57 protein-coding genes are annotated in these 55,389 nt (G+C 62.2%); 20 read left to right on the top strand and 37 right to left on the bottom strand.

Translation table 11 applies throughout. The annotated features are described in order from the left end of the window. Positions 1-560: 560 nt before the first annotated feature. From MXB90_RS13030 to MXB90_RS13020, 3 genes are all read left to right on the top strand, one after another. Positions 561-1,280, top strand: coding sequence for a ParA family protein (locus MXB90_RS13030; RefSeq protein WP_250045590.1), 720 nt, complete (start codon positions 561-563; stop codon positions 1,278-1,280). Between the two features lie 280 nt (positions 1,281-1,560). Continuing rightward, the gene (locus MXB90_RS13025; RefSeq protein ID WP_250045589.1) at positions 1,561-1,953 is read left to right on the top strand and encodes a hypothetical protein; all 393 of its coding nucleotides are present in this window, start codon (positions 1,561-1,563) and stop codon (positions 1,951-1,953) included. Positions 1,954-2,098: 145 nt separating this feature from the next. Next, a complete protein-coding gene (locus MXB90_RS13020; RefSeq protein ID WP_165910185.1) occupies positions 2,099-2,269 on the top strand; it encodes a hypothetical protein in 171 nt (56 codons plus the stop codon). Positions 2,270-2,618: 349 nt separating this feature from the next. Here MXB90_RS13020 and MXB90_RS13015 read toward each other — a convergent pair whose 3' ends face one another. The 12 genes from MXB90_RS13015 to MXB90_RS12960 form a co-directional block, all read right to left on the bottom strand. Further along, positions 2,619-3,647: a hypothetical protein gene (locus MXB90_RS13015; protein WP_250045588.1), complete on the bottom strand. Its 1,029-nt coding sequence runs from the start codon at positions 3,645-3,647 to the stop codon at positions 2,619-2,621. A gap of 535 nt (positions 3,648-4,182) precedes the next feature. Continuing rightward, positions 4,183-5,376 carry a GIY-YIG nuclease family protein gene (locus MXB90_RS13010; RefSeq protein WP_250045586.1) on the bottom strand — a complete coding sequence of 398 codons (1,194 nt, stop codon included), beginning with the start codon at positions 5,374-5,376 and terminating at the stop codon, positions 4,183-4,185. Then, on the bottom strand, positions 5,369-7,414 hold the full coding sequence (locus MXB90_RS13005; RefSeq protein WP_250045585.1) for a pseudomurein-binding repeat-containing protein: 2,046 nt from the start codon (positions 7,412-7,414) through the stop codon (positions 5,369-5,371). Before MXB90_RS13005 ends, MXB90_RS13010 begins: the two co-directional genes overlap by 8 nt. A gap of 2 nt (positions 7,415-7,416) precedes the next feature. Further along, positions 7,417-7,857, bottom strand: coding sequence for a hypothetical protein (locus MXB90_RS13000; RefSeq protein WP_250045584.1), 441 nt, complete (start codon positions 7,855-7,857; stop codon positions 7,417-7,419). Then, the gene (locus MXB90_RS12995; RefSeq protein ID WP_250045583.1) at positions 7,847-8,332 is read right to left on the bottom strand and encodes a G5 domain-containing protein; all 486 of its coding nucleotides are present in this window, start codon (positions 8,330-8,332) and stop codon (positions 7,847-7,849) included. Before MXB90_RS12995 ends, MXB90_RS13000 begins: the two co-directional genes overlap by 11 nt. Then, positions 8,329-11,061 (bottom strand): class I SAM-dependent DNA methyltransferase, encoded by a 2,733-nt coding sequence (locus MXB90_RS12990; RefSeq protein WP_250045581.1) that lies wholly within the window; start codon positions 11,059-11,061, stop codon positions 8,329-8,331. Before MXB90_RS12990 ends, MXB90_RS12995 begins: the two co-directional genes overlap by 4 nt. Beyond that, a complete protein-coding gene (locus MXB90_RS12985; RefSeq protein ID WP_132694148.1) occupies positions 11,058-11,480 on the bottom strand; it encodes a type II toxin-antitoxin system VapC family toxin in 423 nt (140 codons plus the stop codon). Before MXB90_RS12985 ends, MXB90_RS12990 begins: the two co-directional genes overlap by 4 nt. Before the next feature lie 3 nt (positions 11,481-11,483). Then, positions 11,484-11,732 (bottom strand): FitA-like ribbon-helix-helix domain-containing protein, encoded by a 249-nt coding sequence (locus tag MXB90_RS12980; protein ID WP_054540688.1) that lies wholly within the window; start codon positions 11,730-11,732, stop codon positions 11,484-11,486. Positions 11,733-11,780: 48 nt separating this feature from the next. Beyond that, the gene (locus MXB90_RS12975) at positions 11,781-12,056 is read right to left on the bottom strand and encodes a WGR domain-containing protein (RefSeq protein ID WP_250045580.1); all 276 of its coding nucleotides are present in this window, start codon (positions 12,054-12,056) and stop codon (positions 11,781-11,783) included. Between the two features lie 85 nt (positions 12,057-12,141). Further along, complete coding sequence (locus MXB90_RS12970) at positions 12,142-13,074, bottom strand: DUF2493 domain-containing protein (RefSeq protein WP_250045579.1); 933 nt, start codon at positions 13,072-13,074, stop codon at positions 12,142-12,144. A gap of 364 nt (positions 13,075-13,438) precedes the next feature. After that, positions 13,439-14,470: a DUF7146 domain-containing protein gene (locus tag MXB90_RS12965; protein ID WP_250045577.1), complete on the bottom strand. Its 1,032-nt coding sequence runs from the start codon at positions 14,468-14,470 to the stop codon at positions 13,439-13,441. 3 nt (positions 14,471-14,473) lie between these two features. Beyond that, the gene (locus MXB90_RS12960; RefSeq protein WP_250045576.1) at positions 14,474-18,835 is read right to left on the bottom strand and encodes a strawberry notch-like NTP hydrolase domain-containing protein; all 4,362 of its coding nucleotides are present in this window, start codon (positions 18,833-18,835) and stop codon (positions 14,474-14,476) included. Positions 18,836-19,012: 177 nt separating this feature from the next. Here MXB90_RS12960 and MXB90_RS12955 point away from each other — a divergent pair, with 177 nt between their 5' ends. Continuing rightward, a complete protein-coding gene (locus tag MXB90_RS12955; RefSeq protein WP_128515242.1) occupies positions 19,013-19,309 on the top strand; it encodes a hypothetical protein in 297 nt (98 codons plus the stop codon). A gap of 27 nt (positions 19,310-19,336) precedes the next feature. Here the strand turns inward: MXB90_RS12955 and MXB90_RS12950 are convergent, their stop codons facing one another. From MXB90_RS12950 to MXB90_RS12900, 11 genes are all read right to left on the bottom strand, one after another. Then, complete coding sequence (locus MXB90_RS12950; protein WP_250045574.1) at positions 19,337-20,689, bottom strand: hypothetical protein; 1,353 nt, start codon at positions 20,687-20,689, stop codon at positions 19,337-19,339. Between the two features lie 137 nt (positions 20,690-20,826). Next, positions 20,827-21,849, bottom strand: coding sequence for a nucleotidyl transferase AbiEii/AbiGii toxin family protein (locus MXB90_RS12945; RefSeq protein WP_250045573.1), 1,023 nt, complete (start codon positions 21,847-21,849; stop codon positions 20,827-20,829). After that, complete coding sequence (locus MXB90_RS12940; protein WP_250045572.1) at positions 21,842-22,435, bottom strand: DUF6088 family protein; 594 nt, start codon at positions 22,433-22,435, stop codon at positions 21,842-21,844. Before MXB90_RS12940 ends, MXB90_RS12945 begins: the two co-directional genes overlap by 8 nt. Before the next feature lie 57 nt (positions 22,436-22,492). Further along, entirely contained in the window at positions 22,493-23,137 is a 645-nt protein-coding gene (locus tag MXB90_RS12935; protein WP_250045570.1) for an antitoxin of toxin-antitoxin stability system, read from the bottom strand. Beyond that, positions 23,130-23,549, bottom strand: coding sequence for a hypothetical protein (locus MXB90_RS12930; RefSeq protein ID WP_250045569.1), 420 nt, complete (start codon positions 23,547-23,549; stop codon positions 23,130-23,132). The genes MXB90_RS12935 and MXB90_RS12930 overlap by 8 nt, the downstream gene beginning before the upstream one ends. Before the next feature lie 74 nt (positions 23,550-23,623). Beyond that, positions 23,624-23,821 (bottom strand): hypothetical protein, encoded by a 198-nt coding sequence (locus tag MXB90_RS12925; protein WP_250045568.1) that lies wholly within the window; start codon positions 23,819-23,821, stop codon positions 23,624-23,626. A 1-nt stretch (position 23,822) separates the two neighbouring features. After that, positions 23,823-24,200, bottom strand: coding sequence for a DUF6915 family protein (locus MXB90_RS12920; RefSeq protein ID WP_250045566.1), 378 nt, complete (start codon positions 24,198-24,200; stop codon positions 23,823-23,825). A 10-nt stretch (positions 24,201-24,210) separates the two neighbouring features. Beyond that, positions 24,211-24,702, bottom strand: a complete 492-nt coding sequence (locus MXB90_RS12915; protein WP_250045565.1) for a DUF6878 family protein — start codon at positions 24,700-24,702, stop codon at positions 24,211-24,213. Positions 24,703-24,804: 102 nt separating this feature from the next. Beyond that, entirely contained in the window at positions 24,805-25,323 is a 519-nt protein-coding gene (locus tag MXB90_RS12910) for a DNA repair protein RadC (RefSeq protein ID WP_250045564.1), read from the bottom strand. 108 nt (positions 25,324-25,431) lie between these two features. Then, positions 25,432-25,872 (bottom strand): JAB domain-containing protein, encoded by a 441-nt coding sequence (locus MXB90_RS12905; RefSeq protein WP_037275716.1) that lies wholly within the window; start codon positions 25,870-25,872, stop codon positions 25,432-25,434. 125 nt (positions 25,873-25,997) lie between these two features. After that, positions 25,998-27,197 (bottom strand): DUF932 domain-containing protein, encoded by a 1,200-nt coding sequence (locus MXB90_RS12900; RefSeq protein ID WP_250045563.1) that lies wholly within the window; start codon positions 27,195-27,197, stop codon positions 25,998-26,000. A 288-nt stretch (positions 27,198-27,485) separates the two neighbouring features. On the opposite strand from MXB90_RS12900, the gene MXB90_RS12895 reads away from it, so the two are divergent. After that, complete coding sequence (locus MXB90_RS12895) at positions 27,486-28,799, top strand: DUF5623 domain-containing protein (RefSeq protein ID WP_250045562.1); 1,314 nt, start codon at positions 27,486-27,488, stop codon at positions 28,797-28,799. A 73-nt stretch (positions 28,800-28,872) separates the two neighbouring features. Here MXB90_RS12895 and MXB90_RS12890 read toward each other — a convergent pair whose 3' ends face one another. After that, complete coding sequence (locus MXB90_RS12890; RefSeq protein WP_250045561.1) at positions 28,873-29,277, bottom strand: single-stranded DNA-binding protein; 405 nt, start codon at positions 29,275-29,277, stop codon at positions 28,873-28,875. 424 nt (positions 29,278-29,701) lie between these two features. Here MXB90_RS12890 and MXB90_RS12885 point away from each other — a divergent pair, with 424 nt between their 5' ends. Further along, entirely contained in the window at positions 29,702-30,022 is a 321-nt protein-coding gene (locus MXB90_RS12885; protein ID WP_250045560.1) for an H-NS histone family protein, read from the top strand. Positions 30,023-30,263: 241 nt separating this feature from the next. Here the strand turns inward: MXB90_RS12885 and MXB90_RS12880 are convergent, their stop codons facing one another. Next, the gene (locus tag MXB90_RS12880) at positions 30,264-30,806 is read right to left on the bottom strand and encodes a hypothetical protein (RefSeq protein WP_250045559.1); all 543 of its coding nucleotides are present in this window, start codon (positions 30,804-30,806) and stop codon (positions 30,264-30,266) included. On the opposite strand from MXB90_RS12880, the gene MXB90_RS12875 reads away from it, so the two are divergent. Continuing rightward, positions 30,788-31,915, top strand: coding sequence for a helix-turn-helix domain-containing protein (locus MXB90_RS12875; RefSeq protein ID WP_349665910.1), 1,128 nt, complete (start codon positions 30,788-30,790; stop codon positions 31,913-31,915). The two genes, MXB90_RS12880 and MXB90_RS12875, sit on opposite strands and share 19 nt — an antisense overlap. A gap of 4 nt (positions 31,916-31,919) precedes the next feature. Beyond that, entirely contained in the window at positions 31,920-32,375 is a 456-nt protein-coding gene (locus MXB90_RS12870; protein ID WP_250045557.1) for a hypothetical protein, read from the top strand. Positions 32,376-32,743: 368 nt separating this feature from the next. Here MXB90_RS12870 and MXB90_RS12865 read toward each other — a convergent pair whose 3' ends face one another. From MXB90_RS12865 to MXB90_RS12835, 7 genes are all read right to left on the bottom strand, one after another. Then, positions 32,744-32,908, bottom strand: coding sequence for a hypothetical protein (locus MXB90_RS12865; protein ID WP_007803240.1), 165 nt, complete (start codon positions 32,906-32,908; stop codon positions 32,744-32,746). 405 nt (positions 32,909-33,313) lie between these two features. After that, entirely contained in the window at positions 33,314-33,787 is a 474-nt protein-coding gene (locus MXB90_RS12860; protein ID WP_250045556.1) for a hypothetical protein, read from the bottom strand. Positions 33,788-33,886: 99 nt separating this feature from the next. Beyond that, positions 33,887-36,058 carry a ParB/RepB/Spo0J family partition protein gene (locus MXB90_RS12855; protein ID WP_250045555.1) on the bottom strand — a complete coding sequence of 724 codons (2,172 nt, stop codon included), beginning with the start codon at positions 36,056-36,058 and terminating at the stop codon, positions 33,887-33,889. Positions 36,059-36,185: 127 nt separating this feature from the next. Beyond that, positions 36,186-37,298 (bottom strand): helix-turn-helix domain-containing protein, encoded by a 1,113-nt coding sequence (locus MXB90_RS12850; protein ID WP_250045554.1) that lies wholly within the window; start codon positions 37,296-37,298, stop codon positions 36,186-36,188. Positions 37,299-37,501: 203 nt separating this feature from the next. After that, positions 37,502-38,431, bottom strand: coding sequence for a ParB/RepB/Spo0J family partition protein (locus MXB90_RS12845; protein WP_250045553.1), 930 nt, complete (start codon positions 38,429-38,431; stop codon positions 37,502-37,504). Further along, the gene (gene repA / locus MXB90_RS12840) at positions 38,421-39,566 is read right to left on the bottom strand and encodes a plasmid partitioning protein RepA (protein ID WP_250045552.1); all 1,146 of its coding nucleotides are present in this window, start codon (positions 39,564-39,566) and stop codon (positions 38,421-38,423) included. The genes MXB90_RS12845 and repA overlap by 11 nt, the downstream gene beginning before the upstream one ends. Positions 39,567-39,858: 292 nt before the next feature. Then, positions 39,859-40,743 (bottom strand): recombinase family protein, encoded by an 885-nt coding sequence (locus MXB90_RS12835; RefSeq protein ID WP_250045551.1) that lies wholly within the window; start codon positions 40,741-40,743, stop codon positions 39,859-39,861. A 262-nt stretch (positions 40,744-41,005) separates the two neighbouring features. Between MXB90_RS12835 and MXB90_RS12830 the strand changes: the two genes are divergently transcribed. Further along, entirely contained in the window at positions 41,006-42,217 is a 1,212-nt protein-coding gene (locus tag MXB90_RS12830) for a helix-turn-helix domain-containing protein (protein ID WP_250045550.1), read from the top strand. Between the two features lie 18 nt (positions 42,218-42,235). Here the strand turns inward: MXB90_RS12830 and MXB90_RS12825 are convergent, their stop codons facing one another. The 3 genes from MXB90_RS12825 to MXB90_RS12815 all read right to left on the bottom strand — a co-directional run bounded on the left by MXB90_RS12825 (position 42,236) and on the right by MXB90_RS12815 (position 44,590). Then, positions 42,236-42,700: a hypothetical protein gene (locus MXB90_RS12825; RefSeq protein WP_250045549.1), complete on the bottom strand. Its 465-nt coding sequence runs from the start codon at positions 42,698-42,700 to the stop codon at positions 42,236-42,238. A 152-nt stretch (positions 42,701-42,852) separates the two neighbouring features. After that, positions 42,853-43,695 (bottom strand): hypothetical protein, encoded by an 843-nt coding sequence (locus MXB90_RS12820; protein ID WP_250045548.1) that lies wholly within the window; start codon positions 43,693-43,695, stop codon positions 42,853-42,855. Between the two features lie 238 nt (positions 43,696-43,933). Further along, the gene (locus tag MXB90_RS12815) at positions 43,934-44,590 is read right to left on the bottom strand and encodes a hypothetical protein (RefSeq protein WP_250045547.1); all 657 of its coding nucleotides are present in this window, start codon (positions 44,588-44,590) and stop codon (positions 43,934-43,936) included. A gap of 305 nt (positions 44,591-44,895) precedes the next feature. Here MXB90_RS12815 and MXB90_RS12810 point away from each other — a divergent pair, with 305 nt between their 5' ends. The 6 genes from MXB90_RS12810 to MXB90_RS12785 all read left to right on the top strand — a co-directional run bounded on the left by MXB90_RS12810 (position 44,896) and on the right by MXB90_RS12785 (position 49,456). Then, entirely contained in the window at positions 44,896-45,495 is a 600-nt protein-coding gene (locus tag MXB90_RS12810) for a rhomboid family intramembrane serine protease (protein ID WP_250045546.1), read from the top strand. Positions 45,496-45,631: 136 nt separating this feature from the next. Continuing rightward, positions 45,632-46,003, top strand: a complete 372-nt coding sequence (locus MXB90_RS12805) for a winged helix-turn-helix domain-containing protein (RefSeq protein ID WP_250045545.1) — start codon at positions 45,632-45,634, stop codon at positions 46,001-46,003. A gap of 65 nt (positions 46,004-46,068) precedes the next feature. After that, the gene (modA, locus tag MXB90_RS12800; RefSeq protein ID WP_250045544.1) at positions 46,069-46,860 is read left to right on the top strand and encodes a molybdate ABC transporter substrate-binding protein; all 792 of its coding nucleotides are present in this window, start codon (positions 46,069-46,071) and stop codon (positions 46,858-46,860) included. 3 nt (positions 46,861-46,863) lie between these two features. After that, the gene (gene modB, locus MXB90_RS12795) at positions 46,864-47,532 is read left to right on the top strand and encodes a molybdate ABC transporter permease subunit (protein WP_250045536.1); all 669 of its coding nucleotides are present in this window, start codon (positions 46,864-46,866) and stop codon (positions 47,530-47,532) included. Then, entirely contained in the window at positions 47,532-48,632 is a 1,101-nt protein-coding gene (modC, locus tag MXB90_RS12790) for a molybdenum ABC transporter ATP-binding protein (protein WP_250045527.1), read from the top strand. Before modB ends, modC begins: the two co-directional genes overlap by 1 nt. Continuing rightward, entirely contained in the window at positions 48,629-49,456 is an 828-nt protein-coding gene (locus MXB90_RS12785; RefSeq protein ID WP_250045525.1) for a sulfite exporter TauE/SafE family protein, read from the top strand. Before modC ends, MXB90_RS12785 begins: the two co-directional genes overlap by 4 nt. Before the next feature lie 103 nt (positions 49,457-49,559). On the opposite strand, the gene MXB90_RS12780 is transcribed toward MXB90_RS12785, so the two are convergent. Both MXB90_RS12780 and MXB90_RS12775 read right to left on the bottom strand, forming a co-directional pair. Beyond that, positions 49,560-50,561 carry a DUF4236 domain-containing protein gene (locus tag MXB90_RS12780; protein ID WP_250045523.1) on the bottom strand — a complete coding sequence of 334 codons (1,002 nt, stop codon included), beginning with the start codon at positions 50,559-50,561 and terminating at the stop codon, positions 49,560-49,562. Between the two features lie 179 nt (positions 50,562-50,740). Continuing rightward, the gene (locus MXB90_RS12775) at positions 50,741-51,016 is read right to left on the bottom strand and encodes a hypothetical protein (RefSeq protein ID WP_250045521.1); all 276 of its coding nucleotides are present in this window, start codon (positions 51,014-51,016) and stop codon (positions 50,741-50,743) included. A 194-nt stretch (positions 51,017-51,210) separates the two neighbouring features. Between MXB90_RS12775 and MXB90_RS12770 the strand changes: the two genes are divergently transcribed. From MXB90_RS12770 to MXB90_RS12750, 5 genes are read left to right on the top strand one after another with little or no spacing between them, the layout of a single operon-like run. Further along, a complete protein-coding gene (locus tag MXB90_RS12770) occupies positions 51,211-51,570 on the top strand; it encodes a hypothetical protein (protein WP_210730706.1) in 360 nt (119 codons plus the stop codon). A 52-nt stretch (positions 51,571-51,622) separates the two neighbouring features. Next, positions 51,623-52,279, top strand: coding sequence for a lytic transglycosylase domain-containing protein (locus tag MXB90_RS12765; protein WP_462982305.1), 657 nt, complete (start codon positions 51,623-51,625; stop codon positions 52,277-52,279). Continuing rightward, positions 52,276-52,566 carry a TrbC/VirB2 family protein gene (locus MXB90_RS12760; protein ID WP_024811680.1) on the top strand — a complete coding sequence of 97 codons (291 nt, stop codon included), beginning with the start codon at positions 52,276-52,278 and terminating at the stop codon, positions 52,564-52,566. Before MXB90_RS12765 ends, MXB90_RS12760 begins: the two co-directional genes overlap by 4 nt. A 9-nt stretch (positions 52,567-52,575) precedes the next feature. Then, the gene (locus MXB90_RS12755; protein WP_250045519.1) at positions 52,576-52,854 is read left to right on the top strand and encodes a VirB3 family type IV secretion system protein; all 279 of its coding nucleotides are present in this window, start codon (positions 52,576-52,578) and stop codon (positions 52,852-52,854) included. Beyond that, on the top strand, positions 52,844-55,228 hold the full coding sequence (locus tag MXB90_RS12750; protein WP_250045611.1) for a VirB4 family type IV secretion/conjugal transfer ATPase: 2,385 nt from the start codon (positions 52,844-52,846) through the stop codon (positions 55,226-55,228). Before MXB90_RS12755 ends, MXB90_RS12750 begins: the two co-directional genes overlap by 11 nt. The last annotated feature ends 161 nt before the right edge of the window (positions 55,229-55,389 follow it).

Raw genomic sequence — 55,389 nt, 5'->3', positions numbered from 1 at the left:
TGAAGTATACGTTCCTATTTCTTGCCAACTTCGTACAAGCCCGCCTTCTCCCAGCACAAGCGGAGAAGGCACCAAGGGCTTGTACTCAATGTAGAAAATCGGCCCCGGAGGCCGATTTGACGTCCTTTGGCAAATGCAGCGCGCAAGGCGCTCAATGCAACGCGTCCCGCGTTGCCTGCACCGCGCACCGCGTCCTTTGGACTGCGTTTTGCGCGCCCTGCAGCACGGCTTCTGGCGAGTGCCCGATGGCCCGTGCTCCCCGCATCGCGCATGGTGCGGAATGCATCACGTCCCATGCGACATGCATCGCGTTCCCTGCGTCGCGCGCTATGGCCCATGTCGCCTGTCGCGCGTCATCTGGGGACCGCATCGAGCAGACGGGAGGACGCCAGGTGTCGCGTGCAGCGTGCCTTCCGCCCCCGGCGCGACGCACCATGCGCCCCGCATTCCGCCTGAGGGACCCCGCATCCCGTCTTCTGCTTGACGCCGTCGCACACGGAGGTTAGCGACGTCGAAACATCTTTGTCGCGTTTCACCATTCTTGCGAGAGGCCCGCCCCCATGCCGAACGACAATCTCGTGGTGATCGCCGCGATGGCCCGGAAGGGGGGGAGTGGCAAGACCACGCTCTCGCGCGCCTTGATCAGCGCTGCCGTTGCCGCTGGCCGTCGCGTCCTTTTGATCGATACCGACAGTACCGGCGTGCTCGGCACCTGGCACAAGCGGGCTGAAGCCGCGGGTTTGGGATCGCCCCTGCTGCGCTCTGCGACTGTCGAGAGCGTGGGGGCTGTGGATCGCCGGATCGAGCAGGTCTATGCGGCGGACTCGGCGGATTTCATCTTCATCGATACGGCAGGCGTCGGGGCCGAGTGGTCGGACGGGATCGCCGTTCTCGCCGATCACATCGTGACACCGGTGATGCTCTCGACCTCGGATCTCGATGTCGGCGCGCAGACCGCCGACTGGTTCGAAAAGCTCCGCGCCCGCGTCGATGATCCCGAAAGCCTACCGCGGCACCACGTCGTTCTGAACATGGTCGACCCAAAAACCACGCGCGCCGATGCCGCCCTCATCGAGGCGGCAATCGCGCGGTTCCCGGTGGTCGAGACCGTGATGATGCGCAGGAATGTCTACAAGGAGATGGACGAAAAGGGCCTCCTGCACGCTGTGGCGCTGCAGAAGCAGGCCGATCCGAACCCCCTCATGCGCCCCCATGTGCGCCATGTGGTCGAGGCGCTCGAAGAGGCGACTGACATCCTCAACAACATCCTCGCGGCGTGAGGGTGGAGCGGTGAGGAAAAAGATTCCGACAATCACGCGGCCCGACCCGGCTTATGCCGCATCCCTGCGGCCAGAGGTGGGAGAAGACCCGGGAAGGGAAGAGGTGCGGCTCGCGGAGGTGATGCCAGAACATGGTAGCGTGCAGCCCGCAGTCCTAGACGATCACGCTGCTTCGCCGCAAAGGACGCAGCCTTCGCCCCCACATCAACCCAGACAGGAGGCAACCGGATCCGCTGAGCCTGCGGTCATGTCATCACCATCCCGCCCACGACGCAGTACGGTGACGCGCAAGATCGACATCCGGGTGAACGCGCTGGAACGGCAAGAGGAAGCCCTGATCGATTGCGGCGTCGATCCCGCCCACGTCATCCGCGCCGCCCTGCGCCGCGCGGTCAAGAACTGGGAGCTTGGGTCCGAGTTCGTCCCACCGTCGGAAGAGCAGCGGACACGGATCACCGAATGGCGCGCACGTACCTCGCTGGCGGTCGATGCCGCTGCGCTGACTGCCCTCTTGCGCGCGCATGACCCCCTCGATGTGCTGAGCAAGTGGGCCTTGGTCCGCGGCCAGATCGAGCCGCGCGTCTGGGCAGAGATCGACATACTCCTGGACGAGATCGCCGTTCGCGCTGCAGCGCAGAATGCAGAAAAGGATACGCCAGAAACCTGTCTATAAAGACAACTTGTCCTTTTGTCGGTGGGTTCTTGCCGAGGCCGCCGACTTCATCTTGCAGTTGCAGAAACCCAACCCTAAGACGTTCAAAACGATATTGCGGCCTCGTTGTTAACAAGTCCTGAGGTCAGTTTGAGAGGAGCACATCATGACCATTTTACCGCGGCTTACGGCCGAACCGATCATGCGCATCCTCTGCAAGAAGACCGACACGCTGGTGGGCTACCTGTACCAATGGAACAATGGCGACCTGCAGCCTGCCTGGCTCAATGATGCCATGCCCGATGTGCGCTACGAGCCGATGGTCGAGGCCGCCTGACAGGCGTAATCTGACTGCGGGCCAGGCGATCAAGGGCGGTGCAGAGTGCCAGTCGCATAGCAGGCCATGCCAAATTCAGCGCATCATGAGTTATAGAATAGAATTCTATAACTCATGCGTTGGAACCGAACCCGTTCCGACAGGCCCAATTTCTTTTCTTTCAGCCTCCCTGTCCAACCTACCGCGCCACGGTAATGCGGCTCCTTTGAAGGCGTAGCTTTTGCGGCGAGGGATCACAGAGGCAACGGATCGATCATCCACGAGCGCACGCGCACGGTTCTCGGAGCGGCAAGGGCAGACTGGAAGCCGGTGGCCTTCAAATATCGTGGCGCCGCGCCCCTGCCAGTATTTATGGTGAAGGCCCCTGCCTTGAACGGGCAATGCTTGCATCATCCCGAAGCCCCGCAACGAGCTTTTCGACAAGCTCGACGGCCTCGGTGACGCCTTCGGCGCGAAGTACAAGCCGCTGGCCGGGCCGGTAGCGGGTGTCACCGCTCTTGGCGATATACTCCTCATCGACAAGTCCCTGCCGGTGGGCAAGCAGATGGCGCTGCTGGAACGCCCGCGCGAGTTGGTCGAGGGAGGGGGCGTCGAGATGGGCGTCATAGCCCTGCCCCGTTGTCTGCTGCCAAAGGGTGCTGCCCTCGGCAAGGTTCTGGAAAGCGTTCCGCCTTGTCCTAGGAGGCGCGGGAAGCTCCACAAACAGTGCTTCGACCACACGCTGAAAGGCGGTGACGGCGTTCTGCAAGCCGTTCTCGATCACGACGCGCACGGTGGTTTCGGCGGTGTCGCGATCCGGCATGGCGGCGCGCACCTGGTCGAGCGCCTTCAGGGTGGCCTTGATCCCAGCGATGGTCTGCTCAAAGACCTGTTCGGCGGCGCTGTGGCCGCAAGCGGGACAGAAATAGGCAGCCCCGATCACGGCATAGCGGCAGGTGCAGGACGGGCAGGTGATCTTCAGCGCCATTGGGTCGGTGGCGGTAGGGGGCAGCATGACATGCTGCGGCCGGGAATCCACTTTCATCGTCATCGAAATGAAGCCGCCGCGCGGCCTGCTCCGGTTGAACCGGGCAGCATCGGTTTTCAGTACTCGATTGAGGCCGCCTTGAATCTGCGCCACGGCAGCCGCGTGCATGTGCTCGACCTGTTGCTGTGTCCACCAACGGTCGCTGTGATCGGTATGGCCGCAGGCGGGACAGTGAAGCCGCTCTGCTTCCTTGGCCTTATGCCAATCTTCGCTGAGCACCTTGAACTGGAAAAGGCATTCATCCGATGGGCATTCACGGTCGAAGTAGCCTTCCTCGTCGTCCTCAATGAGGATCGAGACTTCGCCGCCGCCTTCGAGGCTCCGCAAAAATCGTTGTGTTTCTTCAAACATCTCACAACCTCAGAACATCTTGTAGCGCACCGTTCGCTCTAGCCCCATATCTAGCATGATTGCAGGGCAATTTGGAGTCTTCCATTTGAAGGGGCTCTTCCCTTGCCCCTGGTGTTCAATTCCTGATCCTACCGTCTGCCAGATCACCGGACGCTGAAGGTAAGGCGCTTGCGGGGCGCCTCCTGCCATGCTGATTGCGGCCTTGCTCAGGCGAAGCCCGTGGCGCGCAGTGCCTTAAGCGCCGCATGAAGGCTGGTCTGCCCTTCTTTCCGTGAATTGACCCCCCGGGAGCAGGAGACCTGCCATTACCCAAGCCATTACTCTCGACAACCTGCACAACCTACCTGAAGCGAACCGGGATAGTCTGGATGCTCCATGATATGGGCATACCGGATTTCGGCACTGTCACACATCTCGCAGAGTTGGCTGGGCTCTTCCAAGTCTTCGACCCCGACACAGGTCCAGCCTTTTTTCGGGACGCCTGCCTCTGACCATTTCCCTCGACGCGTGTGACTGTCCCGATCCATCGCCCAACCTACCCCGAAATCCGTTTGAGTTGGGCAGCGTGGGGATCATAGCGATAGCTGGTTATTGTGCCGTCCCTGATCTTTTCCACAGCGTCGTTTATGACAAAAAGAGGTACGAGGAACCATTCTCGCGGGACCACAGGCCGTCCAAAGCGATCCATGATCTCGATTTCGAGCCGTGCAGGTTCGAAAATGCGGTGGATCAGGTTCTCCAGCTTGGACCGATTGATGTTGTAAAGCTCGTATGTCGCAACCACCTCGACATTCGCCATCAGGAACGTCGGCTGCAAATGCGCGCCGGCGATCCGCTTTTCGACGCTCATATTGGTGACGCCGATCTTGTGCACCAGTTCCCGGTTTTCTGTGACGAGTGGATGATCGGACTTGCTGCGAAGCACATAGATGATCCCGCTCGCTTCATCCCCATCGATGGTCTGGTCCGAAAAAAGCGGGCCCGCCGATGGGTCAGTTATCCGGCGTCCGGCGTCGTCCTTGTTCAACGCACGCTGGAGCGAGCGCATCAGCATATTGCTCTCGGTGCCGTTATCAAAGATTACCCGCAGCCGCGCATCCGTACGACCTTGTTCATTCGTGATGGTCTCACCCTTTTCAGCAACATAGGCTTTCTGACCGCCGACGATGAAAAAGCGGCCCTTCTCGATCTCCGCTTTCATCTCGAAAGGGCGCGTTTCGCGCAAACCGGTGTCCAGTTCCTTTTGGACCATCTCGAACAATGGCTTGAACTTTGAGAAATCTTCGCATTTTTCACGGTTGGCGACCTCGTCGGCGGCCTTTTTCTCAGCGGTAGAGCGGACATGCTTCAATTCGGTAAGCGGGGATGCATCTACCGCCACACCCAGTTCCGCCAGAAGCGCGTCATCATCGAGCTCATCCGTGTCCGTCGCTACGAGCGTCGGGCCCTCTGACAGAAGTTCGTGTTTGTCAAAGGGCGCGACGAGATCGCGGCATTCCTGTAAGTCGCGGATCCGATCGAGGCGCACTGCATAGAGACGTTCGAAGATATCGCGGTCTTCACCGTGCTGTGGCGGGCGACCGAATTCATCGGCGAACCGAAGGATCTCTTCAAAGCCTGCGATGATGCGTTCTTCGCGTGGTGTGCGGCTGAGCTGCTTCTTGACTTCGACCTCGACGCCAAGCTCAGCAAGAAGGGCATCGTCTTCGTCGGTGAAACCCTTAGCCATTGGCAGCCTCCTGCTTCATGCGCGCGAGGTAAGCCACGCCTTCGGCCATTTTCTTCTCCCACGGATCAGGCGATGTGATGGAAGGCAGACGGCCCCGCTCCTGCTTGAACTTGACAGCACGCTTCGCCAGATCGCGCGCCTCGTCCGGTGACAGTTGCACCTTCTTCGCCGAGATCACGGCCTGAACCTGCCGAAGGCTCTCCTCGCTCATCGTCTTTGCCAAGATCGAATAGGCTTCGCCGAAGGGGTTGATCCGGTCGATCAAGTCGATGTCGAGCTCACGCACATCCATGGCGAATTTGCGCACCCCGTCGATCAGCGCGGTGTTTCCCGTAGTCTGCGTGTCATCGCCGCTCGAAAGAGCGATCTCCTTTGCTTTCTGGGTCAGGTTCAGCGCGGCCACCGCATGCTGGCGTACGGCTTCCTGATCCTCGGCGTCCAGCTCCGGGAACCTTGCCCCCACGATCTTGCCCATGCGAACCTGCGTGAGTTCCTCGGGCACCAGCTCCTCATCGAAGAGCCCGCGTTCGATCGTGGTCTTGTCCTGGACGAAAGCGGTGATCACCTCGTTGAGGTCTTCCTGGCAGATGCGCTTGGCTTCCTTGCTCTTGGGTTCGACCAGGCCCTTGATCTCGATCTGGAACTGCCCGCTGGCCTCGTTGAAGCCAACGTTTTCCTTGCTCGGATCATAGCCGCCCTCGCCATAATCGAACCCTTCGACAGGGCCGCTTTTCACGGTCTTGGGCGTGAAGTTGAAACGCGGGGCCAGCACCTGCTCCATCAGCAGGCTCGCGGCGATCGCCTTCAGCGTGTCGTTGACCGCCTCGGTCACGGCCTCGGCCGCGGCGTCAGGCTCGGCGATCAGATTGGTGAACCGGGCGCGCGTCTTGCCCTCGGCATCGCGGGTGGCGCGGCCGATAATCTGCACGATCTCGGTCAGGCTGGCGCGATAGCCGACCGTCAGGGCGTGTTCGCACCAGATCCAGTCGAACCCCTCCTTCGCCATCCCCAACGCGATGATGATGTCGACATGATCGCGGTTGTTCTTCTGCGAGGGGTCCTTCAGCGCGGCGGAAACCTTGTCCCGCTTGGCGGGTTCATCATCCACCAGATCCGCGATGCGCAGCACACGCCCCTCGGGCGTCTTGACCAGCTGAAACCCGGTGGCGGGGTCGGTGCCCTGCCAGTCGCCGAGAGCATCAATGATGTGCTCGACCTCGCGGTGCTTGTCCTTCGTGCTCTCGCGCGAGTTGACGTTCGGGATGTGCAGGATCGTCTTCTCGGTCGGGTCCAGCACCTTGAGGATGTCATCCGCATAGGACCCGGAATAGAAGAAATACCCGATATCGAGCGTCTTAAGGTATTTGTAGCCGTTCAGCTGCTCATAGTAGGTGTAGGTGACGGTATCGAACTTCGCCTCGTCCTCGGGCGACAGAACGGCCTCGGCATCGCCGCGGAAATAGGACCCGGTCATCGCCACGAGGTGCACCTTGTCGCGCGCGACCAGCGCGCCCAGATGCGTGCCCAGCTTGTTGTCGGGATTGGCCGAGACGTGGTGGAATTCGTCCACCGCAATCAGCCGATCATCGAAGGCCTCGATCCCGAACTTGTCGACAGCAAAGCGGAAGGTCGCATGGGTGCAGACCAGCACCTTGTCGTCGCTCGCCAGGAACTTGCCGACCGCGCCAACCTTGCCGTCATCCCCTCCGGGCGCGTTACACAGGTTCCATTGCGGCTTCACCTCCCAATCGGCCCAGAAGCCATACTTGCTGAGCGGCTCGTCGTTGAAGCTGGACCCGATGGACTTTTCCGGCACCACGACGATGGCCTGACGCAGGCCCTGATTGTGCAGCTTGTCGAGCGCGATGAACATCAGCGCGCGGCTTTTGCCCGAGGCCGGGGGCGACTTGATCAACAGGTATTGCTCGCCCCGCTTTTCATAGGCGCGTTCCTGCATCGCGCGCATGCCCAGCTCGTTCGACTTGGTCGAGCTGCCATTGGCGGCGTATTTGACCGAGACGGAGGGAACATTCTGCATCATCAAGCCTCACCTCCATTGACACCTTGAAATGGGAATACTGCTACATAATCCACTGTGGCGACAACAGCGGCATACATTTCAACGATGGCGTCCACCGAGCGCTTTGCTCGTTGTCCGCTCATGGCGCGGATTACTGTCTCAGCATTCGCATATTTCGCGATCTGTTCATCTGAGAGCGAGCTGGGGCCATCCTTGAATTGCTCATGAAGCAGCTTGCGTTTAGAATCAATTGCTTCGTGCAAGTCATCAACCATTCGTTTCTTGAATTCCTGGAAAACAGGAAGGTCTTCGGGCATCAACATTGCTTCCAGCTCTACCCAATTGAATTTATATATGTGGTTGGCCCAAGCCAGCAGAAGCCGCTCGCGAAAGGTTCCTGGGCAGCGGGCCATGTCACACACCGCCATCTGCAACAAAATCTGATAATTCTTAAGCCCCATCAGGATCGGCCTGGTTCTTGCGACCTTGCAACCGTTGTGCAAGATGTGCCTTTTGATCCGCATTCTGGACATACTGGACCGACCGATATCGATCTAAACACCAAGTACCCTTCCGAAGCTGCGAGCGGGTTGCAAGATGGACGCTTGGCATAAACCCCATCTGGTGAAATGAAATTTCTGTGTAGGCCGCAGCAAAATACTGGAAAAGGTCGTCAAAACTCTTTGCAGCCTTCACGCCGCTGATCCCGTGTTGGATGATTTCCGATAGACCTTTGTGCCATTCATCATCGGCTATGCGAACAGTCTCAGCCGCGGCCATTTCGGTCACCCGGAGGGTTCTCTCACAATATTTCTTCCAGACCTTCAGATCGGAGCAATGCTTCAGATCGAGGTAGGTATCCTTACCCCAAATCCGCTCAAATGTCGATTTGAGCGCATAGAACCTTTCGATTGGCATGAAGTCACTGGTGGTCATGCACTCACCTTCGTCGTCATCTTCGTGTACATCTCGAACAGTTTTTCCAGCCGTTCGGTGTCGTTGCGGAAGCGGCGGCCGATGTAGATGCGTTCGAGCACCTCGTCGTTGTGGTCATGCGCGGCGCGCAGGTTCGCGGGCATTTTCTCGGGGTCGTAGAGGTCGGCGATGGTGGCGGGGAAATGCGCCTCGCGGGCCAGAAGGATGCCTTCGGCTGCCGCTGTCAGGTCGGCGCGGTTCTTTTCGGTCAGTTTGGGGACGGGAAAGGTGTTCCAGCCCAGGGTGTTGGAATAACTGAAATCATTTCTCATTCTGACACAAACACTAGCAATCCATTGTAGATGAAGTGAACTGGCTACTATCGCCAAAAGCCAAAGCTCTGCATCGTAAACAACCGCGCATTTGTTCGATGCCACAGTTGCGTCGTCGATGAAACCACATGGCAAGTACTCTCGATTAGACGATGTGATCGAAGGTACAATTAGCGCGCTACCCTGCCGATGGGGCGCATAAACAAAACGATGTGGTGTATCGGCATTGCTCTGCGACTGTAGCCCTTTACTGCTTGAGCGGATTTTCTGGACGGCATCAAGTCTTTGCTTGATTGGAGGAATTTCTTTAGCAAGTGCAACATTGTCGTTTTCAATCCACAAGCAGTATCTGTGGCTTGATTTGGTAAACTCCTGAGCGCCAACGTATTTCTTAACAAGCACTGAAGCCTGCGGAAAATCCTCAAGAAGCGCTCGTACGTCTTCTCTGCTCAAAATTAGTTCGCCACCATCTGAAGGCTTGTTGCCATAGTCCATTTCAGGGAGGCCGTTCAACGAGTAAGACGATTTCGCCACGATGGTGTTTGACATCGGAATGAGGTAAGGGCCAATATTCGGCACGCTCATCTCATTCTCTGCGTCGAAAAGGCGTTTTCGTTCAGATGCGGCAAACGAAAGTCCCACGATTACAACTGTCACGCCAGCGTTTGACTTTGCAAGGTTCTGCCAGGTGAATGGTCGATGCGCGAAGAATATTTCCGCTCCGCTCGAAAATATGAATGGCCACAGCATTGCCACTTGGATGCCCTGGCAAATAGACTTCGTTGCCACAAAGGCGGATTTGCAATCAACCGACTTACCATACTGGACCGCTTTTGCGAACCAGCAGGCCACATAGTCTAAATCACGATAGGTTTTTGTAATGGGCGCAAAAACTCGCTCCATGTCTTCCTGTTGTTCTGTCGTTCGCCATTGACTCCCCAGATAAGGCGGGTTCCCGCAGATGTAGGTCTCGCCCCCCTCATTCGCGAAGTCGATCTGCGCCTGATCCTCTGGCTGCATGAACAGGTCATCGGCCTGAAACTTCACCCCCGTCCCCGTGGGCGGGCAGATGGACAGCCAGTCCAGCCGCAGGGCGTTGCCGCAGGTGATCCAGTTCTGCGCATCCAGCGGCAGGAACTCGGCCAGCGCCTCTTTCTGGCCGCGATAGGTCACGTCGCATTGGTATTCCGCGATGATCAGCGCCAGCCGCGCGATCTCTGCCGAGAAATCCCGCAGCTCGATCCCGCGATAGTTGGTCAGGGGAATGTCGGTGCGGCGATGCGGCTCGCCCCGGCGCTTGTTGATCTCATACTCCAGCGCGCGCATTTCCTTGTAGGCGATGACAAGGAAGTTGCCCGACCCGCAAGCGGGATCGAAGACGCGGATTTTGGCCATGCGGGCGCGCAGATTGGCCAGCTTGCGCGCATTGTCGCTCGCCGCCTCCAGCTCTGCCCGAAGATCATCGAGGAAGAGCGGGTTCAGCACCTTCAGGATGTTCGGCACCGAGGTGTAGTGCATGCCAAGGACCGAGCGTTCCTCTTCATCCGCGACGGCCTGGATCATCGACCCGAAAATGTCGGGGTTGATCTGCGTCCAGTCGAGGCTGCCGATATGGGACAGGTAGCGCTGCGCGATCTTGGAAAAGCGGGGGACCTCGGTGCTGCCGGAGAAGAGCCCGCCGTTCACATAGGGAAAGGTGTCGGCCCAACGGGGCAGCTTGGCCTCGGCCCGCTTGGGGATGGGGGTGTTCATCGCGCGGAAGATCTCGCCGATGACTTCGTGCGTGTTCGACCCGTCGCGGTTGGCCATCTGGTCGATAGTGGCGGTGAACAGGTTGTCGCTGACGAAGATGTCGGTGTCTTCGGCGAAGAAGCAGAAGATCAGCCGCGCCATGAAATGGTTCATGTCGTGGCGTTTGTCGGCGCTGCCCCAGTCGGGGTTGTCCTTGATCAATTCGACATAAAGCCGGTTGAGGCGGCTGGTCGCGCGGATGTCAAAGGCGCTCTCTCGGATCTGCTTGACGGTGGAGATACCGGCGAGCGGCAGGAAGAACCCGAAATGGTCGGGGAAATCGGCGTAGCGGCAGGCGATGGTTTCGCCAGTGGTGATGTCCTCGGCCTCGAGGTCGATGCCATCGGTGGCGAGGATGAATTTCGCCTTGGCGCGGGTGGTGGCAGGGCTGTCGCGCAGCGCAGTGAGGGTTGCCGCGATGTCGCCCGGCGCGCAAGTCGCAAGGTGGATGTTGTTGGTCTGCAGGACGCCGCCAATGTCGGACTTGTTCGACGCGCCGGTGCGCAGGCGCTTGATCGTCGTGTCCTTGTTTCCGAAGGCCATGAGGAAGGCATAGGGAAACTCGGCCGCATCAAAAGGCTGCTCAGCGAGTTCGGAAACGGCTTGTTCAATCTCAACGGCGTTCATGCGGCGGTCCAGGGGTTGATCAGGTCGATCTCGCAACCCTCGAAGTCAGGCGTATTGCGCGTGGCGACGGTGGCACCACGGGTGTGGGCAATGGAAGCGATCTGGCAATCGGCCTGGGCGATCGGCCGCCCTGCGGCGCGGCGTGCAGCGGCGATGGTGGCATAGGACTGCGCGGCGTCGCTGTCGAAGGGCAGGATGCGACCGGCGAGGTCCTCGCGCAGGATACGGTCCACGGCGTCAACCAGCGCGGCGCGGCGCTTGCCGTTCCCCATGATCGCGAGGCCGTAGCGCAGCTCTGCCTCCGATATCGAGGTCAGATAGACGTTGAGCCCGTCCTGAGCGGAAAGCCAGTGTTCAACCTTGGGCTCCGGAGCCGGGCGCAACAGCTCCGAGATGACATTCGTATCGAGGATGATCATGCGTCAGGCCTGGTCGAACGCGGGCGGTTCACGCATGGCTTCACGCTGCGGAAGGTCAAGATCAACGCCACCCAGAGGCGCGACCCGTGCACGGATGGCCGCGGCAAGATCGTGGGATGGCTTCGCTTCGCCGACGACATGGCGCAAGATCTCGCGCGCCTCCTCTTCCATCGAGCGGCCATGCTCGGCTGCGCGTATGCGAAGGCGGCGCTTCACGTCATCGTCAAGGTTCCGGATGGTAATGCTTGCCATGATATCCTCCTGCTAGGAGTGTAATCACCGCAATCAATGCGATCAAGACTAATCGCCTGAATGCAGGGCCTCATAACCCCGCCGCTTCTTCACCGCTGCGAGCTTCATCAAAGCGGTGATGGCCTTGCCCTCATCAGGGTGCGTCTCGACCATCATCTGCCCCCGGAAACCGATCCGGCCCCACTCGCGCACAAGGCTGGCACGACCGAAGAGATCGCGTTGCACGCTCAGCCGATAGAAACGACGCATGTTGCGCGCCGGATCGACCCGGCGCATCTGCACGTCGGTCGGGAAGACATCGAGCTGGATCGGTTTGTGGTACATGTAGTGATCAGGTAAAGTTTCCTACACAATATCAGGTGGAAGCCTGCGCTTCCACCTCGATTTCCCCGCGTGGGAAACAGGGGGCTCACGCCCCCTTCTCGAACTTCATGACCGGGATCCCGAGCTTCTTGGCTTTGTCGGCAAGGTTCTCTTGGATGCCATTGCCCGGGAAGACGAGGACGCCCACCGGGAGCACGTCGAGCATCGCGTCGTTGCGCTTGAAGGGCGCGGCCTTGGCGTGCTTGGTCCAGTCCGGCTTGAAGGCGACCTGCGTCACGCCCCTCGCCTCGGCCCATTTGGCGGCGATGAGTTCCGCGCCCTTCGGGCTTCCCCCGTGCAGCAGGACCATGTCGGGATACTTGGTCCGGACCTGGTCAAGCTTGCCCCAGATCAGGCGGTGATCGTTGAAGTCGGTCCCGCCGGTGAGGGCAACCTTGGGGCCTGTGGGCAGCATCACCTCGGTTTCCGCACGGCGCTTGGCGGCCAGGAAGTCGCGGCTGTCGATCAGCGCGGCGGTCATATGCTGGCGGTTCACCATCGATCCGGTGCGTGGCCTCCAGGTCGATCCCGTGTGATGGACAAACTCGGTCGCGGCATGATCGCGCATCAGGTCCATGCAGTTGCGCCGTTCGATCAGGGTCAGGCCTTCGGCCGTCAGGCGCTCAAGCTCGGTGGATTTCACCTCGGAGCCATCCTGCTCGCGCTGGACGCGGCGCTGCGCCTGCTCGTTCTCATCGAGCGACCGCTCGATCCGGGCCGTGGCGCGGTGGAAGAGGTTGACCTGTCCCCAGAGCACCTCTTCGAGGTCGGGTTCCATGCGGGTGTCTTCGAGGGTCGCAACGAGGGCGTCGAAGATGTCTGCGACGGCGACCGCGAGGCGCTGCCCATCGGGCATCGGGCGCGGATCGGGCTCGTCAAAGGGGCGGTAGCCATAGAGCTGCAGCTCGTCGAGCGCATGGGCGGTCTGGGACGCGGTATGGGCGGGTTCATACGCGTCGTCTTGGGTGTGGATCGTCATCGGTTCTTGCCTCCGGGCTTCAACTCGTCCGCGCGTCATCCCGCGCGGCCTTCATGGGCTGCGAAAGCCGTCACGGGGGCCGCCCCTTCACCCCCTTTCGGGGCCGGAACGCATGTGGAGGAGGACGGGGGGCGGCTGATTTGCTTCGCGATGCAAAGGCGGCTCTGCCGCCGGCGGAAATCAGTCGCCCCCCGTCCTTGAAGGGGCGGCACCTTTGACGGCCGCCTGCCCATCTCTTGAAGGCCGCTCGGGGGACGGGTGGATGAGATTGCCCGGGATGAGGCGAAGGTGATGATCTACACCCGCGACAGGAGTCCATGCCCCCTGCCCCCCTGTTACCTGACCGCCCCCTGCGCGATGCAGCTCAGCCTGACAGGCGATGCCGATCCAATGGCCCAATCTGACTTGTAAGATGCTGGCGCAGCGTCTCTTTGCCGTTCGCCCGGAGATCATCGTTGAAATCCCCGAGCCGCGGTTCCAGCACCCGCACGCGCACCCCGACCTCGGAGGCTCTAGCGCTCAACTTCTCTGCCGCGCGCTGCCCGGCCGGATCGCGGTCGATGGCGATGTAGAGGCGCTGGAGCCCCTCCGGCAGCAGGACGGCCCCGAGGTGACCCGATGAGAGCGCCGCCCAGGCGGGAAGGCCGGGCATAACCTCGACAAGGGACAGCATGGTCTCGATGCCCTCGCCGACCACGAGGATGTCGTCATGCGGGGTCAGCCTGACGGCATTGCCGAGGAGGTGACCCATGGCACGCCGCTGCGTCTCGACCCGCGCCTTCCCCTGACCGTCAGGCGCAAGCCAAGTGCGATGCAGGCCCTGCAAGGCCCCTGCTCCATCGGTGACCGCAGCGATCAACGCCGGTCTGGGGAGGCTCCGCGTCTGGCCCTCATCCCGATGCCAGCACTTCGGGTGGAAGCGAAGGGCGCTCATCCTGCCGCCTTGGGTCAGGCCCCGGGAGCGGAGGTAGGTGTCGGCAAGCGTGCCTGCGACCGGCGCCGAGGCTGCGAAGAGCCGCGCCGCCGCCGCTGGTGTACCACCGGGGGCCTTGGCCTTCTTTGGCACGGGTGCATCCGGGAGGACCGGCTGCGGACGGCCCAAATGCACCCGGGCCTCGGCCAGAAGATCGGGAAAGCGGGAGATCCCGGTCCTCTCGCGGATGATATCGAGAAGATCACCATGCTCGCCCGTGGCGCCGTCCGTGAACTTGCCGGCCGCGCCTGGCCCGGAAGCAGGCCCGGTCAGGCGCACGAAGAGCGACCGGCCGGGATTGTTCTGCAGGTCTCCGACGATCCAGTAGGACCCTTCCCGCCGTCCGGCGGGAAGGTAAGCGCGACACACGCTCTCTGCGTTTTCCGCAAGAGCGCGGATCACATCTTCGGTCTCGGAATACATGGCTCAACAACCTCCGCGCGCATGTAGTCCCGTCACGGGACAACGTGCAAGCAGACGATCAAGTACGGCGATGCCGTCTGAGTCCGTCGGGCAGAAGAGGCGCAGCTTCCAGCTGATGATCTCCGAGAAGAAGCCATCGGCCTTCAGCCGGTCCTTGGCTGCTTCGGTGAAGCCGGAGAGCTCGATCCGGTTCACGCCCATGACGCGCGAGCGGTGCAACTCCATCCCTTCGGCCAGCCGCACCACGGTCTTGCCTTCGAGAACGAGGGCATGAACCTGTGCGGCTGTCAGCTGCGGCGCGTCAGCGGCCAACGTGGTCGCGACCCAAGACGGCGAGACACGGCGACCGATGATGCGCTGCCCATCGTCGGTTTGCAGCCGGTAGACGCGGGTCTCATCCTGGGGGAGTTGCTTCCAGATCGGAAGAAGAAGACCCGCTACGATATGCAGTGTGGTTTCCGAGAACTCCGGCACTTCGGCCAGTTCCGCGGTCCACGCGGCGGTAAAGGCCGCGCGATCGGCTTCCAGCCAGTGGGTGTCCTCCATGATCTTCGCCGGAACCGTGCTCGCCTCGGTCGGGCGGACCAGCCGCAGGCGCGGTTCAATGGTGCCATCGTCGAGCATCAGACTTGTGGCGGGCACCTGCACCGCGGCCCGGCCCGAGCGGCTGTTGACCAGCGGGCGTGCTTTCGGGTCATCCAGCCAGTCGAGCGCATCTGCGAGCGCAGTTGGCGTGTTGCGGCGCTTTTCCGCGATGGTTAGCAACTGGGTTTCCGCGCCGGAGCCGGGATGAGTGTAGATCACCTTCGCGTCCGTGACCCGGAAGCTCTCGGCGCGCAGCGTCTCGAGCCCGAGGTCATAGACCCCGGCAGCGATGGCGCCCTCAATGCGCTGGTCCAGCAACTCCTCGAAGGCCGCGAAGAGCACGGCCTGCATGTCAATCGTCAGCGCGAGCAGACGATTGAGGAAGGTCGTGATCGGCGGCAGGTCGTCTTTCAGCCCATTGTCATCGGTCAGGCTGAGACCGGTGGCATCCTCGAAGGCCCCGAGCGAGCAGCCTGCCACATCGCCGCGATAGAGGCGGCGATAGAGCTGGCGCAGAGCGTCCCGGGCATATGGGCTCTCGAGGTTGTCCTCGGGGCGGAACAGCCCCTGCCCGCCGGTCTGGCGCTGACCGCGCGTGATGGCGCCGAGCGTGTCGAGGCGGCGGGCGATGGTGGAAAGGAACCGCTTTTCTGCCTTCACATCCGTCGCCACTGGCCGGAAGAGCGGCGGCTGCGCCTGGTTGGTGCGGTTGGTGCGGCCCAGACCTTGGATGGCGGCATCAGCCTTCCAGCCCGGTTCCAGAAGATAGTGCACCCGAAGGCGCTGGTTCTTGGCCCCAAGATCGGCGTGGTAGCTCCGCCCCGTGCCACCCGCATCCGAGAAGATCAGGATGCGCTTCTGGTCATCCATGAAGGCGGCAGTTTCCGCGAGGTTGGCCGAGCCCGCCCGGCTTTCCACGACAAGCCGCGCCGCAGGGCACTCGTCCTTGCGCACGATGCGGCGCGAACGGCCCGTGACCTCGGCCACGAGATCGGTGCCGAAGCGCTGGACGATCTGGTCGAGCGCCCCCGGCACGGGCGGAAGCGAGGCCAGTTTCTCGATCAGCGCGTCGCGCCTGCGGGCGGCCTCGCGGCATTCGACCGGCTGGCCATCCCGCACTACGGGCCGGGACGACAGATTGCCCTCGCTGTCGGTGAAGGGCTCGTGGAGCTGCACCGGGAAGGAATGGGCGAGGTAGTCCATAACATACTCCCTGGGAGTGATGTCACAGCGAATATCGTTCCATTCGTCGGTCGGGATTTCCGACAAGCGGCGCTCCATCAGCGCCTCGCCGGTCGAGACGATCTGGATGACGGCCGCATGGCCTGCCGCGAGATCAGCCTCGATGGCCGCGATCAGCGTGGGGGTTTTCATCGAGGTCAGCAGATGGCCGAAGAAGCGCTGCTTGGCACTCTCGAAGGCAGAGCGCGCGGCGGATTTGGCCTGGCGGTTCAGAGTGCCGCTCTCACCCGTGATGTTCGCCGCCTCCATCGCGGCAGCCAGATTGTTGTGGATGATGGCGAAAGCCCCGGCATAGGCATCATAGATGCCGCGCTGCTCGGGCGTCAGGGCATGCTCGAGCATCTCGTACTCGACGCCATCATAGGACAGCGACCGGGCTGTGTAGAGCCCGAGCGACCGCAGGTCGCGGGCGAGGACCTCCATTGCCGCAACCCCGCCCGCCTCGATGGCCTCGACGAACTCACCGCGCGTCGCGAAGGGGAAATCTTCCCCGCCCCAAAGCCCGAGACGCTGTGCATAGGCGAGGTTGTGGACCGTCGTCGCGCCCGTGGCAGAGACATAAACCACGCGGGCATTGGGCAGCTTGTGCTGCAGGCGCAGGCCCGCCCTGCCCTGCTGCGAGGCTTCGGTATCGCCACGCTCGCCCTTGCCGCCTGCGGCGTTCGCCATGGCATGGCTTTCGTCGAAGAGGATCACCCCGTCGAAGTCAGGCCCCAGCCAGTCGACGATCTGGTCGACGCGGGATTTCTTGGCACCCCGCTCTTCAGAACGCAGCGTGGCATAGGTGGTGAAGAGGATGCCCTCGGTCAGCGGAATGTCGCGGCCCTGCGCGAACCGCGACAGCGGCGTCACCAGCAACCGTTCCTGACCGAGTGCCGACCAGTCGCGCTGTGCATCCTCGAGCAGCTTGTCGCTTTTCGAGATCCAGAGCGCCTTGCGGCGGCCTTGGCACCAGTTGTCGAGCAGGATCCCGGCCGACTGTCGGCCCTTGCCCGCCCCCGTGCCATCGCCTAGGAAAAACCCGCGCCGGAAACGGATGGCGTCGGGATCTTCGTCCTTGGCGGCCGAGACCGTATCGCCGGTCTCATCCACAGACCAAGACCCGGCAAGATGCGCGGAATGCGCCTCGCCAGCGTATATCACCGTCTCAAGCTGTGCGTCGGAGAGCAGGCCGTCGCGCAGGACGACAGCAGGGAGTTTCGGACGGTAGGACGGTTTGGGCGGTGCCACCGAAGCCATGGCGGCTGATTGCACCAGCTTGGTCGGGTGGGGTTCCGCGCCGGGGATGTCGATCGCCTGCAGCCGGAAGGTCTCATAAATGGAATCTGACAGGCGCGCGCTGCCCCCGTCCTCGGTCGCATCCCGCAGGCTATAAGCGAGGTCTGCGGCCTCGATATGTGGCGCTGTGTTGGTGGGGGGTGTTGCTGGCGTGGCGCCCGATGTGCTGATAGCCGTGCGCGTGGTGCGGGCAGGATTTCCCGGGAAGGGGGAAGTGGGGCCCTGCCCGGCTGGTGCGACCTGCGCCAGCGCAAGGCGCGGGGGGAGGTGGGCAGAGATCAGCGAGAGCAGACTGGCGACATCAGGCGATATCGGGAGCGCCAGATCGACGTTGATGCCGCCCGCCTCGCCACCGCGACATTTGTCGAAGACCGAAATCCGCGTCGCAAAGCTGGTGCCGTGCTTGGCGAAGGCAACACCAGAGACAGCGCCTGTGAAAACCAGATGCGCGGACTCGGTTAGGCGGTCGAAAGTCTCCGCCCAAGCCGGAGCGTCGGGCGCGAAACTCGCACCCGTGATGGTGACCAGCAGCCCACTAGGGGCCAGCCGGGCAAGCGCCGAGCGCAGATGCCGGGCCGTCGCCTCGGTCGTCCGACCATCGACGTTGGCCATGGCTGAGAAGGGCGGGTTCATCAGGATGACGCTCGGGCGAACGCCCACATCCAGATGATCGTCGATCTGGGCGGCGTCGAAACTGGTGACGGGACGCCCCAGAAAGAGGAGGCGCAGAAGGTCGGCGCGGGTGGCGGCGAGTTCGTTCAGCACGAGGCTGCCGCCCGCGATCTCTGCGAGGATTGCCAGAAGCCCGGTCCCGGCCGAAGGCTCGAGGACCAGGTCACGGGTCGTGATTTGCGCTGCCGCCATTGCAGCCAGCCCCATCGGCAACGGCGTCGAGAATTGCTGGAACCGCTCCATCTCCTCCGAGCGCCGGGTATGCGTCGGCAAGAGGCCCGCCACCTTGTCGAGGATCGGCAGCAGTGCCGAAGGCGAACCGGTCCGGGCGAGCAGCGCGCGGCCGAACTTCCGCAGGAAGAGGACAAGCGCCACCTCGCCCGCCTCATAAGCGAGCTTCCAATCCCAGGCACCGTCAGCATCGGAGCCGCGAAAGGCGCGCTCCATCTCCAGCCGCAGACGCAGTGCGTCGATCTGGAATCCTTGGGCCAGATCGGGCTGCAGCGCCTCGGCAACGGCGAGGATCGCAGGCGCGGGATCGCAAGATGGAACAGGAACGGTAGGCGCAACAGGCGCGAGATAGGTCATCGGGAGACTCCGGAATGAGGGACAGGATCAGCCGCGGACGCCCTCTCTCGGGCACCCTCAGGCCTGATCTTCCCCGGCCACCCTCTTCCTCTCGAACCGACGCTTGGCAGTCGCTCAGCTTGATTTTGTTCTTGTTATGTTCTATATTGAGGATCAAGCCAGTAAGGGAGTTTCCCAATGGACAGCACCACATACGCCTTGCCCGCAACGCCCAAGCAAATCGCCTATGCGCGGTCGCTCGCTCTGCGTAACCAGACCCTCCTGCCCTGGGAGGTCCAGCAGGACCGCCGGTCGCTCAGCGCCTGGATCGAGGCGCAGGCCCAGCTGAAGCCGGTCTCCGACATGGACCGGCTGCCGACCTCGAAGCAGGTCGCCTTCGCGGAGAAGCTCGCCCGCATCAAGCGCCGCGCCGTCCCGGATGAATGCTTCCGCGACAAGGGGCTGATGTCGAAGTGGATCGACGGGAACAAGTAGACCCGGATCAGCGGGACCGCGTTTCCTTCAGAAGTCGATCCAGATGGTCTCGGTGCGCTTGCCTGCCGTGCCATCCTTCCGAAACCGTGGTCCTTCGACGATGAAAAATGACCGGTTTTCGGTGATGTTCATGCTCGTCCGAGAGACTTGAATGCGCGTGATCTGGCCCTTGTGTGATTGAACCAGGACGTCGCCCAAGGCGATGCCCAGAATGGAACAGCACAAATCGGCTCGTTCGGCCTCGATCTCTTCACCCCAACGCTCCATCTCGTAGGACAAGCGCTCCCATGCCCTGCGCGCATTCAGCATCGGACGCTCTCCCCCGAACCAGATGCGGTCCGCGATGGCAATCTGATCGTCCGGGATATCCCGCTCCAAGGCATAGGTGCTGCGCTCCAGCATCTCGTGCACACGTTCAGCCTCGATCAGGGCTCGTAGACGGGGCCAATGCTGTTTGATCCGCACGCGGCCAATCGCTGGCGGGATTTCCACTTCTTTCGATGGCATCAGGTCGATCGGCATGATGTCACGCAGGGCGACCTTCTCGGTCTTGAAGGTCTCGGTGTCAGCGCCACGGTAGTGAGGTGCGGTCATGGTGCAATCCACCCAGAGTTGGGTGGCCGACACGCAGAGCTGACTGCGGGCTGTCGTGTAGTTTTCCGAAGAATAGACGTGATGCGCTGACCAGGCGTGATCGAGTGTCACGAGCGGCATGACGACATGCGCAAGCTTCTGATCCCGCACCAACATCGCCAGCTGGGCTATACGCTCCTGCAAATGCGCCGTCAGTCGGATCAGGATGGACGGTTCTTTCCGGTCCTCATCGAAGCAGCGGTCGGCGCGGGGCAGAACAAGGACCTGTGGCTTTGCCACCGAAAGCATCTTGTCGACAAGACCCGCAAGGCTTTGCGTGACGCCATGGCTCAACGCGACATCGACATCGCCATTCTTGATCCAGACGAGATAGCGGTTCTGGATGAGGAGCAGCAGCTGTGTGGCGATGTCGGGAGGTATGTCCCTGATCTGGTTGGATACGACCTTTGTGGTCCCAAGGTCGCCCCCCTTTGCCAGGAACTCCTGAAGCGCCTGGTCGATGAACTTTCGCTGGATCGGTGAGAGGCCGATGGCGCCCGGACGTGGTCGTGGTCGCGCGAGAGCTTTACGGCGTTCCTCGATTTCCTCGCGAAATGCCCGAAGCGGAGGACGCAGTGGCGCTTGGCCTGCTTCTACGCGCGCCCAGTATCCCCGGGGCGGTTTCGGCACTTGAAGGCGCGCGCAGAGCTTGGCAACGGCAACGTCCGAGATACCCATGTCACGCGCGACCTCCACGGTCGGCTTCTCCCAAATGAGCGCAAAAAGCTCCTCGCGCGATATGTCCATTCTCATTGTCCGGCGTCCACAGGCTTTTGTTCTCAATAAGACTTTTGAAATTCACAGGCCATGACTTCGCCCTGCCTAAGGAAAGGCGCCGCACGAAGCGGATAACGACTTAGGCGGGAACAAGTGGGAGTGGCGATCTAGGAAGATTTGGAAGCTGCGTTGGCCCTTCTGGCGATGTCAGCGCAGCGGTCCATCAAGTCGCCAAAGGGCTCTGGTGTTGTTGCAAGCAGGCCGTCCTCGGCCATCCGGCGGTAATCTTCAGCGAGAGCGTCGAGGGCTGCACCACTTGGGGCCAGCTGGAGTTGACCACAGGTTGCGGCGCCGTAATCGATCCACGTGGCATCCGCCGCCTTCTCTGCAAAGAACATCGTCTTGTGCCGGGCGACAGCGGTCGCAAGCGCGCGATCTCCGATGGCCGCAGCGGCGATGCCCGCATCGTCCAACCGGGCGACATCATGCCAGTGTCGGGAAAAGCGATCCCCTCGCATACGGTTTTGCAAACAGAAGACGTGGATCGCTGTCGCCTTTTCCCAGAACGTCCGTTCCGCATGCATCACGCGCGGGCGGGCAGTGGGAAACTCCACGCCTTCGATCACCGACGCGGCATCGCAAACGATATCGCGTGGGGATGCGGGCTCTCCGGTAGAACGCGCGCCGAATTCCAGCATCACGCTCGGAGAAACGTATCCCGTGCCTTGGGCGAGGTGCGGGTAGTCGACGAACAGCTTGTCGCCGTCAGTCCGAAGCCTGGCATCGATCCCTTCCCGATCAATCGCCTGCTGCAGGATCGGCTGGACGGTCCCAGCCACCCATTCAGGCAAGGCCTGTCGGACACGTTTCGACCAGCGCCGCTCTTCGCTGGATGTGGCGGGCATGGCGTTTTCACGGCCCTCGAGCAGATCCGGGATCAGCGCTCTGATATCGAAGGTCAGATCCACATCCTCGGAAAACCGGTCAATGATCCGGTAAGCCTTCGACAGAGAGGTGCCGCCCTTGAAGACGAGGTTTGTGCCGATGGGCGATCCAAACAGTTGCTGGATCGCCCAGACCACCCAGACGTCCTTTTCGAGGAGATGGGCTGGTCGGCCGAGCCGATCGGCCGCGACACCAAGAGCATCCAGTCGGTCCTGGCCGCCGAGGCCCAGGAATGCCTCAGCCATGGACCATCTCTCCGACCAATCGTGCCAGCCAAGTCGGAAACTGCGGCGCGGCGGACATCAGTTCGGTCTTTGCCGTCTCCGTGAGCTTGGATCGCAGGATTTGCAGAGCCTTGGGAGCCTCATCCGGTCCAAGCCATGCCAGAGCGCGGACGGCCTGGCCTGATGTCTTGCTCCCAAGGGCCAACTGCCAACGCGGCGCATGACGCAGTTCGACCGCTTGCCGGCCAAGGTGCAGCATGCGGCTTCGACCGGAAGTGAGGTAAACCGACTTGACCGGCACCTGTGTCGTGAGGCCCAGAGCGTTTGCCGCAGCAGCACCGCTCGGGACGATCGTCTCGCCCCGCTGCACTGCGAGCGCTTCAATCGCTTGTTCAGCCGACGGACTGCGCGGACCAAAGCGTGTCTGGACGGGGCGCATGTAGATGCCGCGTCCTGCTCGGATCAACTCGCCGCGCGCGGCCAGACGCGACAGTGTCTGATCGACCGCCGCGCGCGAGCCAAGGTGCAAGAGCCCCTTCGCTGCCAAGGGCACCCCCTCCGGCAACGTCGTCGCAACATTCATAATGCTCTCGGCCATGCGCTCCATGATCGCTCCTTTGTCAGAAACATACGCGATTTTCTGACAGTTTTCAACCGTGCGCTCTCACCCGAACCGCCGCCCAGCTTCGGTGAAGGTGTACTCGTTGACGATGATCCCCTCCTCGATTGCATCATCCGAGGTCAGGTGGTCGTATTCAGCCTCAAGCTGGCGGTAGAGCCAGCGGGCCAAATCACGCAGCGCCTCGGTCACGATCTCCTCGGCGTCCTCGGTCGGCGGCTGCCAGGTTGGGCTGTCGCGCGTGAAGTCCACCGACATGGTGTATTCGTGGTAGTAGCGACCACGATGGCTGACCTCGGAGGCGAGTTGGTAGAAGTTCCGTCGCTGGATGGCCTGCAGCCGGTCAGCGATGCCATGGAGCGTCGCGTCGGTCGGGGAGTAGTCCCGGATGCGCGCGGCCGCGCCCTTGGCGTGGGACCAGTAACCTTCGAAGCAGGCCCCGTCGCCCTGGCTCCAAAAGCCGGAGAACCAGATGCAGGGCTTGGCCCGCGTTCCGCCGCCCATCAGTCGGACGGTAGTCGTCTTCAGGCGTATGCCGAGGATTTCGCAGATGCGTTCGAAATCCTCATAGACCGCGTCCCACCAATCGTCATGGGGTCCAAGCTCGCGATACCAGCTGCGCGCCTTCTCCTTGGCGGCATCCGAGAGTTCGGGGAACTGGTAGACGGTGGTGCAGATGACTTCAGGCATCGACGTCCTCCCCGTTGAGAGCGCCGGCCAGCCATTCTTGCGTGCTGGTCCAGCCGATGGATTTGCGTGCGCCGAGATCGATGACATGCGCGCCGCCGCCGAAGGCGTCGAGGCGCGGTCGGGAGCAGGTGAGGGTATACTGGAAGCCCCACAAGCCGGTGAGGTCGAGATCGTCCGCGAGGCGCATCACGAAGCGGATGACAGCTTCGACATCGCCGTGCTCGTCGTCATGGATCCAGAGGCTGCTACCTTCCGGCGCGTCCTGGCGCACGAGGTCAAAGCCCGAGACCTCCGGATCGCCGGCGTCTTGATCTGCGGCACGCAGTTCCTGGAACAGCGCGAGCGCGCGGGCAGCCTTGTCAGGGGTGCCAACGTCGAGCAGGCACGAGAAATGGGTGAAGTAATCCGCCATGGGGACCTCCTGAATGGGGAAGACCCGGCCAAGAGGCCGGGCACTGGAATGGGTGAACGGATGAGTGGGTGCGATCAGCCGGTTGGCTCGTCGCCCGCCACCTGTCGCGCGGCATGCGCGCAGAGTATCTGCCGGTAGAAGCGCTTGCGCGCAGCCCGGAAGCCGCGCACGGCGCGCGTGTCGGGGTGCAGCGCCCGGACCGCCGCGCGCAGGACGGCGTAGGGCGAAGCCGTCACAGGAAGGCCGAGGCGCTGATAGGCCGGATCGGTCATCTCAGGTGACCTCGACCACGGGAGACGCAAGATGCGGATCGACCAGCGCCTCGATCCTCGCGGTCCGGCCCATCCAAGGCTCGGGCCGGATGGCATTCACCCAATCGGCAAAACTCGGGATGAAGCCGAGATCTTCCTTCACATGCTGCTCGCCGACCCAGCGGGTAGGAATGATGCGCCCGGTCGAGAGGGTGAGGGTCGGGCCGAAGATCGTCTCGGCCATGAAGATGCCCTCGGCATGGTGGCGTAGCGCCCGGTGCCGGAAGTCCGCTGTGATCTCCTTGCTGGCATCGAACCAGGTGTGCACGGCGATGAAGTCGTCGACCGTGCCACCCCATTTCTTCATCGAGGAGAGGGCGTGGTGATAGGGATGTGCCATCGCCGCCCCCTCAGAAATCGTGGGTGTAGAGTTCGGACGAGGTGAAGCGCTCGTTGAACTCGAGGTGGATGCAGCGGGCCGCGGCGTCGAAACAGAACTCGCCCCACGCGCCGTCGTTGTTTTCCCAACCGCCATGGGTGTCGGAGAGGAAGTCGTAGGCCAGCTGCTCGACGACATCTTCGAGCGAGAGCTGCCGCATCTCGACCTCGGGGTCGTCCCAGGTCAGCGCGGCATACTCGATCTCGGTCGCGGGGAACTCGACCGCGGTCTCGCCGGACCATGCGCCGATGCTTTCGATCTGGCCACTGTCACCGGCACCGTCGAAGGTCACGGTGACATGAGTGATGCCGGCGGCCGTGAGACCTTCAAACAGGCGGTCCTTGTTGCCGGGGCGCAGCGCTTCGATGCGGGCTGCACGTTCGGCATGCGCCGCGAAGATCCGGGCCATGTCGACAGTCGGGGGCGCCATCGGGGGCGCAAGGGTGGGTTCAGTCGGGATCATCGGATGTCTCCGGTAAGAGGAAGGGATCGAAGCCGGGCCGGGCGATCTCTCTCCCCCGGGGCAAGCTCCAAATCCCCCCTGCCCTCCTCTGTCTCTCGGGCCTCACGCTGCGACCTGCAGCGCCCGGGCGGCGAAGGCGCGCCAGAGCGGGTCGACGAGCCGCGCATCCAGAAGATCGGCGCGGTGGCGCAGCCGAACTGCCAGATCGGGCTCACCCCAGGCGGCCGCGCGGCCTGCCTGCGCGCGCAGCTGGCTTGCCTCGGTCACGACGCCCCGCGCCTCAGCCGCACTCGTCACCGGGTGGCACCAAGCGACAGCTTGGTCGCTGGCGGCCCCGGCCAGCACAAGGCGTTCGTCGCGATCGAGGATCGCCAGAAGCTGGGGTGCAGCCTCCGGGTCGATCCCCTCGGCATGGTCCATCGCACCCTGCATGGCCTCGGCCAGCGTCGCGAAGCGGGCGAGGACCAGCGCGGCGGCCCGACCCGACAAAAGGTCGGCCGTAGCGCGGCGCGACAGGGTCAGGGCGAAGGGATGATTGGGATCGTTGTCACCCGAGGGAAAATGCGGTGGGACGCCTTGAGCATAGGCGGTCGGGTGGATCGGCAAGGGCTGGTCGAACATGGGAGTATCTCCGACGGCGCGGGAAGCCTCTCTCCCCGCCTCATCCGTCAAAGACCGAACCGCCGCCCTCTTCCTCGAAGGGGCAGCGGTGATGGGTCCAATGGGTCCTCAGAGCTTGCCGAGGGCCCGCAAGCTCAGCTCAGTTCCGGCGCCGACGATGATGTGATCGTGCAGCGTCAGCCCGAGATACTTGCACCCCTTCTGGATCTCCTTGGTCATGCTGAGATCGGCCTCCGAAGGCGTCGGATCGCCGGACGGGTGGTTGTGGATCAGGATCAGCGCGCTGGCGTTCAGCATCAGCGCCCGCTTGATCACCTCTCGCGGATAGACCGGGACATGGTCGACTGTGCCGGTCGAAAGAAGCTCATCGGAGATGATGCGGTTCTTTCGGTCGAGGTAGAGCACGTGGAAGCGCTCGATGGGACCGCGGACGGTGAGCGCACAATAGTCCATCAGCGCCTGCCAACTGCCAATCACCGGGTTCTGACTGAGGTAGCGGCCGAGGATGTCACGGGCTTCGAGGACGATGGTTTCTTCCTGGGGGGTCATGGGGGTCTCGCTGAAATGCGCAGGCCGAAGCCCCCTGCCCTCTCGGGACGGGGCCAGTGGCATGCATGTGGAAGGGGAAAGCGCGACCGCCGCGCGCGAGGGCGGTCGCGATGTCGAGCCCGGCGTCAGCCGACCCGGTCGAGAAGCTTCTTTGCGCGCCCCTCCATGTCGAGGCGGGCATCCTGCTGGGTCTTGTCGCGGGCAAGCCGCGTGATGCCCTGCACGAAGTCGAAGATGCTCTCGGGCGGGCGGCCCTCTTCCATCAGCACCTTCTCGATGATCTTGCCGGATTCGGCTTTCGAGAAGCCGTGCTTGCGCAGGAAATCCGCGCGGTCTTCGTCGCTGCGCGCGACGACCTGCTGCCGCGCCGCCTTGATGCCGTTCACGAAGCCCTGCGGCGAGGAATTGGCGAAGCGCGTCAGCGCGGGCGCCGCCTCATGCGCGAAGCGGGAAGCGGCGTATTTCGAGTGGCGGATCTTGATCTCCTGAAAATCCTCGACGCCCCAGAGGTTGCGGTTCTGGCACACGGCCCGCAGGTAGAAGCTCGCCATGCCGAGGGTCTTCGCGCCAACCTCGGAGTTCCAGCAATAGAAGCCCCGGAAGTAGAGATCAGGGGAGCCGTCCGGCAGCCTGCCCGCCTCGATCGGGTTGCGGTCGTCGACCAGAAACAGGAAGACATCGCGGTCCGAGGCGTAGAGCGTGGTCGTGTCGCGGCTGATCTCGACATCGGGGTTGTAGACCCCGGTCGACCAGTCGAGCACACCCGGCACCTTCCAACGCGTGTCGCCCGTGCCATTGCCCGCGATGCGCTGAACCGCCTCGACCAGCTCGAAGTCATGGATGCGGCCATAGTCGGGGCCGGTCACCGCCCGCAGTTCGGTGCGACCGTCTTCCGTCTCGAAGGTCTTCACCTGCTCGGCGCGGTGGTTGGTCAGGCCGTATTGCAGGTTGATCCCCGCCAGCGGCGCGGGCAGCTGCCGCAGGTAGGAGGCCGGGGCTCCGACGATGCTGGCAAGCTGGCCGAAAGCCCAATGCGTCGGGGCAACCGGTTCATGTGCTTTCGGCAGCATCAGGTGCAACCGCTCCGGGTTGTCGCGCGCGGCCTCGACGCGGATGTCGGCCGTCTGCACGACCCGGCTGCGGCTGCGCTCGGAGCGGCCCTTCACATTGGCCCAGAGATCGTCGAGCGACAGATAACGCTCATCATCGGGCCGGTTGAACCATTCGGACGACACTCGCCCGTTCCGCTCACCCCGGCTCACATCCACTTTCCAGCCACCCGCCCGCACTGGCTGAACCGGATCCAGAACTTCCACAACGCCCATCGGCTATCTCCCGCGACGGGCGCCGGGAGCCACTCTCCCAACCCTCAACCCGTCACCGGGAAACCGGCACTCCTCTCACTCTGACGAGGTGGCACGAGGACCCTGTTGAAATAAGGTGCGGCTCAAGTTATCTTAGCCGTGCTCGGGGCATGAGCATGGCACTCGCCGTTCCAAAGCTGCTGGCAGCATTGCTTGAAGATCTTCTACAAACCCCATCAACAAGCACAAGCATTCAGGCTTGATGGGCGGTCGGCGAGTGACGCTCGATGATCAAGCTCGGAGACTGCTATGTTGATATCTGAAATCCGTCCAAGCACGGTCGCTGGCGTAAAGCGACTTGCCTCACAGCTGAAGAAGCAGCACGGGATCAAACATTCCGATGCTCTCGATCAAGCATCAAGGGCTGCGGGAAAGGCGAATTTTCGTCATGCGCTTCGCTCATTACCAAGAGCCGGAAATCGCCCAGAAATCCATTATGTGCTGTTGACCATTTATTGGAGCGATAAGGACCGGCGCCACCAGTGTGGCAGAGAAACGCTGAAGATTGACCTCAGTAAGCCAATCCATGAGATTTGTTCTAAAAACTCTCTAAAATACGTTCGTGGTTTCGGGAACCTTCGCATGGTTGCCGATGATCACTTCGTTTGCGACAGCATTGCCCCTTCGCAGGAATATGCTCGGGAAAGGCTTTGTACTGCAGAACGCTCTCTTCGATTTATGGAGTGCACAGGTCTGCGTCCAAGCCGTGATCTGCGGAAATTGGACACTCGCGGTCACAACAATGAAAAGCTGCCAAATCTTGACCATTCTACAGATTGGTTTGACCCTAGTACCGGGCAATACTTTTTGATCGACGAGCCCTACTCGGGTGCGCCGGACGAAAAAGAGCGCACCGCTTGGGCGAAGCGCAATGGTTGGCGAATAGAAAAAACATCGTGGCCAGGCATGTACCGACCTTACGACTGCGATCTCTATGTTGCTACCAATAGCCGGTACGACTCTGATATCGAAAGCATCGTCAAACGGATCAATGATATGCCAAACCCGCTTGTCGCTGAAAATTGGGATGGTGAGTCGTCTTCATCATGGGACACTTTCTGCAGCCCGATGGCAGAGACAGCGCAAGACAGACGTCGTGCGCGATGCAAAGGAATGATCTATCCATCGGCGAGCAAGGCAACTGTTCCGTACAATTTCAATCCTGGAACGTCCCGACGCCGCCCAATCGGTGAGCTTGGAATAGAGGGACACATCGAGGCGGGACGAATTATCAAGGGAGTACTGCGATCAGAATTCGCGCCATACGGCGCTCGTTCGCGGATGAGTTCGCTACGCTCAGATTTGGAGGATTGGCTAAGTCTCGAAATAGGTCGCGGCCAGCTTGAGGGCCCCGAATTTTTCGACGTGTACTATCGCGAGAACGATGCAGACAAGTCGCATCAGGTGACGCCCAGGTCCTCTGCTGAGGTCGTCGCGTCACTAGACGTACTACGGAAGAAGTTGGCAGCAGCCTATCCGAACTGCGCGCCACTTCGTCAGCAATTGCGGCGGATTGATATATCTATCGCAATGACAGAGAGTGCTGCCAAAGCACCACGGTAGCTGTTAACGGCGGATTTGACGCGCGAATTCCCGGCGGGTTGTCCCGCCGGGCCCGAGGGGGAGACCCCGTTCTTCAGAACGGGATCTCGTCGTCGCGGTCGACCAGCTCGGGGTTTTCGTTCTCGGCCGACTTCGGGCGGCTCAGGAAGTCGACCTTCTCGGCGATGATCTCGCAGCCGTAGCGGTCGTTCCCCATGCTGTCGATCCACTTGGTGTAGTGGATGCGGCCGTGGACGAGGACCTTCATGCCCTTTTCGCAATACTCCGCGACCGTCTTGCCGAGACCGTTGAAGCAGGTGATGCGGTGCCATTCCGTGTCCATGACCCGGTAGCCGTTCTCGTCGCGCAGGACGCGACCTTCCGAGAGGCGGGGGCGGGAGGTGGCGAGGCTGAAGTTGGTGATCTTGGTGCCGCCCTGGGTGGTGCGGACTTCGGGGGTCTGACCGATGTTGCCGGCGAGGATGACGATGTTCTGCATGATAAGCTCCTGTGTGTCCTGTCTTCGGGACCGTCCCTTCGACAAGACCCGGAAAAAGCCCGTCGGGTGACGCGTGCACGGTGGCCGGAACGGACGCCGGAAACCCCCTGAGGACCGGGGTGGAGCGGGCAGCCCCAAAGGGGCAACACGGCCTGGACTGACGCGGGGTTGCGCGCGAGAGCCCGAACGGGATTAGGGGATTGTCAGTCGAAGGGATGGCCCAGAAGACAGAGATGCGCGGGGAGCCCATGCCAGACCCTGTCACCCTGCCCATCGGGACAGCCTGACCCCAGTCCAGCACCTCACTGGCGGCGACGACGGTGATCACCAGCCTTTGCCACCCCTGCCCTTGCCTTCCGGGAGTTGCGGCAACCTGCCGCGACGGGCTATCGATAACGGGACATTCAGGACACGGAACGCATCAATGGCTGATTACGATCTCGAGGCACTGTCGCTCGGCGAGCTGAAGAAAATGCAGAAGGACGTCGCCAAGGCAATTTCCACATTCGAGGACCGGCAGAAGGCGGAAGCCCGCGCCAAGGTGGAAGCTCTCGCACGGGATCTGGGCTACTCTCTGGCCGAACTCGTCGGGCCCGAGACGAAACCCTCGCGCGCGCCAGCAGCGGCGAAGTACCGGCACCCTGAGAACCCGGCGCTCACCTGGTCCGGCCGTGGGCGCAAACCGCAGTGGTTCGTCGAGGCTTTGGAGGCGGGAAAGACCGCGAGCGACCTGGCCATCAGTTGAAGGCTTGACCTACACGATCGGCCCGAAACCGCCGTTCGCCGAGATGGCTCACGCTGCAGCGCAGCCTACCAGAACCGGACATCGATCCCGTCGGAGGGTGGCCACATCATCAGAGCCCCTTGACGGCCACAAACTAGGGCCTGCACATCAGTCAACTAGAAGCGCGAAAATAGCAGGAGATCTTGATTGAGTTGGCCGCAAAATTGTCGCTCGGCTTGCCCGCCCTTCTAATTCTACTCCTCTATGAATGACGGCTGGCCAACGCTGTTTTCACCGTCGTGCTCGCCTCTTTCACCTCCTTCGCAACGCTTCTGGTTTTCAAGCGAATGATGATCGAAGAGACAATGAATATGACAAGCGGTAGTACCAAGCAGTACAGGCCAATTCCCGTAACAAAAGCGCAATTAATTACTTGGGATTGCAGCGCGGTTGCATAAAAAACCGCCGCAAGGCAAGCGCTCAGCAGCACTAGAGATGCTGCAAAGAGCGAAGAACTCAGGGTTTCCAACCCAATCTCGGCTGTAAGCAGTTTGGCTTCTAAATTGCCCGCGACGTGAGAGCAGTTTGTGAGACTGTTCTTGTTGACCAAATTCCTGATCGATCCGACTCGCCTCCTGAGAGTGGCCATTCGGCCCGCGCCGACGACCTGCACCACGGCAAGCCCCAAATACAACCCAGCGCCAACGCTGAGAACGCTCAACATACCGCCCAGCGTGTGCGCTTCCGCGTTGCAAGCGGCCCAGAACGTCAATAGGGTATCCACAAATGCGTTCAGTACAGTCACTTCAATCAGTCCTCGACAGCCGCCAGATGAGCCTTAGTTGCCTATCTGAGCGAAGCGGTTTGAGTAAGTCCGAAATCTCGGCAATTCTCAACCGTGACCGAGCGCCTGACAACGACGAACTGCTTGCTCTTGCTGAAACTCTACACGTTCCGCCCCATGCTCTGTTTGCCGAAGTCGCACCACAGCTTTCGCTTGTTCCTGACTTTCGAAAGGCAAATCCAGCCCCGTCATTGATGCCTGACGGAGTGATTGCCGCCATTTCATATGTGGAACGGCTCTCACAATCTCTTGTTGCGCTTGATGTTGATCTTTCGACCGATCAGCGGCTCAATAAATACACTGGCGATCTTACCAAGAAGAACGCCGCCAAGCTTGCTAAGGAATGGCGATCTGAGTGGGGCCTAGCATTCTCAGATCAACTTGAGATGCGCAGTGCGCACAAAGTCTACGCCCATTTGCGCGACTTCATCGAAGGGCTTGGCGTATTCGTAATTCATCGCCGGTTTGATACCGATCTGTACTCTGGGGCATATCTCCAGGTTGGCGATGGGCCGCACACGATCCTGATCAATACAGGCGGGTCGAGTAAAGCGAGAAAGCTGTTTACCTTGGCGCATGAGTTTTGTCATGTCTTGCTGGGGAAAACAGGTGTTTCGAATGCCTCAGTGCGTAAGAATAAAATCGAAACCTTCTGCAATCAATTTGCAGCGTATTTGCTGGTTCCGACGCTCGGTCTGAAACAGGCCATCAACAGATTCCGATATACCCCAAAGTCGAACTGGAGTCACATCCGATTGTTAGCCGGTAATATCGGCGTCAGCTTGCAGTGCATCGCACTGCGGCTCGTCGATATCGGCGTGTGGTCAGGGTCCGATTATGGCGCTTGGATGGGGCAGTACACCGGCGTAACACCAAAGGAGGATACCGAGGACCCGCCGGGCGGCTCTGGGGGGCAAGACAACTCAATACAGACGAAACGCACCCAATACGGTTCGTCGCTGATAAAGGCTGTCGCGGCTGCAAAGCGCGATGGTCTGCTCGACAAATTCGACGTGTATCGGCTCATTGGGTTGAAGCCGAAATATCAAGCCGAAGTCTTGGGGGAGTAGTGGCTTGCCCAAGAACAAAGTGTTGGATGCTAAGTACCTGATTGATCTCAATGGTGTAGAAGAAGCCCTGTCCACGCAGAATAACTTCGTCCGCGACACGTTCGTGGACGCTTTGGCTGACGGTCGCCTGAGAATCGCCAAGCGGACAAGCAATGAACTCAAGGATTGCGACGAGGAACTCTACGCGGAGTTTCAGCAGATCGGGACGAAACGCTATATCACGCCGAAGGTGGCAGAGCAGAGCATTCAAGCAGACCTCATCGTTGAACACGGGGGCGGCCTCCTGGGTGGGTTTCCACCTGAGGACCGCTTCGAAAATATCGCAATCTGTCTATCGCAGGGTTTGAAAATGGTCAGCGCAGGGAAGCCACTAAAAGACTACAAGTCGATTGGCAAGAAGTGCAAACTGAATGGCTTCACGGCGATGACGCTTACTGAATTCGCCCAAGAAATCGCCTGACAAACAACGCATCTTCTTCGGGAGTGCATATCTCGTTTCAACTCTTGAATCCCGCCGGGGACCTACCGCTGGCAAACCCACGGTTCCTCGCTCCCGGATGCCGTCATTCCGCCCTGCAAGAACGCCAAGCCTTGGAAGACCGATGGAGCTGTTGCGCGCAATGAGGCTCTGGCGGAATGTCCGCTTACTCCGCAAGGCCATTGTGCGTTCGCCGCTGCCGCGAACTTCCGGAAACCGCCCATACGCACCACGATCTGCGCAGGCGGCGCACTGTGTTCCCAAGAGCGACACCGCCGATCACTCTATCGGCGATAGGCCCGGAAGCGTAACCGCGCCGTGCCGGGCCCTCGGAAAGTGAGGCCGAAGCCTCACCCGAAGGGATCGTATTCCGAGACGATCACGACCTCGTCTCCGTCGATTTCATCGGCGGGGACGGCGCCAAAGGTTCCATCCCCTGCCTGGAAAACGACGATCGAGACCATGAGCGTGGCCGCGAGGGAAGCGGCGAAGGCGTGTGCATCTTTGCGGGACATCTGTTTGGCTCCTGTCTTGGAGGCGGGGGACCATCCCCCGCGCGACAGGACCCCGCAGGCCCGAAGACTGGCTGACATCACCGGGTGCGTTCGGCCCAAGAAAGTGAAACGGGGCCGAATCCACCCGGCGGCACGGGCTCGCCCGTAGTCCGACCCCTTTGCGGGTTGATCTCGAAGACGGGATTCGGGGCAAGGAAGGGAATGGCGAGCGGGGGATGGTGCCCCAACGTCAGGAGCCGGTTCTCCCGCTGATGCTTGGAACGCCGCCAGCCTCCCGGGCAGGCTCGTGGTTGAAGACCTCCATATTGGGGGATGGATCCTATGGCGCCCCGCGGTATCGTGGGACGAGGTTCTTGGTCGGTGAGAGGCCCGCCCTTCGGCAGGCCCCTCACGCCTTGTCAGGGCTCAGGCGGCCAGGTCCGCGCCCCCTGCCCTATTGCTGTCTTCGGCGCCGACGATTTCAAGCCGCGCGTTGCGATAGCCCTCCCGCGCGATCCAAAGCTCCGCCGCGGTGACGGACTCCGCCAGATGCAGCAGCTCGGTGTTGCCACCGAAGTCCAGAAGCACGCGCACCTGCCCGCGCTTCGGTGCCTCAGCCACCTCGAAGATCAGACGGCTGTCGGCCGAATGGCTGCGCATGATCGTGACGAGGATCACCCCGTCCGAAGAGAAGTTGCCTTCATGCAGCGTGAAAGAGGCAGGTGCCGTCCAGGTCGGATAGACCCGAGGCGGTTCCTTCTTCACGAGACGGCCGACGCCGTTCGAACGCTCCCAGGCTGCCAGCTTCTTGGTGAAACGTGCCGGCGGCTTGGGACTGCCGTCGTTGTAGCGGATCAGTGCCCCCAGAGGGGCTGTATCGATGATGGTTGTTGCAGACATGATTCCTCATCCCGAATACGAGCTTTCGCATTCATCATATTGATATTGCTGTACTTTGTTGGAATGGGGGCGGGTTTTCCCGCCCCCGGATGGCTCAGATCACTCTGCGGCCATCATCGACGCGGAACTCTCCGGCAAATCAGCCGTCAGGAAAGCCGGGAGATCGATGTCGTCGGGCGCGCTCGCGTCCTCCCCCTGCCCTTCCGCGAGATCCTCACCGTCGCATGCCGCCAGATCGGCCCGGCGCAAGACCTCGGGCAACCAGCCGCAGCCCTTGAGAAGCCGCTCGGCCTCGGTGGCCATCTCGCCCTTTTTGAGGTGATCGAGAAGCTGGGCAGTCCCCTCCCCCTTCGCCTCGCGCACAGCCTCGAGGATCCGGGCCTTCGGCACACGGTTGAGATATCCATCGACCGTCGGCTCCCAGCCCGCCTCGACCATGTCGAGATCGACAGCGCGCGCCACGAGATCGGCATGCGCCATGCGACGAGTCAGGCCGCTGGCGGAGATGCCCGCACCATAGGGATTCACTTTCTCATGGAGCGCGTTGATCCCGAAGCTGAGGCAATGTGCCAGAAGGGCCAGACGGCTGCCCAGACCGAGCGCGGTCAGATAATCCCAGAGCGCGGCATCGTCGCCAAGGGGCAGATCGGCCTCCCAGGCCGCGTGACGCTCATCGACGAGCTTCGCCACGACGCTGTCCTTCAGGTCTGGTGCCTGCGCCGACATGTAGACGTGCCGGACCGAGGCTTCGAGGCAGCTGCCTGAGGCCGAAGAGCTGCGGAAGGTGTCCGTCACCAGCTTCAGGAGCAGGAGCGTAAGTGCCACGTCGGGCGAGCGGCCGATGGCTTCGCGCAGCGCGAGGGTCCGGTGGGCGGTCAGTTCCATGACCAGCCGCTCGGGCAGCGGCTTCAGCGCCCCGTCGTCTTCCTCGTCGGATGCGTCCGCGCCGATCGGGTGACCGCCCGAGGTGATGACGGTACCCCCGGCGGAGGTCGCCGACGGTTTCCATCTGGAACCTACGACATCGTCCCCCTGCCCCATCGCATCCGCGCCATCACCATCCTGGACCGCGGTCTCCTCGCGCGGCTCGTCCTCGGGCCGGACGTAGCCGCGATAGATCGCAAGGCTGCCATCCCGATCCAGCGTCACGAAGACGCCAGCGCGCGCAACGTCGGCCGGGTCGTAGATCATCGGCCGCTGTTCGAGCGCTTCCATCGCCATCTCGAGCTGCCCAAGCCGGGCATCGATCTCCTCGGGGTATTCGTCCTGACCAGAGTATTCCTCCTCCAGCCCGCGATATTCGGAGAGCAGCGTCGCGTGGGCCACGCTTTCCTCGTCGGTCATCGGCGCAGGGTCACCGGCCAGACGCCGCAGGCCATGGCTGTAGCCATAGGGCAGGTCGGTAGCGACCTCGATCCACTTCCAGCACTCGGAGGTCAGCGCTTCGGCTTCCTCCTGAAGCTTCTCGGAGACCAGCCGGTCGAGCAGGGCAGGGTCCTCCAGCCAGCCACCGTCATCGCCCTGGAAGAGATCGCGCAAAACGACACCGCCGGCCGCCTCATAGGCATCGACACCGACGAAGACCGCGCGACGATCAGACGCCCGGACCGAGGTCTCAGTGAGCATGCGCCGGATGGCATAGGGCTCCTTGTTCCAAGAGTTCTTCACCGCATCCCAGACCTGCACCTGACGCGCGTGATCCGGGTTCACCGTGAAGGCCATCAGCTGTTCGAGCGTCATGCCGTCCTCGGCATAGACCTCAAGCAGGGCAGGGGCCACTGACGCGAGTTTCAGGCGCTGCTTAACGATCTGCGGCGTCACGAAGAAGGCCGCGGCGATTGATTCCTCGCCCTGACCCTTCTCGCGCAAGGCCACGAAGGCGCGGAATTGGTCCAGCGGGTGCAGAGCGACGCGCTGCATGTTCTCTGCCAGCGAGTCGTCCTCGGCCAGAATGTTGGACGCAGCATCCCGCACGATGCAGGGGATCGGCGCGGCCTTCGCCAGCCTCTTCTGCTTCACCAGGAGCGACAGCGCCTGGAAGCGGCGGCCACCGGCCGGGATCTCGAACGTGCCGGTCTCTACACCATCGGCATCGAGCACGGGCCGGACGTTCAGGCTCTGCAGGAGCCCGCGGCGGGCGATGTCCTCGGCCAGTTCCTCAACGGAGACGCCAGCCTTGATGCGCCGTACGTTTGACTGGCTCAGCACGAGCTTGTTGAAAGGGATGTCCCGCGACGGGGACAGGGTGATGTTCTGGGCTGCTTTCGTCATCAGATCTTCTCCACGACGGGCGTCGGAAGCCACTCTCCCGATCTCACTTCCCGTCACCCCTCAAACCCCCAACCTTTTCCTCTCTTCGTCCGTCTTGACCGCGGTCAAGACGTGCAAGTTGGATGCTCTATGCCTTCATGATCGTTTCAAAGTATGCCTCGGGCTGCCTGATCGCTTCGCCTTTTCCCAACAGGTAGTCCAAGATCAGCAAAAGCCGTCCAGCCCCAGCTTTCTGAAGACCACGCATCAGTTTTTCTTGGCGTATTCTAAGCAATCGACCGATGTCGAAGAGAACGCGGTTGAGGGCTTCGCCTGTTCGCGGCGGGTCTGGGAAGAAGTCCGCGACATGTGAAAAGTCCGTCCACGCCATTTTTGCAGGGTCCCGGTTCATGGTCGCTGTCCCAACGCTTTGGAAAGCGTTGGTCTGCTTAATGTGCGTTTCTTTCTTTATATGTTCTTTTTTTACAGACTCTATCTGCCGGTCATTTTGTCCGTTCCTGGCGGACATTTCGCTCGTGCACTCACGTCCGAGGGTTTGATCTTGCGATTGCTCTCGGTCCGCACGGGTGTTTGAATCGTGGCTCTCTCCGTAGCTCGGCTTGGCGTTGGCTCCGAGCTCGCGGAGACCAGCGATGATTTGCAAGACTGTGTCGGCAGTCAGGGTTGCTCGACGAAGCAGGTTTCGGATCGTTTCCAGTGAAGCCCGTCGTGCGTCATGGAGCTGTTCGTCCTGTAGGAGGGACGCGCGCAGCGCTAAGGCTTCTGCCTTGAGGGAGCGCAGGCGCTCACGCTCTTCCGTGACCTTCGATGCTCTGGCTGCAAGAGCGTCGTGGCCCTGCATTAGCGGACCCAAGTCGATCCCAAATGCATCCCTAATGATGCCTCCGTAGCGGAGAGGGAAGCGTTTCCCATTCGCTGAACTCTTTCGCTGGATGAGTCCCGCAGCCTCAAGGCGCCCGAGGCAGCGGCGAAGCGTTCTTTCATCAATGCCGTTTGCGCGCTCTGATAAGGAGGCGTTGGAAGGAAACACAACGGTCAGCTTGCACTGTGTTTCACCAGAGTTGGGGCTCTGATCGCGCGGAAGAAAGCTGATGAGAGCTGTCAGTACGGTGACGTCGTTGCTCGTGAGGTTCAGGTCTTTCCGAAGAACCCGTACCGGCCCCAGAAGCTCGTAGGGGTTAGGGCAGGCAATAGCTGGCTGTTCCGCCAAGGCGGTTCGTGCTTGAGTGACATGTCTCATGGTGTTTCGGAAGAAAAAGCTTCCCCGGTCACCGCGAGCGGTGTTGAACTCGATTCGTTTTGGGGGTATCAATCAGGTGTCGAGACTGATTGAGGCCCTTCGGAAGCACCGCTTTCGGGGGGTCTTTCCTTTTCTAGCCGTTCCTCCTTTCGTTTTCTGCTCGTTGCTCTTGATGTCTTGACCGCGGTCAAGACACGGGGTCGTCACTTTGGGCCGTCTTGACCGCGGTCAAGAAGCTCTCCGATCAGCTTTCGGACCGCCTCTTCGACGCGTGGTGCAAGATCAGCGTCCACATCGATAGTGATACGATTGCCTTTGCGGCCGATCTTCACGCGCTCACCTAGCTCAGCCTTGGGCGGAGTTGTCTTGGTGGCCGTGAGTAGCGTAACCGCTGCGTCAAGCCGCTCTGGGCCAGGCAAGCTACGGGGGATTTCGTGGGCGACTTCCTTGGCTCTCGAAACGTCCTTCTCGCACAGCCTGAAAAGCTTCTCCCAGACCCGCCGACCAACGCCATGTGCTGGTCCGATGGCCTGGATCAGCTCCATCGGAATGCCCGTCGCGATACGGTTCATCCGAGAGACGAGAGACTCATCGATCTGGAGTGCCCGATAGGCGATGGTCTGGGCGTTCTTGCGCGTCTCGTCTGTTTTCCCAAGTTCTCGAATGATGCCGGCGACGAACAAAGCCCTCTCGATAAACGAGGGGTCTTGGCGGGCATTGTTCTCCACGCCTTGGGCGATCAGTGCTTCCTCTTCGGTCATTTCCATGACCGTGGCGCGCACCTTCTGACCAAGCTCACGACAGGCGAGAAGCCTGCGGCGCCCATAGACGATTTCAAGTGCGCCATCCTGGGTTCGGCGGACAAGAATGGGAACCTTTTGCCCATGCTCCCGGATCGAGGACACAAGTTCCTCGAGGCCATCGCTCGGATCGATACGGTCCATGACTGCGGACATCCGCACGGCGCTCGGGTCGATCAGGCGCGTGGCGTGTTTGTCTTCCTCAAGCACGGATGCTTGCGCACGAGCGACTGTCGGGCTCGTACGTTTCAGATCAAGATCCACGTCCTCTTCTGCGGTCGCGGCATTGCCCATCGCGTTCTTGAGGGAATCTCCGAAGACCTTACGCGCCATGGCTACGCCCCCATGCCTTTAGGATTTCGCGTTCGACTTCGTCGGTCACGCGCGAAACGGACTCGATTGCACGCTCGTAGGTTCTGCGGTTCACGTCGCGAGGTTCGACCTCAAAGATGCTCTGCTGCGTATTGGCGGCATCACCTACCGCTGTCGACTTCAGGAACTCGGCCGGGAGGACGGCATCGCCAAGGACCGTCCGAAGCAGAGACGAGATCTGGACCTGTGGACCATCGGTATTCTCGTAGCGGGTGATCAGCACCCGCACGAAGTTTAGACCGTGTTCGGGAGCATGCGCCTCGACGACGCCCATCAGGTTGCTTGCCATACCGAGGAAGCTTGCCAGAGACATGACATCAAGCATGGACGCGTTGAGCGGGATCAGGACTCCGGTGGAAGCAAAGAGGGCAGAGATCACCGAGAAGTTCAGCTGCGGCGGGGTGTCGAAGATCACCACGTCATATCTGTCTAGGACAGGCTCAAGTGCTTCGCGGATCCGGCTGTGGAACGTGGTGGCTCCGTGCCTGAAGCTCAAAGCGACCTCAAACTCATACTCCATGATGTCCATGGAGGCGGGGATAAGGTCGACCGTCGGGAAGTTCGTTTTGCGAATGATTTCGGAGGCGGGCAGGGGACCCTCCGACCGGATCAAATCGTAGGAGGTCGGCATGTCCGGATCGAGTTCAGGGGTCACCCCGAACAGGTTCGTCAGACTTGCCTGGCTGTCGAGGTCGATCAGCAGGACCCGATAGCCGCGAAGGCCCAGTAGCTGACCAACATGAGCTACGGTCGACGTTTTTGCGGACCCGCCCTTCAGATTGAAGATTGTCACGACCTGGCACGGTTCTCCGGCTCTTCTGTGAGGGTGCTCATCGGGCTTAATCCTGCCCGTCTCAAGAAGGACGCGTTGGGCCTCGACCATTTCCTCGGCAGAGAAACTGCGGCGGTTGCCACCCTCGAGTATACCTTCGGGAAAGCCTTCGAGGTTTGACACATGGTGGCGGAAGGTGTTCTGGTTGAGCCGTAGGAGATCGGCCGCTTCCCGCATCGCGAAGCGGCGGAGGCCCTTCTGGGCATCCGGTGGAAAGGTCTCCTGCGCATGTTCTCGCAACCGGCTACCAAGCCGCTTGGACATGACATCGAATCTTTGAGAGGCTCGTATCCCGCTCATCACTGCCCTCAAGTCTTTATTGTTTTGTAGACCTTAACAGTTTTGGTGAGTAAATCCAGCCCAAACCGTTGAGCGGCGTATGCGCGTTGAAGGGGCTGATTTCTGACGAGAGAAAACCATTAAGTATCAGTGCGTTGGGTGGCCTTGTTCGCAGCGTACTTCAACAGCTCGTGGGTCGTGGCGTCGTGGCCACAATATGTATTGTGGACGCCTACGGACTGCAGATCAAAAGAATCGCATGGCGATTCCCGCGACTTCAATCAAGCAGCCCCAGCCTCTCGGCTCGCTCCAACAGCATCTTCACGGATGACGGCTGCCAGCTGGTCCGCCCACGCGGCGTCCGCTCCCGCATTTTCTCGAGCCTGTTGCAGATTTCTTGCAGCGTAATCTCCGGGTTTGCGCCCTTGATGCCGGCAACGATGGCCGGCAAACGGTCGTCGGTATCGCGGCGACCGGCACGGCCCAACACGGTTTCGTCCAAGAACCCATCCCGCACATACGCGTTCACAGCGCGGAGCAATCGGCTTTGTGTCCACTGGCGTTCATGGGGCAGGGGGCCGTTGATGATGCGCAGCACGTCCTCCCAGGCCATGTCGGGCCGCAGGCGACGAACGTGCGGTACCCAGTCCTGCGCCGTCTCGTTCAGGCGATCCATGTAACCGTCTTGCCTCGCCAGCCGCACTTTGCGAAGCGCCGCGGGATCGCGGGCGCGCAGTCCCGGGTTGCCGCCGATCCGACCCTCGCTGCGCGCCGAGGCCAGCCCCGCCTTGGTGCGTTCGCGGATCAGGGCGCGCTCGAACTCGGCCGCGGCGCCGAGAACTTGCAGGGTGAACTTGCCCTGCGGCGAGGACGTGTCGATCGGATCGGTCAGAGAGCGGAAGAAGGCACCTTTCGCCTCCAACCGCTCGATCACCTCCAACAGATGCGAGAGGGACCGCGCCAGGCGGTCGATCCGCACGACGACCAGCGTGTCGCCCTTGCCAATCCGCTCGAGCACGCGGGCCAGCACGGGCCGTGCACGGTTGCCGCCCGAGGCCTGCTCTTCGTGGATCTCGACGCAGCCCGCGGATTTCAGGGCCTGCGACTGTGGCAGGGGGGTCTGATCCTCGGTCGAGACGCGCGCATAGCCGATCAAGGGCATAAAAACAGGCCGTTTGCAGATTCATATACTGCCAATAAACGACCGTTTGTGAACGCGCGCAAGGGGCGTTTCCCTCGTCCCGCTGAGTTCGGGAAGCCTTTTATCTATGGGCTGAAACCCGCGAGAGGCGCGCCAGCGTTCTTGAGAAGACAGGGGCCTCGGGCGCCTCTATAGTAGAAAAAAACGCAGCCCCTCAAACTCCATCGTCAAGCACGCAAAATAGCTCTATAATGCGCGCATGAGCCGATTTCGCCTTACAAACATGGACTATGACCAGATGCCTCTCGATGACTTGGAGGCGTCCGAGGGCAAGGATGACGCCGACCTCTGGTTCCTGCCCGGGCCGATAGAGGACGAACCGGATTACCTGCCGCCCGGACCTCCGCCTGAGGCGAAGGAATCCGAAGTCGTCGATGCCTGGCGCGCGGCCGAGGCCGGGCAGGCGGCGCAGCTCGCCCGTGTTGCTGCGCGCCTGGGAATCCTCGATGAACGCCTGCGCCGAGGCCCGGCTGGCTGGCGGCAGCGGCTTGCCCTGATTGAAGCCGCGGATCTCAGCTGGCTCACGCAGGACCGGATCGGGCTCGACCGGTTGTCGCTCTACATGGCGCTGCGGGTTTCGACCGTAACGGATGATGCGCAAGCGCTGTACCGGATCGGCTGGACCGTGCGGCGGCTGACCGGCGGACCCTCGCCGTTGGCGCATCGGTCAGGTGTGGGCGACCTCGAAACCTTTCTCGATCGGCGCGACCGCCCGGGGCAGGGGGAGCGCATCGAAGATGCCAAGGCTCCCTCGCGCGTGGTCGAGATGGCAGAGCGCGAAGCCTTCGAGGACCGGGCCGCCGGATGGCTCGCGATGATGGATCAGGCCGAGGACCTCCATCCCGTGGCGCGGGCCTGCATGGGCTTCCATCTCTGGCATGTCGCGGAGCTTTCGCCGGTCGACGATCCACTCGAGGCTGCGGTGACGGCTGCGCGTGTTGCGATTACCGAGCTCGCACCGTCAGGGAGCATGCCCGGCGCGATCTTCGCACCGATCGCCATGGGCGGGGGAGGAGGCTTCCGCGCGATTGGGGACCCACCAGCCCGATTGGCGCGCTGGCTGAACGCGATGGAGAGCGCGACCTTCGCAGCCCTGCGTAGGCTCGAGGAGATCGAGGCTTGGGCGGCGGCTGCGGAGCGAACGATGGCGCCGCTCTCGGGCAAGACGCCGCCGATGCTGCGGGATCTCTTCACAAGTTGGCCTCTGATTTCGGTGCAGATGGCCGAGAAACTGACAGGCGCGCATCGGGCAACGGTTCAGCGCAACATCGACTGGATGGAGGAGCGGGACCTGATCCGGGAGGTCACGGGGCAGGGGCGCTATCGCATGTGGCGGATCGTCGAGGCGCGCGCGACAGAGGCAAGGTCGACCTCTGATCGAATTGATGGGCTGTCGGCTGAGGATCTCTACGATGTGCTGGCCGCGCGCCAATGACACTCGGATACGTGCCTGTCAGGCGTCTGCATCCCGCAGCTCCCGCAGAGCAGCGAGGTAGCGGTTCATGCGGCGCATGTCTTTTTCGGTCAGCGCCGTTAGTCGCGACGCATTCAGGTTGTCGAGGATGTCGGCTGTCTTGACCCGACGCGCAATCTTGTTGCCCTTGGCGCGCCGAACGAAGCCCACGTAGACAGCCTCGCCGTCGCCTTCATCCTCGGGCCTCTTTGTGACGAGGCGCAAGGCGTCGATCACAGTCGGCGAGAACCCTTCTTTTTCCAAGCGCTCGAATGTCCAGCCGGGCCCGTCCTCGACGACGTCATGCAGGACGCCCACGATCCGTTCGTCGTCGGTCTCTAATGACATCATCACCCGGAGCGGATGGAGCAGATACGGCGCACCGGCCTTGTCGGTTTGTTCCCGATGGGCTTCTGCAGCGATTTCGATGGCGCGTTGAAGGTTCAATGGCTTCTCCTGGTTCATGAATGTGATCGTGACCTTGCGGTCGAAATTTAGCGTGATGGTATTCGCACGATGTCCATCTGCTCAACGCCAATGCGTTCGATGCCTGACGGAAATCGTCTCTGGTCTATGACGTGAGCCCGCGCAGGCGGTGTCGCAGGAGCACCGCAAAGTCATCGCGAAATCTCGCCGGCCATCACGGCCCTCCCATGAACGGCGAGCGTCGCAGTGAATCTTGGACAGCCGAACTGCCGGATGACATCGACGACCCGCGCGTCGTAGGCAGCCTGCCCAATGAGCCGACACAGGTCTGACGCGTGAAACTGCCGGTTGCCGCTGGGTGCGGCTTTGATCTGAGCGTGCAACTCTCGCTCCCGCGGGCCAGCCACCCGCTGCGGAGTTGGCGCTTCCGCTGGTCGGCTTTCCGAACCGGGTGAGGTTCGCCATCGGCGCATGAACCCGAGCAGGTAGCCGGCAGGAACCCTGTCGTTACCGCGCGCCCGGTTGAAGGCAAGGAAGCGGTCCCAGATCACCTGCGTGTCGACGTTCCAGCAGGGCAGGGCCCTCTTTGCTGCCTTGATCAGGTCCGCCCAACACGTCTGAAAGACGTTGGATGCTTCAGAAATGGTGATCTGTCCTGAAAAAATAGTTTTGTTATTTCTTTCTCTAGATAGTGATGTGTCGCCTGTGCCTGACGCAACATCCTGATCTTCGTCCTCAGTATCGAAGGCCGTGAAGCGAAACAGCCAGGGCGCGAACTTGCCGTTGGGCTTCTCTCGCTTCAACTCCAGCTCGGACGCCTCGAGTTCAGCCAGCAGCTCGGTCAGGTACTGGCGCGAGATGCCCATCTTGGACGCCAGGTCGGCGAGGGTGAAGGCGGCCGTCCCGCGGGGTAATCCGTTGTAACCCTCCTTCCACGCGATGGCGTCGAGGATGACGGTCGCCAGCTTATGGGCGGAAACAGACAGCTCTGTCTGGGTGATCCGTCTCAGGATCAGGCCGGTCGTGGGTTCCATAGTCGGTGTCTCCTGTGAGAGACGACCCCATGCCTAGAGCAAACAACATTCTTGCCAGCAAAACAACTTTGCTGGTTGCGGCGGTTCGGACAGTGCGCTAGAAGATCCTTGTTCACGGGTTCTTCTAGTGCGGCGTCAGGCTTTTCGGTCTGGCGTCGTTTCCCTTTTTGGGTTCGGTGCACCGTCACAGGTGCAAGATGATCAGGTGCGGACCTGCCACCGGCAGGCCCGGGCAAATTCAGTAGCGGACCTCTTCGAAACCGTAGTTCCCCTCGTGATCCCGCCAGTCCACGAAGACCGAGCGGTAGCTGACCCAGTTGCAGTGCCCGGTGTCGGGCAGCTGTGATGCGGGCGGGACCTGGGCGACACTCGACCGTGTCCATCGATAGTCACCCTGCAGACCGTAGGAACCGAGGCGCGTGGCGTCGTAACGGTTGCAGTCGCCTTCACTGTTTTCGCGCTGGCTGAACTGGATGTGAAAGACACGGATGCTCCGGACGAAGTCGAAGGCGTCGCCCGAAATGTCGATGTCGGCTTGCTCGTCAGATTGGACTTCGACCAGGGGCAGGGGAGCTTGCGGAACGCTGGCCTGAGGTGCCTCCTGGAAGGCGATGTCGTAAAGCCGGTCCATCGGCGAGAGCGGGGAAGGGGCGTTGAACGACGCCCCCATCGGGCAACGCCAGATCTGCAAGGGTGGCTCGATCGGCCAGGGTGTGATCCTGCGGATGAAGACCGCACGCGCATGGGCACAGGGCGCCGATGCCGGCCAGCCGCCCGCGAGACAGAGCAGAATGGCACAGTCGACCTGGTAGGCTTGCGCCGGCTCGATCGAACCGACGAGGCTCGATACTGTGATGGCCGCAGCTGCTGCTGCGGTCCGGACCTTGTGATTCATGACGCCGACTCCAGCTATAATGGTGCGGCGATACAAAACAACACTAACGATAGCAAGCGGATTTGATCGCCACGGGGACGGCGTGCGCTTCGGTCGTGCTTCGAAGGAGTGCGACAAGGGATGGAATGGCGTTCTCCATTCCTGAAGATCAAGCTCTGATGCCTCGCCATAGCCTTCGGTAGGCAGCCGCGCTCTTGGTTTGAGCCGTGGCGAGGTCCGCCGCGCTGAACCTCGGTCTTCTAGCCGTTTCCCAACGGCGCGTGAAAGCCGTTGAAGGCCTTGCGGAGACGTCTACTGTCGCCGCCATGATGAACCGGGATCACATGCGCGCCTTTATGCCGCGCGCCGCGGCGCTTGTTGCTTTTGTCGCCCTGCTCTGGGCGATCCAGGTCGTCAACTGGATCACCGGCTATGGCCTGAACCGGGCGTTCGGGCTGATCCCACGATACCTCGGTGGGTTGGATGGTGTCATCGCAATGCCCCTCCTGCATGGAAGCTTCGGTCACCTGATGGCCAATACGCCGCCGCTTCTGGTGATGGGTGGACTGCTGGTGGCAACAACCACGAGGGCCTTGCTGCCGGTGAACGCCGTGGTGATCGGCCTCGGGGGAGGCCTAGTCTGGGTGTTCGGCAGCTCCGCTATCCATATCGGCGCGTCGGGACTGGTCTTCGGCTGGTTCGGTTTCCTCGTCGTGCGCGGCCTCGTGGATCGCTCGCTGATCACGCTAGGCGCGGCATTGGTGGTCGGGGTCCTATTTGATTCCATTCTCTGGGGCGTTCTTCCAGGCCAGCCTGGCGTGTCTTGGGAAGCGCACCTCTTTGGTGCCATCGGTGGCGCGGCCGCTGCGTTCTTGGTCCGAACGCATGTCCATGCGCCGCGCCTCGGCGGCGTCGATCTGGAATGAGGCCCCAAAGTCGCTACCAAGCTTCCTTTCGGCCACAGACGCGAGCTTCTACCTATAAAAAAGCGGATACTCTTGGGGCGTGGTCGCCTATTCCTGCATACTTGCAAATCGAGAGTGCTGAGACGAATGTGGCGATATGGAAAACAAAACCGATCGCCCCCGCCTGCGCATCCGCATCGTCTTCGGTGACGCCGAAATGATCGGCCCCGGCAAGGCTGAGTTGCTCGAACGCATTGACCGTTGCGGGTCCATCGCTGCGGCGGGGCGCGAAATGGGGATGAGCTACAAGCGTGCCTGGCAGCTGATCGGCACGCTGAACGCGATGTTTCGCGAACCGCTGGTGGACAGCACGCGTGGGGGGCCGGGTGGCGGCGGCGCGGTGTTGACCGATACGGGCCGCCATGTCCTGGGCCTCTATCGCGCCTTCGAGATGGAGGCCGCCAACGCTGGCGCCACACGGCTGGAGGCGATGCAAGCGTTGCTGAGGGATATTCCCGAAGAAAAATAACGGTTGACCGACCGCGTCGATTTTGACGATATGTTTCAGGAAACATATCTAACGGGAGCCACCCAATGCCGCTGGTATTCAACCGCCGATCCGTCTTCGCCGCCGCTGCCGCACTTGGCCTCGCGTTCGGTCCCGCGCTGGCGCAGGACGATGCGCCCGTCGTCGCCGCGGCGTCCGATCTGCAATTCGCGGTGCAGGAGATCGCAGAAGCCTTCACCGCAGAGACGGGGATGGAGGTCCGCCTGTCCTTCGGTTCGACGGGCAACTTTGCCCGCCAGATCCGCGAAGGTGCACCGTTCCAGATCTTCATGGCCGCCGACGAGGCCTTCATCGCAGACCTGCACGCCGAAGGCCTGACCCGCGACGAAGGCGATCTTTACGCCGTCGGTCGGATCGTCGTCATGGTCCCGAACGGATCGACGCTGACGGCGGACGAGGAACTCGACGTTCTGGAGCAGATGCTTGCGGCGGGACAGATCACCCGCTTTGCCATCGCCAATCCCGATCACGCGCCCTACGGGATGCGGGCGCGCGAGGCGCTGATCACACGCGGGCTGTGGGACGACCTGCAACAGGTGATCGTGCTGGGCGAGAATGTGAGCCAGGCCGCGCAGTTCGCGCTTTCGGGCAACGCCGAGGGCGGCATCATCGCCTATTCGCTGGCGCTGGCCCCCGAGGTGAGCCCGCGCGGCACCTATGCGCTGATCCCCGAGGATTGGCATGAACCGCTGCGCCAGCGCATGGCGCTTCTGAATAACGCAGGGCCGGTGGCCGAGGCCTTCTATGCCTACATGAAGGAACCGGCGGCCCGCGAGATCATGGAACGCTACGGTTTCGTGCTGCCGGACGGCGAGTGATCCATGGACTGGACGGCTCTCTGGCTGTCGATGCGGCTGGCGGCATGGACGGTGGCGATCCTGCTTCCCATCTCCGTCCTGATGGGCCGGTTTCTGGCCTATCGCCAGTTCCGCGCCAAGGGGATGGTCGAGGCGCTGGTGATGTTGCCACTGGTGCTGCCGCCGACCGTGTTCGGCTTCTACCTGCTGGTGGCCTTCGGGCGCAATTCGCCCGTGGGCGATCTGTGGCAGGGCCTGTTCGGCCACCAGCTCGTGTTCAGCTTCGAGGGGCTGGTGGTGGCGAGCGTCATCTTCAACCTGCCTTTTGCCGTACAGCCCGCACAGCGCGGCTTCGAGGCGATTCCGGTGGAGGTGCGCGAGGCGGCAAGCTGTTGCGGCATGTCGCCTCTTGCCTCACTCTGGAAGGTGGAGCTGCCGCTGGCCTGGCCGGGCCTGATGACCGCCATGGTGCTGACCTTCGCCCATACGCTCGGCGAGTTCGGCATCGTGCTGATGGTTGGCGGGTCGATCCCTGGCGAAACCAAGACCATAGCCATCTCGATCTATGACAAGGTGCAGGGCTTCGACGACCGCAGTGCCGGGATCATGTCGGCGGTGCTGGTCGCCATCTCGCTTTTCACGATCGCGCTGACCTACTGGCTGTCGGCGCGCATGGGGCGGAGGTTGTCCTGATGGCGCTGGAGGTGATGGCGCAGGCGGATGTGCCCATCCCGCTCGACGTGGCATTCCGGGTGGAACCGGGCGAACTGCTGGCGCTAGTCGGGCATTCTGGGTCGGGCAAGACGACGCTGCTGCGCATGATTGCCGGACTGTGGCGGCCACAGGTGGCGCGGGTGGCGGTGAACGGCACGGCGTGGCTGGACACTGCTGCGCGCGTCGATTTACCCACGCATCGCCGCCGGGTCGGGATCGTGTTCCAGAACTACGCCCTCTTCCCGCACATGACGGCGGTGCAGAACGTCATAGCGGCAATGGATACGCCCGACCTGGGCGAAGCGGAGCGGGTGCTTGATCTGGTGAACCTGCACGGATTGGCCGACCGCAAGCCGGCCCAGCTTTCCGGCGGACAGCAGCAGCGGGTGGCGGTGGCGCGCGCGCTGGCGCGCCGACCAGAGGCCCTGCTGCTAGATGAGCCGTTCTCTGCGGTGGACCGCGCGACCCGGGAAAAGCTTTATGGCGAGATCATCGACCTGCGCGCCTCGCTGGCCATGCCGGTGGTGCTGGTCACCCATGACATGAACGAGGCACAGCTTCTGGCTGACCGCATGGTAGTGATCGAGAGGGGCCGCGTCGTGCGGACCGGTACAACGGCCGAGGTCATGGCTGACCCAGACGCCCTGCGTGCCATGGGCATCCGCGAAGTCGCGGCCATGCTGCCTGCCGTCGTCGTCGAGCATGGGGCCGACGGGCTGACCCGGCTGGATGCGCCGACGGGTCCGCTGTTCCTGCCCGGCGTCGAGGGTGCGCCCGGAACGCGGGTGCGGGTGCGGATCATGGCGCATGACGTGATCCTGTCGCGGCTGCGGCCCGAGGGGTTGTCGGCGCAGAACATCATCGCGGGCAAGGTCGCGCGGGTCGTGCCGGGCGCTGGTCCGGGGGTGATGGTGCACATCGATGTGGCCGGGCACGAAATGCTCGCCCGCATCACCCGCCGCGCGGCTGAGCAGATGGTGTTGGCGCCCGGCGAGACCGTCCATGCCATCCTGAAATCCATGTCGGTCGCCCGCGATCACGTCGCGCACACGCCCGATATGGGCCGGGCGTCGGAATGAACCGCCCGAACCGCCCCGCGCTGTCCTTCGGCATCGGCACCGCGGTCGGCACGGCGGGCGGGCTGATCGGCCTCGGCGGGGCCGAGTTCCGTCTGCCCGCGTTAGTCGGCGCCTTGCACTTCTCGGCGCGCGAGGCGGTGGCGGTGAACCTTGTGGCCAGCCTGATCGTGCTGGCTGCCGCCTTTCCGTTCCGGGCGGCCACCGTCCCGATCAACGAAATCGCCGCACATCTGCCCGCTGTCATCGCGATGCTCGCAGGCTCCATGTCGGCGGCTTGGGTCGGCGCGGGCTGGCTGCGCCGCGCCTCAGACAAGCTGCTGGGCCGGCTGATCCTGATCCTGCTGGTCGCCCTTGGCTGCGTGCTGATCGCCGAAGGGGTTTTTGTAGCCGAATCGACCCGGCTTGTCGGCGAAGGGATTGTCCCCACCGTGCTGATCGCCGCCGTCTGCGGGGTGGTGATCGGCCTCGTCTCATCCCTTCTGGGTGTGGCTGGGGGCGAACTGATCATCCCCGTGTTCATCCTCCTCTTCGGCGTGGACGTGAAGGTTGCGGGCTCGATGTCGATGCTGGTGGGGATACCTACAATCGTAGTCGGCTTGGTGCGGCACTTCGGTGCTGGGTCGGTCCTGCGCGAGCGGGCAGTCTGGCGAAGGACCATCCTGCCCCTCGGAGCGGGTTCCGTCCTCGGCGCGATCCTCGGCGCACTGGCGCTCGGTCTGGTGCCCGGCAGGGCGCTCAAGATCGGCCTCGGGATCATTCTGATATGGTCTGCGTGGGGTGTCTTCCGTCATCTGCCATCCATGACGCCGGTGACGGATGGATAGTAGTTCAAAGGCTTGTGTTGGGGTTTTGAATGACTGGTGAGGGCAGTAAGAGACAATCGTTGGAAAAATACCGAACGTCCATCCACCCATCGCGACGCACTATTCACCTCAATCCCAGTCTCTCAGCCAAGCCTTCGAACTCCGGTGCTTCCGCATAGAGCTTCTCGAACTCACGCCGTGCCTGCGCCTTGCGACCCACGCGTGCGTAAAGCTCCGCGCGGTCGTAACGGATCTGGTGGAGGAGACGATCCGGGCGGTCCTTGCGGCGGCGGCCAGCGCGGGTGAGTACGTCGATGGCAGCGTCAGGCAGGCCGCGCGCAGCGAGCGCCCGAGCCCGGTAGAGCAGAATCCCTGTGTCGATGGGTGTCTCGTTCTGGGTGGCGACGGTCAGGGCCATCACCCGGTCCAGCAGGTCGTGATCTTGGGGTGTGTCGAGCGCGATCTGGGCGAAGGACAAAAGCACCACGGGATCCTCCGGCGCGATGACCAAAAGCCGCTCGAGATGCTGCGCCGCGCCTTCGGCGTCCCCGCTCGCCTCGCACAGTTCCACCAGCGCAAGCCGTGTGCCCCGCTCGGTGGGGGAGATATGTGCAAAGATGCCCTTGGCGATCGGCAGGGTGCTTTGCGGCGAGAGATCATATTTCAAGAACAGCGCGCCGAGCCTATCGCTCGCCGCAAGCGCGCTTTCTAGATGCCCGCGCGCCTGTTCAAATGCCTCCCGCTTCAAGCGTATCATGCCGGCCATCCAGGCCGCGTCGGGCAGATCGCTTGCAGTTTCCAGCTGGGACAGTGCAGCATCCTCATCACCGTCGTTGAGCGCACGCAGCCCGTCCATGAGCGCCTTTTCCTCGGGTGGAGTCACGAGCCTTCGGAAAAACCCGAGGGATAGCTTGTCCCGCGTTGGGGTGGCTGCATGTGCGCCCTTGCGATCCTGGATGGTGTAGAAGAGGCCCGTGCCGGGCAGCCCGAGTGTGGCTCGATTCCCCCGGGGGCTGACGGTGTATTTGGCACCGCGCGGTCCGAACGACAGAGAGGCCGTCGATTTCGAGAGGTTCAGCGTCACCCCAGGCGCAAGACGGATACGTTGCCAGAAACGCAAAGACACGGGGCGTAAATCCTTTCGGTAAATTGGGCGGAGGCGAACCCTGATTGAACCGCATGGCCGCCGCATAAGCAACCGATGCGTGGGGGCCTTGGACGGGCTCCGGGCCGAACATGCTTCAACAAAATCATCAATGTATCATCGGCACAGGATCAGGGCGGCCCGTACCAGCGGGAAGGGCGCTACTCGACAGCCTCGATGAACCGCCCGTATTCCTCGCTCACTTCCCTGGCCTCAATAAAGGCCCGCGCGCGCTCCGCGTCGATGCAGCGGAAGTAATCCTGCACATCGGCGATATAGGCCTCGAAATCCCCCCGGATCAGATCCGCGTAGGCGCGCATGTCATCTTGGGACGCGGGCAGGAACGGCCGTTCGGGCGGGATGCAGGCATGGGCCGGATCACCCACCACAAGGACGGTGATCAGCAGCGCCAGGGGGATGTTGCACGCACAGGACATGTGCAGGGCAAAACTCCTTTGCCGCCTTTAAGATCACGACTTTGTCAGCTATCACCGTTATCGGAGCAAGGCAATCTGCGTCAAGTCGTTTTAATTGTCTTGCTATCGTTCGTGTTGTCTTGTATCGCCCGCGGTGTTGCGACCCCGTGGGCCCGAGACTGCACCCAGGCAGAAGAAGGACCCAAGGGAAGGCCATGATAGAAGAAGCACCGAATGTGGTTACAGAAGACGGGCTGCGCGGCCTCCTTGCCGAAGGTTACCTCATCGAGGTGGTCTGCAAGGAAGGCGCCGAGAAGCGCCACAACAGTTGGTACGGCGCCTGGGTCATCCGAGCCGTTGCCCCGGATGGCGGCGACGACAAGATGCTCGTCACCAGCCGCAGCGTCCTCAAGCTCCGTGATTTCAAGACCATCGTCGGTCTTGTCAGCTTCCTCGCCGACATGGGCTGCACGACTGCCAGCATCCCGCTCGTCGAAGGTGCCCGCGAGCGTCACGCAGCACCCGGGCGCACGTCCGAGCCACGGACCGGCCCGGTTCTGGTCAAGGACAACTGACCGCGCGTTTGCGCTCGTCGTTGCACTGGGTACAGGTGTTTGTTCCGCACCCTTGGCCCTTGCCGACGGTTTCATCTTCCAGGTCAGTCCCGATGGTCGACTGATCGATACGGCCGAGTCCACGAGCACCCTGCGCTCGTTCACCGGTGACGAAGACGCCCAGAATGGGCCCCTTCCAGATCGTCTCTTTCTCTTTGCAGCACCGCAGTCCCATGGGGATGATGCCCCCCTGAGCGATGTGACGGCTGCCGCAGCGGTCGCCCCGCGCGCTGCCCGCGCCACCCCAGAAATCCTCCACGCCATCGAGACCACAGCGCTGCGCTACGGCAGCCATGACGCTCTGCGTCAGGCGGGCCTGTCGGTCACCGATTGGGCGCTGTTCTATCGCGCCAACATCGAGGTCGAGAGCGCGTACAATCCTGGCGCGCTGAGCCCGGTTGGAGCCATCGGGCTCGGCCAGCTGATGCCGGGCACCGCGCGCGATCTCGGTGTTGACCCCCATGATATCGCCCAGAACCTCGACGGCTCGGCCCGTTACCTGTTGATGATGCTCGAGCAGTTTGGCGATCCCGCGCTGGCGCTCGCCGCCTACAATGCCGGTCCCCATGCGGTCACCCGCCATGGCGGCATTCCCCCCTTTCGAGAAACCCAAGGCCATGTGGCCCGTGTGACATCCGTGTTCCAGCGGCTGAGAGGAGACCTGTCGTGACGTCCAAATCTTCTATTGTTGCGCTCGGCGCGATGGCCCTCATCGTGCTGGCGGGCCCCGCGCTGGCCCAAAGCATTGACCTATCGCCGGTGCAGACGCTTCTGCAGGGCATCGTCGATGCGATCACCGGCCCCTTGGGCATTGTGATCGGCACGCTCGCGCTGATCGGCGTGTTCCTCTCCTGGCTCTTCGGCATCCTCGATTTCCGTCAGGCGCTCTGGGTCGTTGTCGCGATTGCGGGCATCGCCGCAGCGCCCACCATCGTCGCTGCCATCTGGACGACCTGAGAAACGCCCATGTCCGACCAGTCCCGCGTGTTCATCGGCCTTCTGAGGCCACCCAAGCTGATGGGCCTGCCGATCATGTACGCCATGGTCTGGCTCTTTGGCTCGACGCTGCTGTTTCTCTGGGTGCAGAGCTGGGTGGTGGTCGTTTTCGCGGGGCTGGCCTGGCCGGCGCTCTGGAAGGCCGCAGACTGGGATCCGAACTTTCTCGATGTCCTGGTGATTACCTTGCAGGAAACCCCACCCACGGCGAACCGCAAACTCCATGGGGGCGACAGCTATGCCCCGTGATGGACTTGCCGATGACGTGGCGGAGGCGCTCGATCCGCTGACGGCACTGCCCGCATGGGTCAAGGGCGAGAAGCGGCTCTCGTCCATGCTGCCTTATGTCAGCCTTGTCACCGACCGGACGATCCGGACGCGCGGCAACGAGCTGATGCAATGCATCCGGCTCGAAGGGGTGAACAGCACCACGAGCGAGGATGCCCATCTCGACAGGATCGGCGGGCTTCTCGCCGGCATCGTCGCGCAGGTCGGAACCGAGTTCTCTTTCTACCTGCACAAGGTGTCGAAAGCGGTCGATGTGACCCTGCCGCCCATCCCGGGCGAGGGCTTCGCGGCCGCCGTCGACCAGCGCTGGCGCGCGCATCTGGGTCAATCTGGCCTGCGCGACAAGACGCTGACCCTGACTGTTCTGAAGCGCCCAGAGGCAGGCAGCCGCTTGCCGTTCGGTCTGGGGGCATCCCGCGCGCGGCATGCGGCGGACACGACGCGGCGTCTGCGCAAGCTCGACGAGGTTGTGGGGTTTCTGCTGTCGTCGTTTGACGAGCTGAAACCCCGACTGCTCGCGGCCAGCACTGGCGAGCTTCTGGGTTTCCTCGGCTCGCTCAACACGGGCGAGGAGCATCCGCTTTTCCCCCGGTCACGCTTGGGCGTGATCGCCGAGGATGTCGCCAATACCCGCGTCACCTTCCGCGGCACGACCATCGCCCTTTCCGACGGTGCCGTCGGCGACAAGCTCGGCGCGATCTTTGCGGTTAAGAACTACCCCGCCAAGACCGACAGCCTGATGCTCGACGATCTGAACCTGCCCGTCGACATGGTGGTCACGCATTCCTTCGTGCCGATCAACGCCAACATGATGGCGGGCCGGATCAAGCGGCAGCTGCGCCTGATGCAGGCCGCCAATGATGGGGCCGTCAGCCTCGCGCAGGAGCTGGAACTCGCGCAGGACGATCTGGAATCGAAGCGCCTGATCTTCGGCGAGCACCACATGACAGTGGCGGTTTATGCGCGCAGCCAGGCCGCACTCGACGATATCGCGGCAGAGATTCGCAACATCTCCGCCACTTCCGGCATCAACCTGATCTCGGAAGCCTTCGGTGCGCGGGCGCATTTCATGGCGCAACATCCCGGGAACACCGGGGCGCGGAGCCGCAAGGCTGCGATCACGAACCACAATTTCGCCGATCTGGCGACCTTCCACCGCACACCCCTTGGCAAGACAGGCGGGGAAGTCCCTTGGGGGGTGCCAATCACACTCTTTCCGACGCCCGAGCGCAGCGGGTTCCGCTTCAACTTCCACGAACAGGGCGCGCCGGATCGCGAACCCACGGGAGGCCATACGCTGATCCTCGGCCGTCCCGGCTCCGGCAAATCCGTCCTGGCGGCTTTCCTGATGACCATGGCACGGCGGGCAGGTGCGCGGGTCTTCGTATTCGACTATCGCGCGGGCATGGAGATGGCCGTCCGCGCGCTCGGCGGCAGCTATTCGACCGTGCGGGCGGGGCGCCCCACGGGCCTCAATCCGCTCCAGACCGAGATCGACGTGCGGGGCCAGGCATGGCTTGCTGATTGGCTCGCGAGCCTCTTGGAGCGGCGCGATCGACCGCTAACCCCGGTTCAGACCAACCGATTGCAGGAAGTCGTGCGCCAGAACGCGAGCGCAGGACATGCGGGCCTACGAAACTGGTCGGATTTCGCCTCGCTGCTGGTCTCGACCGATGACGAGGGCGATCTCTTCGAGCGTATGCAGGAATGGACGGCCGAGGGTCGCTACGGCTGGATCTTCGGGGCCAATGCCGAGGACAGTTTCAGCATCGATGGAGACGTCGCGGGCTTTGACCTCACCGGCATCCTCGATTCCGAGAGTGAGCGGGAACGCATGGCGGTCCTGTCCTACCTCTTCCGCCGGGTCGAGCGCGTGATCGAAGACCGCAAGCCCACGATCATCGTCATCGACGAAGCCTGGAAGGCGCTCGACAACGCCTATTTCGCGGAGCGGCTCTCGAACTGGCTGGTGACTGCGCGCAAGCAAAACGCGGTCGTCGTGATGATGACCCAGTATGCGAGCCAGCTCGAGCGCACCCGGACCGGCAAGACCATCGTTGAAGCCGTGCCGACGCAGGTGCTCCTGCCCAACATCCGCGCCTCTGCTACAGATTACGCCATGCTGGGCCTCAGCGAGAAAGAACTCGACGTGCTCCTGGGCGTCGGTTCCGCCTCGCGGCTCGCGCTTGTCCGCGACGACCGGGGTTCCGTCGTGATCGATGCCGATCTCAGCGCGCTCGGCCCGCTCGTGACCATCCTTGGCGGAATGGAGAAAGGCGAAGCGCTTGCCGGCGCTGATTATCGCGACCGTCCTGATTTCTGGAGAGTGACATGACCCGTACCATCATCCGCAGCGCCGTGCTGCTCGGGCTCGGCCTGACCCTGGCAGCCTGTGCACAGCATAATCCCGCGCAAGCCAACTGCTTCAACTTCCGCGACGCGCCCGCACAGGCAGCGAGCAACACAACCACGATCTCGACCATGGGGGCCGCCGTC

Source organism: Phaeovulum molybdatiresistens (assembly GCF_023544865.1).
Classification (GTDB): Bacteria; Pseudomonadota; Alphaproteobacteria; order Rhodobacterales; family Rhodobacteraceae; genus Pontitalea.
The sequence above is the reverse complement of the archived record's forward strand: the minus strand, read 5'-3'. Positions and strand labels throughout refer to the sequence as shown.

Bases quoted from the DNA above. Each gene is read 5' to 3' on its own strand.
- MXB90_RS13030 (WP_250045590.1), top strand. From the start codon at position 561: ATGCCGAACGACAATCTCGTGGTGATCGCCGCGATGGCCCGGAAGGGG.
- MXB90_RS13020 (WP_165910185.1), top strand. From the start codon at position 2,099: ATGACCATTTTACCGCGGCTTACGGCCGAACCGATCATGCGCATCCTC.
- MXB90_RS13015 (WP_250045588.1), bottom strand. From the start codon at position 3,647: ATGTTTGAAGAAACACAACGATTTTTGCGGAGCCTCGAAGGCGGCGGC.
- MXB90_RS13010 (WP_250045586.1), bottom strand. From the start codon at position 5,376: ATGGCTAAGGGTTTCACCGACGAAGACGATGCCCTTCTTGCTGAGCTT.
- MXB90_RS13005 (WP_250045585.1), bottom strand. From the start codon at position 7,414: ATGCAGAATGTTCCCTCCGTCTCGGTCAAATACGCCGCCAATGGCAGC.
- MXB90_RS13000 (WP_250045584.1), bottom strand. From the start codon at position 7,857: ATGGGGCTTAAGAATTATCAGATTTTGTTGCAGATGGCGGTGTGTGAC.
- MXB90_RS12995 (WP_250045583.1), bottom strand. From the start codon at position 8,332: ATGACCACCAGTGACTTCATGCCAATCGAAAGGTTCTATGCGCTCAAA.
- MXB90_RS12990 (WP_250045581.1), bottom strand. From the start codon at position 11,061: ATGAACGCCGTTGAGATTGAACAAGCCGTTTCCGAACTCGCTGAGCAG.
- MXB90_RS12985 (WP_132694148.1), bottom strand. From the start codon at position 11,480: ATGATCATCCTCGATACGAATGTCATCTCGGAGCTGTTGCGCCCGGCT.
- MXB90_RS12980 (WP_054540688.1), bottom strand. From the start codon at position 11,732: ATGGCAAGCATTACCATCCGGAACCTTGACGATGACGTGAAGCGCCGC.
- MXB90_RS12975 (WP_250045580.1), bottom strand. From the start codon at position 12,056: ATGTACCACAAACCGATCCAGCTCGATGTCTTCCCGACCGACGTGCAG.
- MXB90_RS12970 (WP_250045579.1), bottom strand. From the start codon at position 13,074: ATGACGATCCACACCCAAGACGACGCGTATGAACCCGCCCATACCGCG.
- MXB90_RS12965 (WP_250045577.1), bottom strand. From the start codon at position 14,470: ATGTATTCCGAGACCGAAGATGTGATCCGCGCTCTTGCGGAAAACGCA.
- MXB90_RS12960 (WP_250045576.1), bottom strand. From the start codon at position 18,835: ATGACCTATCTCGCGCCTGTTGCGCCTACCGTTCCTGTTCCATCTTGC.
- MXB90_RS12955 (WP_128515242.1), top strand. From the start codon at position 19,013: ATGGACAGCACCACATACGCCTTGCCCGCAACGCCCAAGCAAATCGCC.
- MXB90_RS12950 (WP_250045574.1), bottom strand. From the start codon at position 20,689: ATGGACATATCGCGCGAGGAGCTTTTTGCGCTCATTTGGGAGAAGCCG.
- MXB90_RS12945 (WP_250045573.1), bottom strand. From the start codon at position 21,849: ATGGCTGAGGCATTCCTGGGCCTCGGCGGCCAGGACCGACTGGATGCT.
- MXB90_RS12940 (WP_250045572.1), bottom strand. From the start codon at position 22,435: ATGGAGCGCATGGCCGAGAGCATTATGAATGTTGCGACGACGTTGCCG.
- MXB90_RS12935 (WP_250045570.1), bottom strand. From the start codon at position 23,137: ATGCCTGAAGTCATCTGCACCACCGTCTACCAGTTCCCCGAACTCTCG.
- MXB90_RS12930 (WP_250045569.1), bottom strand. From the start codon at position 23,549: ATGGCGGATTACTTCACCCATTTCTCGTGCCTGCTCGACGTTGGCACC.
- MXB90_RS12925 (WP_250045568.1), bottom strand. From the start codon at position 23,821: ATGACCGATCCGGCCTATCAGCGCCTCGGCCTTCCTGTGACGGCTTCG.
- MXB90_RS12920 (WP_250045566.1), bottom strand. From the start codon at position 24,200: ATGGCACATCCCTATCACCACGCCCTCTCCTCGATGAAGAAATGGGGT.
- MXB90_RS12915 (WP_250045565.1), bottom strand. From the start codon at position 24,702: ATGATCCCGACTGAACCCACCCTTGCGCCCCCGATGGCGCCCCCGACT.
- MXB90_RS12910 (WP_250045564.1), bottom strand. From the start codon at position 25,323: ATGTTCGACCAGCCCTTGCCGATCCACCCGACCGCCTATGCTCAAGGC.
- MXB90_RS12905 (WP_037275716.1), bottom strand. From the start codon at position 25,872: ATGACCCCCCAGGAAGAAACCATCGTCCTCGAAGCCCGTGACATCCTC.
- MXB90_RS12900 (WP_250045563.1), bottom strand. From the start codon at position 27,197: ATGGGCGTTGTGGAAGTTCTGGATCCGGTTCAGCCAGTGCGGGCGGGT.
- MXB90_RS12895 (WP_250045562.1), top strand. From the start codon at position 27,486: ATGTTGATATCTGAAATCCGTCCAAGCACGGTCGCTGGCGTAAAGCGA.
- MXB90_RS12890 (WP_250045561.1), bottom strand. From the start codon at position 29,277: ATGCAGAACATCGTCATCCTCGCCGGCAACATCGGTCAGACCCCCGAA.
- MXB90_RS12885 (WP_250045560.1), top strand. From the start codon at position 29,702: ATGGCTGATTACGATCTCGAGGCACTGTCGCTCGGCGAGCTGAAGAAA.
- MXB90_RS12875 (WP_349665910.1), top strand. From the start codon at position 30,788: ATGCGTTCAGTACAGTCACTTCAATCAGTCCTCGACAGCCGCCAGATG.
- MXB90_RS12865 (WP_007803240.1), bottom strand. From the start codon at position 32,908: ATGTCCCGCAAAGATGCACACGCCTTCGCCGCTTCCCTCGCGGCCACG.
- MXB90_RS12860 (WP_250045556.1), bottom strand. From the start codon at position 33,787: ATGTCTGCAACAACCATCATCGATACAGCCCCTCTGGGGGCACTGATC.
- MXB90_RS12855 (WP_250045555.1), bottom strand. From the start codon at position 36,058: ATGACGAAAGCAGCCCAGAACATCACCCTGTCCCCGTCGCGGGACATC.
- MXB90_RS12850 (WP_250045554.1), bottom strand. From the start codon at position 37,298: ATGAGACATGTCACTCAAGCACGAACCGCCTTGGCGGAACAGCCAGCT.
- MXB90_RS12845 (WP_250045553.1), bottom strand. From the start codon at position 38,431: ATGGCGCGTAAGGTCTTCGGAGATTCCCTCAAGAACGCGATGGGCAAT.
- repA (WP_250045552.1), bottom strand. From the start codon at position 39,566: ATGTCCAAGCGGCTTGGTAGCCGGTTGCGAGAACATGCGCAGGAGACC.
- MXB90_RS12835 (WP_250045551.1), bottom strand. From the start codon at position 40,743: ATGCCCTTGATCGGCTATGCGCGCGTCTCGACCGAGGATCAGACCCCC.
- MXB90_RS12830 (WP_250045550.1), top strand. From the start codon at position 41,006: ATGGACTATGACCAGATGCCTCTCGATGACTTGGAGGCGTCCGAGGGC.
- MXB90_RS12825 (WP_250045549.1), bottom strand. From the start codon at position 42,700: ATGAACCAGGAGAAGCCATTGAACCTTCAACGCGCCATCGAAATCGCT.
- MXB90_RS12820 (WP_250045548.1), bottom strand. From the start codon at position 43,695: ATGGAACCCACGACCGGCCTGATCCTGAGACGGATCACCCAGACAGAG.
- MXB90_RS12815 (WP_250045547.1), bottom strand. From the start codon at position 44,590: ATGAATCACAAGGTCCGGACCGCAGCAGCAGCTGCGGCCATCACAGTA.
- MXB90_RS12810 (WP_250045546.1), top strand. From the start codon at position 44,896: ATGATGAACCGGGATCACATGCGCGCCTTTATGCCGCGCGCCGCGGCG.
- MXB90_RS12805 (WP_250045545.1), top strand. From the start codon at position 45,632: ATGGAAAACAAAACCGATCGCCCCCGCCTGCGCATCCGCATCGTCTTC.
- modA (WP_250045544.1), top strand. From the start codon at position 46,069: ATGCCGCTGGTATTCAACCGCCGATCCGTCTTCGCCGCCGCTGCCGCA.
- modB (WP_250045536.1), top strand. From the start codon at position 46,864: ATGGACTGGACGGCTCTCTGGCTGTCGATGCGGCTGGCGGCATGGACG.
- modC (WP_250045527.1), top strand. From the start codon at position 47,532: ATGGCGCTGGAGGTGATGGCGCAGGCGGATGTGCCCATCCCGCTCGAC.
- MXB90_RS12785 (WP_250045525.1), top strand. From the start codon at position 48,629: ATGAACCGCCCGAACCGCCCCGCGCTGTCCTTCGGCATCGGCACCGCG.
- MXB90_RS12775 (WP_250045521.1), bottom strand. From the start codon at position 51,016: ATGTCCTGTGCGTGCAACATCCCCCTGGCGCTGCTGATCACCGTCCTT.
- MXB90_RS12770 (WP_210730706.1), top strand. From the start codon at position 51,211: ATGATAGAAGAAGCACCGAATGTGGTTACAGAAGACGGGCTGCGCGGC.
- MXB90_RS12755 (WP_250045519.1), top strand. From the start codon at position 52,576: ATGTCCGACCAGTCCCGCGTGTTCATCGGCCTTCTGAGGCCACCCAAG.
- MXB90_RS12750 (WP_250045611.1), top strand. From the start codon at position 52,844: ATGCCCCGTGATGGACTTGCCGATGACGTGGCGGAGGCGCTCGATCCG.